Below are 57,671 nucleotides of genomic sequence, written 5' to 3'. Positions count from 1 at the left end.
GCTAGTAACTTATTGTATATTTTTATACTTTTAGAGAGTAAAGTCAAAAATTTTTTAACAAAAAAACAAAAACAGTAAACAAAACCTAAACCTAATTATGACCAACCAAACAAAATCGACTGTAATTTCGCCCATTGTAACTATTGGGGCTCTGTTTTTCATTTTTGGCTTTGTAACATGGGCCAACAGCACATTAATACCCTTTCTGAAACTGGCTTGTGGTTTGAAAACTGACTTTGAAGCCTTTCTGGTAACATTTGCTTCTTATATTGCTTATTTCTTTTTAGCATTGCCATCATCATGGATTCTTAAAAAACTGGGCTTTAGAAATGGTATCATTATTGGATTGCTTATTTTGGCTTTCGGTTCTTTAATCTTTATCCCGGCTGCAAGTTCAAGAAGTTTTGGTCTGTTCCTCACAGGTATATTTATCCAAGGTGCTGCTCTATCTTTGTTGCAAACTGCTTCAAATCCATATATTAGTATTATAGGTCCGATAGAAAGTGCGGCGAAACGCATAAGTATAATGGGGTTATGTAATAAATTTGCCGGCATTATTGTACCTATTATTATGGGTACCTTGTTTCTTAAAAATGCGTCTGGTATTGAAGCCAAAATTAATGATGCAGCAACTACCCTTGCTGAAAAAGAAGCCCTTTTAGCCGAGGTTTTAGGTCGCGTTTATACACCTTACATTGTTTTAGCAATTGTATTTACTGCTTTTGCATTGTTCATTAAATACTCTCACCTGCCTGAAGTGGATGTAGATAAGGAAGAGGTAATTGAAGGTGATGATGTAAAATCGACAAAGACTTCAATTTTCCAATTTCCACATTTATTTTTAGGAGCCTTCTGTATTTTTGTTTACGTGGCTGCGGAGGTTATGGCTGGCGATATAATTGGAGTGTATGGTAAAGCTTTAGGGATCAGTGCCGACATTAGCAAGTACTTTACAACACTTACATTAACCAGTATGCTGGTTGGCTATGTGATAGGGATTATCGCTATTCCTAAGTACATCAGTCAACAGGCTGCATTAAAAATCTGTGCAATTTTGGGTGTAATATTTATCTGTGCCGCTTATGTAACCACCGGTTACTATTCAGTAATTTTTGTTGGACTTTTGGGGCTGGCAAATTCATTAATGTGGCCTGCTATTTTCCCTTTGGGCATTAAAGGATTAGGAAAGTTTACTAAAACCGGATCGGCAATCATGATTATGGGTATTGCAGGTGGAGCGATCTGGCCATTGATTTATGGCTACCTTAAGGATTATGCACATATGCATTTCCAGCTTGCCTTCTTTGTGAGTGTGCTACCTTGTTATTTATATATATGGTTCTTTGCCGTATACGGACATAAGATTAAATCTTAAGAATAAAGTATAAAGAAGAAAAAGGCTGTCCGAAAAGATAGCCTTTTTTTTGTGTTTATTCATTTATGACAATGGAAATAGGCTGTTTTTTGAACAAAATGAATGAGGCAAATAGGTGCCTTGTTCAGGTTAAAAGGATTATTTTTAAAAAAAATGTAAAAAATTAGGGTTTTACATTTGATTAAAATTCTAGTTATGCTTATTTCCTTGTTACGAAAGAAGCTCAATGATATATCTATATCCAGAAAACTATATTTTACCATTGGTATAATCACTTTTTTGGTTATAGTAGAGTTGTGCACTTTATGGTTCTCAATTACGACACTGTCAGCAGTTAGATCTTACGTCGGTGGGGAAGGACTATGGTCCAAATCGCAGAAGAATGCTATTCTGAACCTCAGGGAGTATGGCTACACTTATGATGAAAAGAATTATCACGCTTTTAAAGAATTTCTAAAGGTTCCTTTTGGTGATAAAATTGCCAGAATAGAAATGGGAAAGGCAAATCCTGATCTGGAGGCAGTAAGAGCGGGTTTTTTGCAAGGCAGAAATCATCCAGCCGATATTGATAATATGATTGGCCTCACCAAGAGATTTAGTAAGGTGTATTACTTGAATAAAGCCTTTGTTGCATGGCAAAAAGCTGAGCCGGTTTTAGATGAGCTTCTTACGATTGGTGAGGAACTTCATGCGTTGATTACGGCTCCAAAGATAGATAAGGAAAAGATAAAGATTTTGCTAAACGAAATTGAAAGACTTAATACTGAGCTTACCATTTTAGAAGATGGGTTTTCTTATACACTTGGAGAAGGCGCAAGATGGTTAGAAAGTATGGTGCTTAAATTGGTTCTGGCGCTTTCGATAACCATTGGTACAACTAGCATTGTTATTGCCATATCTATAAACAAAAGTATTAAAAAAGGCCTGGATGTTATCGTAGAGGGTGCCGAACTTGTAAAGAAAGGGCAACTTGACACCCGCGTAAAGATTTTTGCAAATGATGAAATTGGAAGGGTAGCTAATGCATTTAATGAAATGATTGAGACCTTGGAACATAAAGTAGCAGAATCAAAGGTTACGGAAGCTAAACTTGTAACTGAGCGGCATAGAGCTCAATCTTCTGAGAAAGCCAAGCACGTTTTCCTTGTAAATATGAGCCATGAAATAAGGACTCCTATGAACGGTATTCAAGGGTTTGCGAGCTATATTAGAGAGTCCCTGGTTGATAAAGAACATCTTGAGGCAATTGAGATGATTATAAAATCTGCCGATCATTTAATGAGGATATTAAATGACATTTTGGATTTTTCCGGGCTTGGTAATGAGGATGTTGATTTTATTAAACAACCGTTAAAAGTTAGGGATGTAATTAAAGATGCTTGTCTTTATGTGGAATCTAATGCCAAGTTTAAGAAAATTGGTTTAAGCTATTCTATAGGAACAAGAGTACCAAATATTTTTATTGGGGATTCTATCCGGCTCTCTCAAATTTTTGTGAACCTGGTATCCAATGCCATAAAATTTACAGAAAAAGGCGAGGTGGTTATTTCTGCAGATCTTATAGAAGAAACCAAGGAGAATGTGATTATTGAGTTCAGGATTAAAGATACAGGGATTGGAATCCCAATCGAAAAGCAACAGAAAATATTTGAGTTGTTTGAGCAGGGTACAAGTGGAACTTCACGTAAGTTTGGGGGGGTTGGTTTAGGATTGAGTATGGTTAAACGACTGGTTGAACTACAGAATGGAAAAATATTCTTGGAAAGTACCCCGGGAGACGGGTCTGTGTTTTATTTCAGAATGCCTTTTGTGAAAATAAATGATCGTGAAAAGGATAACCATATTCCTGCCGGACCTGATACTGGAGAAGAGCCTGGAAGGGGAATCAAAGTGCTGATTGTTGAAGATAATCCAATTAATCAGCTTTTGGTTATCAAGGTATTGCAAAAGAGAGGATACGAAACCACAATTGCTCAAAATGGGAAAATAGGTATAGAAAAATATAAGAGCGAGGATTTTGATATTATTTTAATGGATCTGCAAATGCCGGAAATGGACGGATATGAGGCCACTAAATACATACGCCGGATGGGCGCAGAAAAAGCAGGTATTCCAATTGTGGCTATGACGGCCCATACCATACAGGGAGAGCTCGAGAAGTGCCTGGCAATTGGAATGAATGACTATGTTTCTAAACCTTTTAGTTCGGATGAACTAAATTTAAAGATTCAGCATCTTGTTGGAAGTAAGCATAAAGATGAAAAGTCTGTACTAAAGTAACTCTAAAACCTGTGCAGTTGAATTCTTAGTATCTACCTTTTTTATGATGTGCGAGATGAGGCCAGTTTCATCAATAAGGAAAGTAGTTCTATGGGTTCCCATATATTTCTTTCCATACATATTTTTTTCGCCCCAAACACCGTAAGCTTCAACAATTTTTTGATCAGTATCAGCAAGGAGTGTAAATGGCAAGCTGTGTTTTGTAACAAATTTTTGGTGTGATTTTTCGTCATCAACACTTACGCCCAATACTACAATTCCTTTGGCTGTTAGTCCCTGATAATTGTCTCTGAAATCACACGCTTCTGCAGTACAACCTGGGGTGTCATCTTTAGGATAAAAGTAGAGTACTACTTTTTTTCCGATAAATTGTGATAAGGAAACATTGTTGCCATCTTGGTCTTTCGCAGTAAAATTCGGGGCCTTTTGGCCTTCTTTTAATTCACTCATAATGCTATTTATAAAAAGAAATTGAATAATTTTTGATGTTGTCTTTCATATCTGAAACAATCACCTCCAGCATATGTTTGCCCGGAGGCGTAGTGTCATCAAATGTATGCCATAAAGAAGCTGTTTTGGTGTCAAACTCCATTAATACCCATCTTCCGTCAATATAGCCATTAAAGCTCTTAATTCCGGATAAGTTATCTCTGATTTTGAATGACATTTTACTTATTCCAGCCATGCTTTTCCCATCTGATATATTTAAGGGGATTATGCTTGGTGGAATAGTGTCTATGGCTATAAAGAAGCTTCCAAAGGTGCGTGGTTTGGCTTTTACATATCCATTTTCATAATATCCGCCTTGTGACGATCTTGAAGTACTTACGATAAGGGCCTTTTCTTTGTACTTGTTAATTGAACTGTCTGCTTTAATCCATATTTCAAATCCCGAATGCAATGGAGTTAAAGGGTTATGAATCTGATGTATATTCGAGAATGCATTTGTTAACGGTTTTGGTAAGGTCTTGTATATAAGGTTAAGATCATTATAGAGCGTGCCCTTTGGAAGGATTACCTTTACATCTGGGTTGTTAAATTCATTGAGCGTAGCATATGAATAATGAGTACCTGCAGAGGGCTCAGGGCTGTTTATTATAGCTTTTTCATCGGCCTGCACATTGAATGACAGAACACTTTTATTGCCCGTTGCGTCTGATATAATATACTTTACCTGATGTAGCTTGCCGTCAGTGAATTCTACCCGGCCATTATTTATCAGATTGCTGTAGATATTTAAAGGATTGCCTGGATCAACAAAACTTTTCTGAATATTTCTTTTAGTGTTTATAAACGTTGGATAATCTATATGCGAGTTGATTCCCCTGCTATTATCAAACTGAAATTTTTCAAGAGCCGAAGTATAAATAGGTTTGCCATCTATCTCGAGCTGAATAGAATAAACACCATTTGTTCCCGAAGCACCGTTGTGTTTGTCGGTGGCAACAATACCAAAGCCAACCTCACCGCTTAAATTGATTGTGGTTACTTTGTTAAGGTGGTAATTGCCGGGGGCTCCACTAATCTGAAAGTATTGTTTAGGTGTAAATTCGTTAAATGGTTTCTTATTTAAACGATAAACATACATGGAATAAAGCACAGGGGGGATGTTGTCTGGTATTTCTAGACCAAATAGCTGCGGATTGATTGTAGCTTCTGTTTTAGTGTCTCTGATCTCAAAATGAAGGTGAGGGCCACCCGAGCTTCCTGTATTGCCAGAATAAGCAATAACATCTCCCTTGTGCACTGGTATAAGCAGTGAGTTAGGAAAGGAGTCGACTTCATAACTCTTCTTTTGATATTGAATGGTTTTTACTTGTTGTGCTATTTTAGGGCTAAAGCGTTGAAGATGGCCATAAACAGAAGTGTAACCATTTGGATGATTAATGTAAAGGGCAAGGCCGAAGCCGCTGTTCTGTACCCGAAGCCTGGAGATATATCCATCTGCAATGGCATATACGGGGTAGCCTTCTCGTTGATTGGTCCGATAGTCCATGCCAGAATGAAAGTGGTTAGCCCTTAATTCTCCAAATGAGCCGGCCAGAGCCGGTGGTGTAATGTCTAGAGGAGCCCTGAAATCCACTAGTGGGTATTTGTTGCCGCTGAATACTTGTTGTCCTTTTAAGCATACTACTGAAAGAGCAACAAGTATTAGTGTTAAGTTCAGTTTAATCATCAATGCTATTTTATATCGAAATTAAGTAGTTGCTGACCCGCTAACCACGCCTCTAATTTATCACCTGGCAGAACTTTACCAACGCCTTCCGGCGTACCGGTAAAAATAAGATCACCTTTTTTTAATGTAATGTATTTAGATACAAAGGCAATTATTCTCTCAAACGGGAAGAGCATATTTTTAGTATTGCCAATTTGCCTGGTCTCATTGTTGATTTTTAGCTCGAAGTCGAGGTCATATATGTTTGTGAATTGGGTTTTAGGAACAAAAGTACTTATGACAGCAGAATTGTCGAAAGCTTTGGCTAACTCCCAGGGTAAACCTTTCTCTTTATGTAGCGTCTGGATATCTCGCGCAGTAAAATCTATGCCGAGGCCCATTTCCTCATAATAATTGGGAGCGAACTTTTCAGAAATATGTTTGCCTTCTTTACAAATTTTCAAAACCACTTCAAGTTCGTAGTGTATGTCTGAAGAAAAATCTGGTATATAAAAAGGTTTGTTGTCTTTTAATACTGCGGTATCTGGTTTTAGAAATATAACCGGATTTTCCGGCGTTGGGTTATTTAGCTCTTTAATATGCGCGGCGTAATTACGGCCTATAGCGATTACCTTCATTTGTATTATGTTTTGTGAATAACACTAACCGCTGCTAAATTATACATTCTATACAGACGAAACAATTAGGAAGATTGATTAAATGTTGACTATAAAACTGAAATGCGTTTTACTACTGTTTCAGACCCTGCTACTATTTTTAAAAAATAGATACCTGGATTTAAACGATTGGGGATAGTATAGCTTTTGGTTTGTTCCCCAGAGGAAATGCGCTCATTTGAAAGCGTTACAACTTCATTGCCCAGCAAATCCATAATTTTAACAGAAAGATTTGACTCACGATCAAGTCTTAGCATTAAATTTACCTGATCGTCAACAGGATTAGGATAAACTTTTAAAACAGTAAGGATTTTATCTTGTTTAGTTTGAGTGGTTGGAACAACTTTTGCATTAGAGATCACATCATTATATTGTATAAATCCTAAGTTGTATTTGGGCTTGTACGTTGGTATGTTGACCTTGATTTGTGGTGTTTTGTTAATTCTCTTTGCCCTGGCACTGTTTATTGTACTGTCAGACTTTTGCGCAAAAACATTAACGCTGCCAAAGACACCCATGCAAATTATGCAGGAGATATGAAAGAGAAGCGCTATTCTGTGTTTCTTGCTCATGTTTGGTATTGCCAAAAATATAAATAATAAAACAAAAAAATCAATCATTTTGTTCAATAAAAAAATATTTAACAATATTTAACAAGTATTAACGTTTGGAGACCCTAAAGTTGTGGCGTAAATACCACATGTTGGGGTTCAAAAAAATCAGAAAACAATGCATTTACATAAGAATTACTGTAATTTTACCCACCAAAACAAAATAAGATAAGTGTCGAGTCAAAAGAATTTAAGTGCGCTCACCGCAGGAGGTTTACTTGTAAGTTTAGGGATCGTATACGGTGATATTGGAACTTCTCCTCTCTATACCTTAAAAGCCATTTTTAATTCAGTGGTTAATGGTGGGCAAAATGTTGATGTAAATCTTGTGCTTGGTGCTTTGTCTTGTATCATATGGACTTTAACCTTGCAGACTACTGTAAAGTATGTTGTTATTACATTAAAAGCGGATAATAAGGGTGAGGGTGGTATTTTTTCTTTATACTCCCTTGTTCGTAAAAATGCAAAGTGGCTTGTTATTCCTGCAATCATAGGTGGTTGTGCTTTGTTGGCTGATGGTATCATTACGCCAAGTATAACAGTTACCTCTGCTGTTGAAGGCTTGCAATTGAAATTTCCTTCTGTATCGGTAATTCCTATAGTTCTTGCTATCATTACTGCATTGTTTGTAATACAACAATTCGGGACTGATTTGGTAGGAAAGCTATTTGGTCCAGTTATGTTTCTGTGGTTTAGCACACTTGGATTATTAGGTCTTCTTTATGTTGTGCAGGATTTAAGTATTCTAAGAGCATTAAATCCATATTACGCTTATGAACTGTTGGTGAATAATCCGATGGCTTTATTAATATTAGGAGGGGTGTTTTTATGTACTACAGGAGCCGAGGCATTGTATTCAGACATGGGGCATTGCGGAAGAAAAAACATTCGCGTTAGTTGGGTTTTTGTAAAAACAACCTTGATTTTTAATTACCTTGGACAAGGTGTTTGGGTGTTGCAACATGGCAATTACAACACCACTTTGAATCCCTTCTTTGAAATAGTACCATCCGAATATCTGTTGTTTATGGTTGCACTTGCAACTTGCGCAGCGGTGATTGCCAGTCAGGCGATGATTACTGGTTCTTTTACTTTAATATCTGAAGCAGTAAGGTTAAATCTTTGGCCAAAAGTTAGAATCAATTATCCAAGTAATCAAAAGGGACAGATTTATGTTCCTTCTATTAACTGGATTCTTTGGGCGGGCTGTATCGGAATTGTATTGATATTTAAAAGCTCAGGGGCAATGGAAGGCGCTTATGGTTTGGCTATAAACCTAACCTTTCTTTCTACTACGATATTGATTGCAGCTTATATGAAGCGTAAAAAGGTTCCGATATATGTAATTGGAACTTTTTTAGTAATTTATATTTTACTCGAACTTACCTTCCTGATAGGAAATATGGCGAAGTTTTTCCATGGAGGTTGGGTAACGGTATTGATTGGATCTGCGTTGTTTACTGTAATGTGGAGTTGGTATGTTGCCAGGAAGATAAAAAACCGGTTTGTTAAATATGTTGAAATAGAGGATTATTTTGAGATAATAAGTGAACTAAGTAGTGATATTTCCGTTCCAAAATATTCTTCCCAATTGGTATACCTTACCAGTGCCAATTTTAAAACAGAAATAGAATCAAAGATTATTTACTCAATTATCCAGAAAGAACCCAAGCGAGCTGATGTTTATTGGCTCGTGCATGTTGACGTTGTTGATGAACCATTTACCCGGGATTATAAAGTAGAATTCCTGATTCCGGGAAAGCTTATCCGTATTGATTTTAAGCTCGGATTTAGGGTGGAACAAAGAGTTAATCTTTTATACCGAAAAGTGATTGAAGATCTGGTGAAAAATGGTGAGGTTGATATTACAAGCCAGTATACGTCTTTAAATAAACATAAGATTGCTGGTGACTTTAGATTTGTACTCTTAGAAAAACATCTATCTAAGTTTTCTAAACTGAGTTTCTATGAGCGCTCAATAATGGACTACTACTTTGTGTTGAAGCGTTTGAGCTTATCCGAAGAGCGAAGTTTTGGCCTTGACTCAAGTTACGTGGATGTAGAGAAAGTTCCATTAATCTTTGTAACTCCTGATGATATAGAGCTTAACAGGCTTCCGGTTTAATTGCACAAAAAAGGCTCCGGGGAGGAGCCTCTATTGTCGGCCTTCCAACCAGACAATTATAGGGATAATTAGGAGGGCAATTTAAATGGTAATCAAGTCCTTGAATACCATTTGTTTTTTACAATTATAAATGTAGAGATATATTCTCAAATTGTGGAATTATTTTTAATAAATATTTTTTTATTTTGAAAATATTGTATCGTTGGGCAATATTTTCTACAGTTTAAGAGAGTAAGGGTATTAAAAAAGGCTGCAATTGCAGCCTTTTTTATTTATATGTTGTTTTCTTTAAGTCTGAGTTTGCTGTGCTTAAAGCCATATAAGAAATAGACAAATAGACCGACAATCAACCAGATCCCGAATCCTATCCAATTGGATATACCCAATTCACACATCATATAGAGACAACTTATTAAGCCCAAAACAGGAATAAGAGAAAGATTTTTAGTAATGCAGTAGTAAATAATTACGAGGCAGATAAAAAAGAAAATCCACATAGGGATTTTGTGTTTAAAGAGTTTCCACCCACTTTCATACTTCTTTTCCAGGGCTAGCTGTGAATTGTTTATGAACTGCTCATACTGTTTGGAGGATAGCTGATTTAAATACGCTTCTGAATCTGTGTTCTTCTCAATAAGATTAGCTTTAGTTTGAGCAATTGCTATTTCTTTTTTAACTATGCCGAGCTCATTTTCATTTAAAGCGGTAATAAAACTTACAGGATCATATATTCTTGGGGTATTGAAAATAAACGAGATAGTTTCTTTTTTGTAAAAGCTAAAACCAAAAAATAATGTACCGATGAATAAGAGAGGAACAATGAATTTAGAATTCATATATGGAATTCTGAATTTCCCTCTTTGAATATCTGGCTTGTTTTGTAAAACAAGAACTCCCGCACATACCAGCACAAATGCAAACAATGTACCAATAGAGCAAAGATCTGTTACAATGGTAAGGTTCATGAAAAGTGAAGGAATTGCCACCACAAAGCCCACTACGATGGTAGCAAAAGATGGGGTGTGGTATTTAGGGTGGATCTTTGAAAATGATTTCGGAAGCAGGCCATCGCGGCTCATGCTCATCCATATTCTTGGCTGACCCATTTGAAACACCAAAAGTACGCTTGCCATAGCAAATACTGCGCTTACGGCTATTATTCCACTCATTAGCTTCAAATCTATCTGGTCAAAGACAAATGCAAGTGGGTCGCCAACGGCAAGTAATTTGAAGTTAACGATCCCTGTAAGCACAAGTGCAATTGCTACATATAGAATTGTACAAATGATAATCGCCCACATCATTCCCCTTGGTAAGTCTCTTTGGGGATTTCTGCATTCCTCGGCAGTCGTAGAAATGGCGTCAAAGCCTATGTATGCAAAAAAAACTGCTGATACTCCCTTTAATACTCCTGATACTCCATTGGGAGCAAAGGGATCCCAATTACCAGTGTCAACATAAAAAACACCTACTGCAAGTACTAGTAAAATAACTGCTAGTTTTACAATAACCATTGCATTACTTGCATTTCTAGATTCTTTCATTCCTCTGTATACCAGCCAGGTAATAAAAATGATAATACCCAGAGCGGGTAAGTCCGCTACAAGATGAAAGCCCCCAATTTGTGGGGCTGTTATCCAGGCATTGTTTGCTATTCTTGTTGCGTCATCCAGATTTGCGTAGTTTTTTCCTGCGTTCACAAGTGCTTCAGCATGTGCATGACCATTATATGCGGTCAGATAGTCCATTGTAGTCCAATCAGGCAGGTGAATGCCATTTATGCCAAATGCAGGTATTCGTATGGAGGAGAGGAGTCCGGTAAAATAATCGGACCAGGATATAGCAACAGTTATGTTTCCAATAGCATACTCCATAATGAGCGACCATCCAATGATCCAGGCTACCAGTTCACCAAACGCAACATATGAATAGGTATATGCGCTTCCAGATACAGGAACCATTGAGGCAAATTCTGCATATGCAAAAGCAGCAAAACTACAAGCAATGGCAGTAAATATAAAAAGGAATATTACCGCAGGGCCACCGTCGGCACTTGCTTTGCCAATTGTACTGAAAATGCCCGCCCCAATTATAGCGGCGATACCGAAAGCCGTTAAATCCCGTACACCAAGTGTTTTATGGAGCGAAGCTCCGTGATCACCATAGCCTTTTTCTGCATCTTCCAATATTTTGGCTATTGACTTTTTTCTGAAAAGTTTTTCAAACATACATTAGTGGTTAGGTTCGGTTTTGATATTCAAACTTAGATATTATGTGGTAAACTTAGCCTAATTTATGCAATTCATCTTTTACAAATGATGCCAGCTCCTCAATGTAGTTTAAGCTGAAATCAAATTTAATTCCCGCAGTTTCGTAAATTTCATTGATGGGTTTGGTATATCCTAATGATAGTGCTGCAAGGTATTGCTCCAATGCTTGTTCAGGATTTTCCTTGTAATTTTTCCAGATCGCTATTGCTCCTAATTGTGCAATAGCATATTCAATATAATAAAAAGGGACTTCGAAAAGATGCAGTTGTTTTTGCCAAATATTCCCGAACTCTTGTTCCAGGCCATCCCAGCTAGCAAATCCGCTACCAAAACGTGTATATATTTGCTTAAAGGCTTCCTCTCTGTCAGCGGCATTATGACCAGAATTGGTATAGATCCAATGTTGGAACTGATCTATAACAGCAACCCATGGCAAAGTTTTTAGCACATCGGCAAGCTGCTCTTTTTTTGCCCTGATGAGATCCTCTTCATTATCAAAATAGATGTTCCAGTTATCCATTGAAATGAGTTCCATGCTCATTGAAGCAAGTTCTGCGACCTCCGAAGGACAGTGTTTAAAGTCATTTAATTCCAGATTTGCAGTAAGGAAGGTATGTATGGCATGGCCGCCTTCATGGACCATAGTAGTTAGGTCTCTTAGCGAATTGGCAGAGTTCATGAAAATAAAAGGTGCGCCGGTTTCTGCAAGAGGATAGTTATAACCACCTGGTGCTTTTCCTTTTCTGCTTTCTACATCAAAAAGGTTGTTAGCTTTCATAATGGAAAGCATCTGGCCCAATTTAGGGTTAATGGCATTAAAGCAGTCGATACTTTTATCAATTAACTCTTTTCCATTTTTAAATGGTTTTAAAGCTGGTTTTCCAGTGGGGCTTACCTCCATATCCCATGGCTTTAATTCATCAATTCCAAGTAGTTCAGCTCTTTTTTCCGCCTGTTCCTTTAGGATGGGAACAATTTGCTTTTCAATAGCTTCATGAAAATGGTAACAATCCTGCGGCGTATAATCAAAACGGCCAAGCGCCTGGAACATATAATCTCGATAGTTCTCGAAACCAGCATTTACTGCTACCTGATGGCGCATAACTATCAACTCATCAAACAAAATGTTTAATTCATCCTTATTTACGAGGCGACGTTGTTGTATGGTTTCCCATGCCTGTTGTCTTACACTTCTATCCGTATCTTTAACAAAGTTGGCTGCTTGTTCCAGTGTATATTCCTTGTCGTTGATCATCACGCTCATTGCCCCGGTTATTGCCTGATACTTTTGCTGAGTTACCTGAAGTTTAGTTAAGAGTTCTACATTTTCTTCGCGATAAATCTCTAAAGCTTTTCTGATTGCTCTGATGTAGACAAAATATTTATCATGGTCCAGTTCATCAATAAACGGACTATCGTTAAATTTTTGGTTAAGCTGATTCGCTATTGGCGAAATTTTAGGTTCAATTTCGGTAGCAAAATATTGGAAATCTTTTACTAAGGTCTCATTACCAGTATCACAGCTCATTTTAATATATCGCCATGCAAAATCCTCTTCAAGAGCAGCTTCTAATTCACTTTTGTCCTTTAACCATTGTTCTAAATCATTTACATTGTCTATTGGACGAGCCAATAGCTCATTAAGTATGGGTTCAAGATTGTCCCATTTCATTTCCAGATTTTGAGGGATATAGATTCTTTTCTTTTTAGGTATGGTAAGGTTAATCATAATTAGAAATTAAAATTGGTTCTTAAGAAGGCATCAATTAAAAAACAAATGGCAAATATCACTGAAGCAAAACCATTTGTGGTGGCGAATGCTTTATTTACTTTACTGATGTCGTTAGGTTTTACGAGTAAGTGCTGATAAGTTAGCATAAAGCAAAAGAATGCTACGCCTACATAATAAACCCAGCTGAATGTAGTAAACATTACCGGTAGGATTACGCAAAGTGCGGAAAAGACATGCAATACTACCGAAAGATTTAAGGCATTTTTGATTCCCATTGCTGCCGGGATAGAATGTAGTTTTTCATTTCTGTCAAAATCTTCATCCTGTAAAGCATATATGATATCAAATCCACTAACCCAAAACAATACGGCAAATGAATAAAGAACAGGAACAATGTTGAATACCCCTGTTACTGCAATGTAGGCGCCAATGGGAGCAAGTGAAAGCCCCAGGCCCAATACCATATGGCACAATGCTGTAAATCTTTTTGTGTAACTGTAAAATAGTACTACAAAGAGGGCCACAGGCGAAAGATAAAAGCAAAGGCTGTTAATGAAGGCGGTAGTGGTAATAAAAAGAACGCAGTTAATAATTACGAATATTAATGCTTCATTAGCAGATATTTTACCTGCAGGAATGTCCCTCATTTGAGTGCGGGGATTTTTTGCATCTATGTTTCTGTCGAGGTACCTATTAAAGGCCATGGCTGCATTTCGAGCAAAAACCATGCACAGTAATACCAATGCCAGCAATAGCCAGTTAAATGGATTTGGAGTAGTAGTTACCCCAAGAAAAAAGCCTATCAGTGCAAAAGGCAAAGCAAAAATAGAGTGGGCAAATAATACCAGTGAAAAATACTTTTTCATTAACTTTTATTAAAAATCTTCTTTAGGGGTTAAAATGGGCATTACAAAATCTAGGTTAACCTGATCGATAAAATCTAAAACCTGATCTCTACCGGTGCTTTTCTCTGCAGAAGTTACAAAGTATGGGGGGATTTCTTCAAACCATCCTTTTAGTGCTTTTTTAAATGCCGAAACATTCTGATCGGTCTTTACCGCGCTTTGTTTATCTGCTTTGGTAAACACAAGTGCAAAAGGAATTTGGATCTCTCCCATCCAGCAGCAAAATTCAAGATCTATTTTTTGTGGTTCAAGCCTGCTATCTATTAATACAAAAACACATTGTAAGCTCTCACGCTTTGTGATGTAATTTCGTATAAATTTTTCCCAATTCTCGCGACTGCTTTTAGATACTTTGGCGTAGCCATAACCTGGTAAATCGACAATATACCACTTCTCATTAATCAGGAAATGGTTTATTAATTGGGTTTTACCTGGCCTTTGTGAGGTTTTTGCTAATCCATGTTGATTAACAAGCATGTTGATTAACGAGGATTTTCCAACGTTTGAACGTCCAATAAATGCATACTCTGGCATATTGGCAACAGGCAGCGCTGAAACCTTTGTATTACTACAAATAAATGTTGCTGATTTTATAATCATTTGACAAAGGTAGAAAATTAGTTTTCAACAATACTTATCTTTGCTGCGTACCATGAACGAAAACATCACACCATACCAATCTGAAACGGCAACAAAGAAGGAACAAGTTGCCAGCATGTTTAATAATATATCAGGAACTTATGATTTTTTAAATCACTTTATGTCCTTAGGTATTGATATTATATGGCGTAAAAAGGCAATAAGGGAACTTAAGTCTATCAAACCACGCATCATGCTTGATGTGGCAACTGGTACAGGTGACTTTGCTTTTGAGGCAATAAAAATTTTAGCACCTGAGAAAATAATTGGAGTAGATATTTCTGAAGGCATGCTTGATGTTGCGCGTAAGAAAATTCAGGATAGAAATTTACAGCACGTTTTTTCTGTTCAGACAGGGGATTCGGAAGGATTACACTTTGGCGATGATCATTTTGATGCAATAACTGTAGCTTTTGGTGTAAGGAATTACGAAAATCTCGAGAAAGGACTTGCAGATATGTACAGGGTTTTGAAACCAGGAGGTAAAATTGTTATACTGGAGTTTTCTAAACCCAGAAAATTTCCGATTAAACAGGGGTATAATTTTTACTTTAAACATGTGACACCAATGCTGGGTAAGCTATTTTCTAAAGACAATAGAGCTTACTGCTATTTGCCGGAATCTGTAGCAGCATTTCCGGATGGCGAGGAGTTTACACGTTTAATGAATAAGGTTGGTTTTACAAACACCAGGGATAGACGCCTTACGTTTGGTATAAGTGCAATTTATACTGGGACCAAATGAAAATAAAATCAGGCTTACTTATTTTATGCTTATTCGCATGTGTGTCAGCCAGAGCCCAAAATTGGGGAGGTGGGGTAGATGATTCCAATCTCCATTTCGGATTTACATTTCAGTATCTTTCATCAGAGTATAAGATTCTAAAGAGACCGGATTGGAGAGAATTTAAAAATATACTTCCCGAAGATTTGGATCCGCCTAAATTAACCGGAATATCCTCTGATTCCTCTCCGGGCTTTGGAATTGGATTTGTCGTAAATAAACGACTGATCGAAAATGCCGATCTAAGATTTACACCAATACTGGTGTTTAATGATAGGGTGTTAACTTTTCACCATGACGAACTTAAAGATAACGTTGAACGGAAGATATCCTCAACGCTAGTGGAGTTCCCACTTGGAATAAAGCTGAAATCAGATAGGAGGAATAATTTTAGAGCTTATATGATCGGAGGAGCTAAATATTCAATGGATATTTCTTCAAAGAAAAAGACAAATAATGCGAATATAACTGACCCCGGAGAGAAGATGGTAAATAATGTACGGAACTATCTCTCATATGAAGCCGGATTGGGTTTCGACCTCTATTTCGAATATTTTAAAATGTCGCCAGAGATTAAATTATCCTACTCCTTCAACAGTGTTTTAAAGGATGAACCTAATCGCTATTCTTATCCAATTGATAAATTAATGCTGCGTCATGTGACATTCAGTTTATTTTTTGAGTAATGCTACTGCTAAAAAAATTATAGCTTTGCTTAATAATCAATAAAATCAGGGATGTCAAAAATTGCATTAATTACAGGAGCAACTTCAGGTATTGGGGCTGCTTGTGCGCATTTGTTTGCGGCTCAAGGTTATAACTTAATTTTACTAGGCAGAAGAGAACAGCTTTTAACAGAGGTATCTAAACATCTGGAAGATAAATATGCCGTTGAAGTTAAAAAGATAGTTGCAGATGTAAGGGATAATGAAGATTTATCTTATCGTTTAGAAACTTTACCACAACAATGGAAGAAAGTAGATGTATTAATTAATAACGCCGGCTTAAGTCAGGGGCTTGATCCAATAGATAAAGGTAATATTGATGATTGGGACACTATGATCGACACTAATGTTAAAGGTTTGCTATATACAACACGTATAGTTTCTAACTGGATGATTGCCCGGAAATCTGGTCATATTATAAATATTGGCTCTATCGCGGGTAAAGAAGTTTACCCTAACGGAAATGTATATTGTGCCACTAAACATGCAGTAGATGCTTTAAATAAAAGTATGAGAATCGACTTGTTGCCCCATGGCATAAAAGTTACCGCTATTAATCCCGGAATGGTTGAAACGGAATTCTCTAAGGTTCGGTTTAAAGGAGATGAGGGTAGAGCAAAAAAGGTTTATGATGGATTGGAACCTCTTGTCGCAAAGGATATAGCTGAAGCAATATGGTTTGTAGTGAGCAGACCTGCTCATGTAAATATAAATGACATGTTGATAATGCCAACAGCACAGGCAACAGGTACTATAATTAATAGAAAATAGAATACTAACAGAAAATCATATGATAGCTAATACAATAGATCAGGAAATAAAACAGGCAATGCTTGCAAAAGACCAGGCAAGGCTTAGAGGTTTAAGGGCAATAAAGGCAGCTTTGTTATTGGCGAAAACTGAGAAGGGATCATCAGAGGAAATTACCGAAGAAGCTGAACTTAAGATTTTACAAAGATTAATTAAACAGCGTAAAGAGTCGGCTGATATTTATAAACAACAAGGCAGAGAAGATTTGAGTACTGTAGAAGAAGAAGAAATTGAGGTAATCAGCAATTTTATGCCTAAACAACTAGACAGAGCTGAAATTGAAGCGGTGATTTCACAAATTATTAAGAACTCCGGTGCGAATTCTGTAAAGGAGATGGGTAAGGTAATGGGGTTAGCCAATAAGGAACTGGCAGGTAAAGCCGATGGTAAGTTAATTGCAGAGATTGTAAAAACACAATTGGCATAAATTGTGTTGCATTAAGCACATTAAGCCTTTTTCTTAAAATAATGTTTTAAAATTACATTAATTTAATTTTAGTCTACTAACTTAGTAGCATACCTTACAAAATATTCAATATGAGATACGAAGTAATAGAAGAAGATGGGTTTAAATATATAGAAGCTGGAAAAGGTGAGACCCTGGTATTACTTCATGGTTTGATGGGAGAACTAAGCAATTGGGAGGATGTGATTGATCATTTTAAAGAAAATTATCATGTCATTGTGCCAATTTTGCCCATTTATGAGCTCCCAATACTCACACTCGGGGTAAAAAGTTTATCTAAATACATTCACAGATTTATAAAATTCAAAAAACTCGGGCAGGTTGTTTTGATAGGGAATTCACTTGGTGGCCATGTTGGTCTTGTGTTTACAGTTTCTCATCAGGAACATGTAAAGGCACTTGTATTGACCGGCAGTTCTGGATTATATGAAAATGCTTTTGGAGGATCATTCCCAAGAAGAGAGAGTTACGATTACATTAAGGAAAAAGTAGAATTTACTTTCTTCGATCCGGCAACCGCAACAAAAGAACTGGTTGATGAAGTTTATAAAAGTGTTAACGATCGTTCAAGAGTAATTAGAATTCTGGCATTGGCAAAATCTGCTATTCGTCATAATATGTCTAAAGACCTTTCCCGTATAACTATACCTGTTTCTTTAATCTGGGGTAAGCAAGATAAAGTAACACCACCGGAAGTTGCAGAAGAATTTCATCAACTTTTGCCGAATTCAGAATTGAATTGGGTAGATTTATGTGGCCATGCACCAATGATGGAGCGACCAGAGGTTTTTAATGATTATCTTGATAAGTTTTTAAATAGAATTTTACTTAAATAATGTTTGCATCTGAACTCATATCTAATTCAATACCACCGCTAAAGACGTCTGATTCGGTTCAGAAAGCTTTGGACAGAATGGCTGAGTTCAAATTATATCATTTACCAATTGTTAACGAAACCCAGTTTCTTGGATTAGTTGCTGAGGAAGAGTTAATTGAAGTTAGAGATGTTCAACAGCCTATTGGTAGTTTATCACTTTCCATCTTAAATCCATTTGTATTTGAAGATGTTCACGTTTATGACATCATAAGGTTGTTTAATCAGCTACACTTATCGGTAGTTCCGGTATTGGATTATAAAAAGAATTATTTAGGCCTGATATCAATAAACAGTCTTTTAGAGTACACCTCAAATATCTTTGCGGTAAAGGAATACGGCGGTATAATTGTTTTGGAAATAAGTAATAGGAACAATTCGTTGTCACATATGGCGCAGATTGTTGAAGCAGATAATGCTCAGATCCTCTCATCTTATGTGCAATCCTTCCCAGATTCTACCAGATTAGAAGTTACTTTGAAAATTAATAAAACTGACCTTTCAGGAATAATAGCTTCTTTTGAACGCTACGATTACCAGGTGAAGGCAGTATTTAACAGTACCATATCTGACAATGGTACAGAAGATAGATTTAATTCATTTATGAATTATTTAAATGTATAACCAGGGTTTATACAGATTCCATAACCGCAAAATGAAAATACATTAATGAAGATTGCAATTTACGGTAGAGAGTTCAATAATAGTGTATTGCCTTATGTGCAGGAAGTATTTAATGTTCTCGACAGTTATAAAAGCCCGATTCTGGTTTACGATAAATACCTTGATTTTGTAAAAGATAAAATCAAATTACCAGCCAATATGCAGGTTTTTACCTGTCACGACGATCTTCTGGGAGAAACAGATGTATTGTTGAGCTTAGGTGGTGATGGAACGCTGTTGGATACCTTATCATTAATCCGCGACTCAGGAATTCCTGTAATAGGAATTAATTTTGGCCGTTTGGGTTTTCTGGCAAGTATTAATAAAGATGAAATAAAGAAAGCCTTTGAGGCACTGCACAACCGAGAATTTACCTTGGATAAAAGGAGTTTGTTGAGCCTAACTTCTAAGCATGGATTGTTTGGTGATGAAAACTTTGCATTGAATGACATTACGATTCACAGAAGAGATAACTCGGCCATGATGATTATTCACGCTTATATGAACAATGAGTTCGTTAACTCTTATTGGGCAGATGGATTAATCATTGCTACACCAACAGGTTCCACAGCTTATTCATTGAGCTGCGGTGGTCCGATTATTTATCCAAGTTCACAAAACTTTGTTATTACGCCAATTGCACCTCATAATTTGAATGTAAGACCGGTGATTATTCCTGACGATGTGTCGTTAACTTTTGAAATTGAGGCAAGAAGCTCCAAATTTTTAGTTTCCTGTGATTCAAGAACAGAAACAGTGGACAAGTCTGTCAAAATAATACTGAATAAAGCCAGCTTTCATGTAAATTTAATCAGGCTTAATAACGAAACCTATTTAACAACTTTAAGGAATAAATTGCTTTGGGGCATAGATACCCGGAATTATTAGAATGGATAAGAAACAACTTGTTTATTTTCTTGCAATGTTTCTTTGTGGAATCAGTGCAAAAGCCCAGGTTTTTGAGGTGGGTGCAGTTGCTGGTGGAGCAGGTTATTTAGGAGATTTGAATCAAAACAAGCCGCTAAAAATAAGTGGAATCTCGGCAGGAGCTTTTGTGAAAGTAAATATAGATCCATATTGGGCAGTTGGGCTCCATTATACATATGGAAAGATAAAGGCGGATGATACAAAATCGGATAATGAACATTTCAGAAATAGGGGACTTAACTTCAGCACCGCATTAAATGAGGTGAGTCTGCAGGTAGACTTCAATTTTTTTGAATACTTTGCGGGAGGAGGCACCAAAAGATTCTCGCCATATATTTTTACAGGAATTGGAGGAGTATTGTATAATCCTACCGCCAGATACTCAGGTGTTGTGGGATTGGAAGATAAAAAATATAATTTGAGAGATTATCACACAGAAGGACAGAATGTATCTTACAGAAATTATGCACTAACGGTTCCTTATGGAGTAGGAGTAAAAGTAAAATTGAAAGAAAACTGGGGGTTATTTAGTCAGATCGGTTATAGAACAGCATATACTGATTATCTTGATGATGTTAGTGGCTTATATCCAAATATTGCGCATTGGAATAACGAGCCAAATGGAGATATAAGTAAACTGCTTTCAAACCCTTCAAATCCTACTTCTACTGATTTTCAATACACTCAAAGAGGAGATTTTAGAAAAAGAGATACATATATGTTTGTAGGTATTGGCATATCTTATACCTTTGTGTCCCAAAAATGTTATACATTTTAGGCATATTTGCAGGAAATTAATGGGATTTAAAGAACAAATCGACGTAACACGCTTACCAGAGCACATCGCCATCATCATGGATGGAAATGGGCGATGGGCAAAAAATCAGGGTAAATTCAGACACTTCGGTCATGAAAGTGGTGTGCTGTCTGTAAAAGATATTGTAGAGGGTTGCGCTGATATAGGAATAAAATATTTAACTGTTTACGCCTTTTCGACAGAAAACTGGAACAGGCCTATTGAAGAAGTTAATGCCTTGATGGAGTTGTTGATATCAACAATCAATCAGGAAACGGCTACTCTTAACAAAAATAACATCCGGTTAAATGCAATAGGTGACATTGCGTCGTTACCCCAAAAATGTATTGATGACTTACGCAGTGCTATGGAAAAGACAGCGAAAAATACCCGTTGTACTTTAACATTGGCATTAAGCTATAGTGCTAAATGGGAGATCATTGATGCCGCTAAGAAACTGGCACAGAAGGTTAAAGACCAGAAATTAAATATTGAAGACATTAATGAAGAAAATTTTGCAGCTGAGTTAACAACAGTAAACATCCCTGATCCTGAACTCATGATCAGAACAAGCGGCGAGCATAGAGTGAGTAATTTTCTGTTATGGCAAATGGCTTATACGGAACTTTATTTTACTGAAACACTATGGCCCGACTTCAGGCGAGAAGACCTTTTTGAGGCTATTGTAGACTATCAAAAACGCGAACGCCGCTTTGGTAAAATTAGTGAACAATTGAACTAATTTTACTTTTAACACTTTTTAACATGTGTTTAAATTAACTTAGCATCGATTTTTAGATTGTAAATGAAAAGAATATATCAACTCATATTATTGTTATTGATTGGTTTACCAACAATGGCACAGATTACCCGACCGTCCAATACTGCACCACCTACCCTTAAAGTTAAGGGCCTGGACTTGGATTATTTTAATCCAAAAGAGTACATAATTGGAGGTACTACCCTTACCGGAACTCATTTCATTGACAAGGATGTAATCATTACTTTATCTAAATTGATAAAGGGAGAACGTATTGTATTGCCAGGTGAGGCAACAGCCAATGCAATTAAGACCTTGTGGGCTCAAGGCTTATTTGATGATGTGCAGTTAGATATTGCTAAAATTGTAGAGGACACTGTTTATTTTGACATTGAGGTGGTTGAACGACCGCGTTTAAGTTCATTTGAAATTAATGGCGTGAGTAAGTCCCAAAAGACTGACATCATGGAGAAATTAAATGAGAAAAGCGGAAAATCTATTATCAATGATAATTTATACAATTCAACAACTGCAACAATAAAGAAGTTCCTTTTAGGTAAGGGCTACTTTTTTACAACAGTAGAGTATAAAACAAAACCTGATCCAAGCTTGGAGAATGGAATGATTCTGCAGGTGTTTGTCGATAAGGGTCGAAAAGTAAAAGTTCATGAGATAAACTTTACCGGAAATAAGGATTTTTCATCTGCTAAACTGCGTAAGTTTTTAAAGAAAACAAAGCAACAGGCATTCTATAAAGTATTTGGCTCCGGAAAATTCAACAAGGAAAAATACGATGAAGATAAAGTAACGCTTATTGCCAAGATGCAGGATAAAGGCTATCGTGACGCTGTTATTCTTAAGGATAGTATTTTCCAGTATAGTGATAAAGCAATTGGTATCAATATCGATGTGTATGAAGGTCCTAAATATTACTTTGGTGATATTACCTGGGCAGGGAATGCTAAGTATACAACTGAGATCCTGGAAAAGACCTTTGGCATTGAAAAAGGAGAGGTGTTTAGTGAAGAAAAGCTTGAAAAGAAATTAAGAGGTAGTGCAAATGGGGATGATGTTTCAAGTATTTATCTTAACGATGGTTATTTGACTTTTAATGTTGATCCTGTACAAACCAAAATTCACGGTGATACTGTAGATGTTGAAATGCGTATTTATGAAGGACCTCAGTATACCAATAATCGTATTACTTTAAAAGGAAATACCATAACAAATGATAGGGTAGTATTAAGGGAGATTCGTACAAAGCCAGGAGAAAAATTCTCTAAGGATTTATTGATCCGTACTGTTCGTGAGATTGGTCAATTGGGTAACTTTGATGAATCTAAAACGGTTCCAACTCCTAAACCGAATCCGGCTGATGGTACAGTAGATATCGAATATGCTGTTGAAGAAAAACCTTCTGATCAGATTGAGTTATCTGGTGGTTTTGGTGGTGGTAACATTATTGGAACATTAGGACTTACCTTTAACAACTTCTCATTAAAAAACATATTTAATCTGGATGCTTACAAACCTCTGCCTAAAGGTGATGGTCAGAAATTAAGTCTTCGTGGACAAACAAATGGTAAGTATTATCAATCTTACAGTTTCTCTTTCTCTGAGCCTTGGCTTGGTGGTAAGAAACCAATCAGTTTTGGCGTAAGTGCATTTACATCATTACAATCAAATGGTTTGAAGGCTGCTGATAGCAGGTTCCAAAAGATTCGTTTAAATGGTGTGACTGTTAGTTTGGGTAGAAGGCTGAATTTCCCTGATAACTATTTCCAGCTAACACATGCTATTAATGTTCAGCAATATATCTTAAATAACTACCCAGGATATTTGTTTAGTACAGGAACTTCTTACAACCTTAACTTAACTCAAGAGTTAAGCAGGGACTCAAGAAATCATCAGATTTTCCCAACAGAGGGTTCGTACTTTAAGTTCACTATTCAGGCAACTCCTCCATACTCTCTTTTAAATAACATTAATTATGCAACGGCATCTGATAAACAACGTTATAAGTTTACAGAGTATCACAAATGGAAATTTGAGTCTCAGTGGTTCCAAAGATTGGCCGGCAAATTTGTTGTGATGGCACAAGCTCAGTTTGGTTTCTTAGGAACGTATAACTCGGCAGTTGGAGAATCGGCGTTCGAACGTTTTAAATTGGGGGGTGATGGTATGCAGGGATTTGATTTCTTGCAAGGTTCAGAAGTAATTAAGATGCGTGGATATGCAAATAATGCAGTAATTCCACAAGGATCTGATGCAACTATTGCGCAAAATTCAGGAAGTCCTATATTTACTAAATATGTTATGGAATTAAGATATCCAGTGATTGCAAGTCAACAAGCAACTGCGTTTATTGTAGCATTTGCCGAAGGTGGTAATACCTGGAACAAGTTTGGAGATTTTAATCCTTTTAACATTAGAAGGACTGCAGGTGTTGGTGCTAGAATATTTTTACCGATATTTGGAATGTTGGGAATTGATTATGGGCATGCCTTTGATAAAATTCCAGGAATTGTTGATGGTGGAAAACAAAATTTCACCTTCAGTATTGCACAACAGTTGGGAGGACTTTAATTAATTAATGCTTTTAGAAATGAAAAAATACTTTTTAATTTGCTTTTTGCTCTTTACCGGCTTTGGAGCATTTGCACAAAAGTTTGCTTACGTAGATACTGAATATATACTTAAACATTTACCTGAGTATAAATCTGCGCTGGATCAAATGAATGTGTTGTCTCAGCAATGGCAAGAGAAGGTTGATGCTAACTTTACTGAGATAGATAAGATGTATAAGGCTTACCAGGCAGATCAGGTATTGTTAACTGAAGATATGCGCAAAAGAAGAGAGAATGAAATCATTGAAAAGGAAAAAGCGGCTAAAGATTTTCAGCGCAAGATATTTGGTCCGGATGGAGATCTTTTCCAAACCCGTTCAAAATTGTTGAGTCCTATTCAGGATAAGGTTACAAAAGCCATTTCTGAAATAGCGAAAGTTAAACTCCTTGATTTCATATTTGATAAGAGTAGTGAAGCCACAATGATGATATACGCAAGCAGTACTTATGATGTAAGTAACGACGTTATTGTAAGATTGGGTTTCAAACCTGGAACGATGCTGAAATAAACACACAAATAGATAAATTAAAAACAATTATTAAGAAAAATAAAGATGAGAAAGTTAATGAACGCATTTTTTGTAACAGCTGGCTTATTGTTCACTGTCAACATCGCAAATGCACAACAAAAATTGGCACACTTGAATTCAGCGGCTATTATTGAAGCAATGCCTGAAGTTAAAACTGCCAGAACCACATTGGAGGCCTTTCAAAAAACGAAAACTGCTGATATTGATAAAATGATTTCTGAATACCAGACTAAACTTAAAGCGGCTCAGGACAAAGAAAAAACTATGAGCGAAGCTAACAAAGAAACTGTTGGTAAAGAATTACAAACAATGGGAGCTGAATTGCAGGATTTAGAGAAACGTATCACTGATGCAAGAACAAAAGCTCAACAAGAATTAGAAACAAAAAATGCAGAACTTTTTAACCCTATTCAGGTAAAAGCTGATGCTGCTATTAAGGCAGTCTCAAAAGAAAAAGGTTTTACATATGTATTTGATACTGCAAACCAGGGATTAGTGTACTGGGATGGTGGCGAAGACATTACACCTCTTGTTAAAACTAAGTTAGGTATTGCTGCCACTGCAACAACTCCTGCTCCTAAAAAATAGTGAAGATCAAACCTCTGTCACAACATTCGAAAGAAAACAGTTAGTAGAGGAAAAAATATTTAAATTGCGGGATTGAGTGATAAAACTCAATCCCGTTTCTTTTTGCAATGAATACTAAGCATTCCATTGGTGTTTTTGATTCAGGTTATGGTGGTTTAACTGTTTTTAAATCAATAGCCCAAAAACTACCTCAATATAACTATATCTATTTTGGTGACAATGCCCGTTCACCTTATGGAGATCATTCATTTGATACCGTATATCAGTATACCTTAGAGTGTGTGGAATGGTTATTTGCCCAGGGATGTCAATTGGTTATTCTGGCTTGCAACACGGCCTCAGCAAAGGCTCTTCGCTCGATACAGCAGAACGTATTACCTTTTAAATATCCTAATAATAGAGTTCTTGGAGTGATCAGGCCAACGGCAGAAATAGTAGGGGAGTTTACTTCTTCGAAAACTATTGGAGTCATGGGGACTCGCGGAACAATTAATTCCGAGTCTTATCTAATAGAGATTAATAAGTTTTTTCCGGAGGTAAAGGTTCTTCAACAAAGTTGCCCAATGTGGGTGCCATTAGTAGAGAACAATGAGCATTTGGATCGCGGGGCTGACTATTTTGTAGAAAAGTACATTAATGAATTGCTGGAGAAGGACCGCAAAATAGATTGTATTCTTTTAGCCTGTACACATTATCCCTTGCTTATTCCTAAAATAAAAGAAAAGCTTCCAGCGAATGTAAGTTTATTAGGTCAGGGTGATATCGTAGCAGACAGTCTGGTGTTGTATCTGAAAAATCATCCTGAGATTGAGTCAAAGATTGCAACACAGGGTAGCAAATCATTTTTTACTTCCGGAGATGAGAAGGTATTCAACAGGCACGCCTCCATTTTTTTTGGATCTGATGTTATTTCGTATCGTATAAGCCTGAAAACCCAGTCATTATAATCTGACCGAAAGATTGTATTTCTTTCTAGGTTCTAATTATTATTAACGGTAAATTTGCCGCTCAAATAACACATAATGAGTGACTCGATAAAACATGAATGCGGAATAGCCTTTATTCGCCTTTTAAAACCTCTCTCATACTACCAGCAAAAATACGGGACTGCACTTTACGGACTTAATAAGCTTTACCTCTTAATGGAAAAGCAGCACAACCGTGGGCAGGATGGAGCAGGGATTGCAACAATTAAACTAGACGTAAAACCAGGTCATCGCTACATTAGCAGATATCGCTCAATGGCACAAAACGCTGTTGCGGATATCTTTGGTTACGTTCAGAACAAATTTGTTGACATTCAAAACGAAACTCCTGAGTTGATGCAGGATGCTGAGTGGCTAAAAAATAATGTAAGTTTTATTGGAGAAGTTTTACTGGGACATTTACGTTATGGTACACACGGTAAAAATAGCATAGAAAATTGCCATCCATTTTTACGTCAGAACAACTGGATGACCCGGAACCTTGTTATTGCCGGTAATTTTAACATGACCAATGTAGATGAATTACTCGAACAACTTTATGAGCTTGGTCAGCATCCAAAAGAACAAGCTGATACGGTTACCGTTTTAGAAAAAATAGGCCATTTCCTTGATGATGAAAATCAGGAACTTTTTGACGAGTACAAAAAAGAAGGACTTGATAATGTTCAGATCACTCATAAAATCTCAGAAAATTTAGACATAGCAAAAATCTTAAAACGCTCTGCAAAAAACTGGGATGGTGGTTATGCGATCTCTGGTATTGTTGGAAATGGAGATGCATTTATTCTTCGTGATCCTTCAGGTATCCGCCCGGCTTATTATTATCAGGATGATGAAATTGTTGTAGCTGCTTCAGAGAGACCAGCAATTCAAACTGCATTTAATATCCCATTCAAAGACGTTAAAGAAATTGAACCAGGTCATGCGCTAATTGTTAAGAAAAATGGCACTGTAACTCAGGAGATTTTTAGAGAGCCTGAAGAAAAAAGAGCATGCTCTTTTGAACGCATCTATTTTTCGAGAGGTAGCGATGCCGAAATCTATAAAGAAAGAAAGCATTTAGGGGCGTTACTTTGTAAGCAAATACTTAGTGCAGTAAAATCGGATTTAAAAAACACAGTATTCTCTTTTATCCCTAATACTGCCGAAGTTTCATTTTATGGAATGGTTGAAGGGTTACATAGTTACATCAGAAATGTACAAAAAGATACTTTATTGCATCGTAAAGATTCTTTGAATGATGAACAATTGGATGAGTTATTGTCCATGTCTCCGAGGGTAGAGAAATTAGCGATTAAAGATGTTAAGTTAAGAACATTTATTACACAAGACGCAGATAGGGGTGATATGGTTGCCCATGTTTATGATACCACATACGGTGTAATAAAAAATCATACAGATACTTTAGTGGCGGTAGATGATTCAATTGTTAGAGGTACAACTCTTAAACAGAGTATTATCAAAATTATTGATAGACTGCACCCTAAAAAGATTATTATCGTTTCGTCGGCACCTCAGATACGTTATCCTGACTGCTACGGTATTGATATGTCGAAGATGGGTCAATTTGTTGCTTTTGAAGCAGCAATTCAACTTTTGAAAGCTCGTGGAATGGAGCATGTCATTGAAGAGGTATACCAAAAGTGTAAGGCTTCATTATTACTTCCAAAAGAGGAAATTGTAAATCATGTAAAAGACATTTACAGACCATTTAAACAAGAGGAAATCTCTGCACAAATTACTAAAATCATTACTCCTGACAATATCAATGCAGAGGTAGAGGTAATTTATCAGACATTAGATAATTTACATGTGGCTTGTCCAAATCATACCGGCGATTGGTACTTCTCGGGTAACTACCCAACTCCAGGAGGAAATAAGGTTGTTAATAAAGCCTTTGTAAACTGGAAAGAAGGAAACAATCAAAGAGCTTACTAGAAGCCTAATTAGCAGATATAAAAAGTCTCGTTGTAAAATGCAACGGGACTTTTTTATTGCCGTTGTTTACATGTGATACTTTATAAATACCTGAATAAATAACCTGATTGCAAATATTAAAATCACTGCCCCAGCTATTTTATTGAGGTTCTGAATGCTTTTTTCTTTAATCCGGTATCTTAATTTTGCTGCATAATACGTTTTAACACAATCAACTGATAGCTGGGTTGTCATCGCAATCACAAAGAATACCACCTTTTCGGCCATATCATAATGAAGCTGTACCGAGATAATACCCCCAACCATAATCCAAAACATCAAAGTAGACGGAGATAAGAGGCACATTAAAAACCCTTTTAATATATAACCTCTTTTTTTGATTTTTACAGTTTCTGAAATGTCGTAGCTTACTTTTACTTTATTAAAAAGATAGTAGAGGCCAATTCCAAAAAGGAACAATCCACCAATAATACCTATGTATTGATTGTATTCAGAATTATAGTCTACAAATTGTGAACTGAATATGGTAAGCGAGATAAAGATTATGTCGCTGAAAACTACACCTATAGCTAAAGAGAACCCAGCTTTAAAGCCCTTTTCTATGCTGGTTTTTATCATGGAAAAAAATACGGGACCCGTTAAAAACGAAAATAAAATCCCCGCACCTATCCCTTGTAATATTGCTTCAAACATTCAGCTAAACATATATAATACGCTAATATGCAATTTTAAACATAAAGTGACCTTATTTTTTTACTAGTTTTCATGCAGATATCTAACGTCCTGTAATGTGTAAACATTACACTTTAGCTTATAGTTTTTTTTATTTATGTTTAGCGTTCTAAAAAACCAAGTTTAAAATGAGTTCAGAAAATTCTCAAACCAAATGGGGCCAATTTATTCCCTTAGTCACAGTGTTCTTTTTTTGGGGCTTTGTAGCTGCCAGTAATGACATATTAATACCGGTATTTAAAAAAGCATTTGACTTAACTCAAAGCCAAAGCCAATGGGTATCACTTGCATTTTATATTGCCTATACGGTTGGAGCATTAATTTATAATGCCATTTCAGTTTTAATGAAACAGGATCTTGTAAATAAGCTGGGCTACAAGAATTCATTAGCTTTAGGTTTGGTTATTTCGGCTGTAGGAACGTTGTTGTTTTATCCGGCTGCAAATCTGGGCTCATTCCCCTTAATGTTATCTGGGTTGTTTATCGTGGCATTAGGATTTTCTTTGCAACAGACGGTAGCAAATCCATTGGCCATTGCATTAGGACCAATTAAAACAGGTTCCCAACGATTAACATTAGCAGGTGGTATTAATAACTTTGGTACTACAATAGGACCCCTAATTGTTAGTTTTGCCATTTTTGGTTCATTATCTACAGCAAGTGAAGATGTAAGTATTGAAAGTGTTAAAATACCATACTTAATTTTAGGAGTTGCGTTTATTGCGGTTGCAATATTTTTAAAGCTGTCTTCTCTGCCAGATAGACCAACCTTGGTTGAGTCGGTAATTGAGGATCCAAGCCATAAGGGTTCTGCTTTAAAATACCCTCAGTTGGTATTGGGTATGATTGCCATATTTGTTTATGTAGGTGTTGAAGTATCTACTGCAAGTAACCTGCCTGCTTACATGGAAAAGGACCTGGGATTTGCAATTAAGGATATTGCACCATATGTATCTTTATACTGGGCCAGTATGATGATTGGTAGATGGACTGGAGCTGTTGAGGCTTTCACCGACAATGTAAGTACACAAAAAATATTAAGGTTTGTGGCTCCATATTTAGCTTTCGGGATCTTCTTAGGTGTTAATGCAATATTTCACCATGATTTAGCTCCATTTTATGTTTATGGTCTAATTATCTTAGTGTTGATTATTGCTGATATGGCGAGTAAAGGAAATCCAGCCAGAATGTTGCTGATATTCTCTATCATAGGTATTAGTGCACTCTTAATCGGTATGTTTACAAAAGGTATGGTAAGTGTTTATGCACTTACAAGTGTGGGGCTGTTCTGCAGTACATTGTGGCCTTGTATCTTTACATTGGCTGTGAGTGGTCTGGGTAAAAATACAAGTCAGGGAAGTAGCTTCTTAATCATGATGATCATGGGTGGAGGAATTATTAGTTGGGTACAAGGATACGTATCTGAGTTCACTGGTATCCAATACAGTTATATAGTAGGTGTGCTATGCTTCGCCTATCTGGCATATTATGCCTGGAAAGTAAGCGGCATCCTTAGAAAACAAGGAATTGATTTCGATAAAAAAATAGCCGGCGGCCACTAAAATAGCCTTCGCATAAAAACTTCCCTCTTTGCTTAAAGGAGGGAAGTTTTTTTTTACCCTATATTTGCCAGCCGGTTTTTTGAATTAAAACGCATCAGATGAAGAAAGGATTTAAAGATATATTTATGAACTTAGCTACCGATCTGTCGCACCGCTCACACTGCGTGCGTGCCCATGTTGGAGCTGTATTAACAAAAGATACCCGAATTATTTCTATAGGCTATAACGGGCCGCCTTCAGGTACACATAACTGCGATGAAGAGTGGCCTGAAACAGGATGCGACAGAGATTCGCGCGGTAGTTGTTCACTTGCATTACATGCAGAAGAGAATGCCATATTGTATGCGGTAAAAAATGGTTCTAAAATATCAGGGTCAACTTTGTATACCACACTTTCGCCGTGTATTGCTTGCGCCAGGTTAATATTATCGTCAGGTATTAAATTAGTTTACTATAAAGATTCCTATGCAGAGTACAAGGGCTTGGCGAGCGATGAAGGTGTTGATTTTCTGCGAAGATTTGGTGTGGAGGTAATTAAATATTCTTAACTTTGGCCATGCTAGAAAAAATCATAATTCTCGATTTTGGTTCCCAATACACACAATTAATTGCCCGTAGGGTACGCGAGTTAAATGTTTATTGCGAAATTCATCCCTTCAATCATATTCCTGAAATCTCATCTGACGTTAAAGGCATCATATTTTCAGGTAGTCCATATTCAGTTCGTCAGGAAGACGCACCTCAAATAGATCTTGAAAAATTCCATAAACATTATCCTGTTTTAGCAGTTTGTTACGGTGCTCAGTATATTGCCCAGCACACAGGTGGAGAGGTTAAGGCTTCATCAACACGCGAATACGGCAGAGCCAACCTAAACTTTGTAGCAGATAATAATAAGTTATTTAAAAATATTAGTGCAGGTTCACAAGTGTGGATGTCACATGGTGATACCATTACAGCAATGCCTGCAAATGCAGAACTTATAGCCAGTACAGATAGTGTAAAAGTTGCCGCTTATCAGGTTAAAGATTCAGAAACCTATGCAATCCAGTTTCATCCAGAAGTAACACACAGTACTGATGGTAAACAATTGTTAGAAAACTTTCTTGTAGACATCTGCGGATGTAAACAGGAGTGGACTCCAGATGCATTTGTTGAAACCACCATTGCTGAGCTTCAGGCTAAATTAGGTAACGATAAAGTTGTTCTTGCCCTTTCAGGTGGTGTTGATTCAAGTGTTGCAGCAATCTTATTGCATAAAGCAATTGGTAAAAACCTACACTGCATCTTTGTAGATAATGGTTTGTTACGCAAAGGAGAGTACGAATCAGTTTTAGAACAGTACAAACACCTTGGTTTAAACATAAAGGGAGTTGATGCTAAAGAACGTTTCCTTAGCCAGCTTGCAAAAGTTAAAGACCCAGAATTAAAGCGCAAGGCAATTGGACGCGTATTCATAGAGGTATTTGATGATGAAGCACATGAAGTTCAGGATGTGAAATGGTTAGCACAAGGAACCATTTACCCAGATGTTATTGAATCTGTGTCTGTTAAAGGACCATCAGCAACTATCAAATCACACCATAATGTTGGTGGATTACCTGATTTCATGAAGTTAAAGGTTGTAGAACCTCTTAATACATTGTTTAAGGACGAGGTAAGAAGAGTGGGCAGATCATTAGGACTTGAACACTTTATTATTGGGCGTCACCCTTTCCCTGGTCCGGGATTGGCTATCAGAATTCTTGGTGAAGTAACTGCAGAGAAAGTTGCCATTCTACAAGAAGCAGATGCTATCTATATTGATAACTTAAAGGAAGCCGGCCTTTACGATAAAGTTTGGCAGGCGGGAGCCATTTTCCTTCCGGTTCAATCTGTTGGTGTAATGGGCGATGAGCGTACTTACGAAAACGTAATTTGCCTTCGTGCAGTTGAATCTGTTGATGGTATGACTGCCGATTGGTGCCATCTGCCATATAACGTACTCGCAAAAATTTCTAACGAAATAATTAACAAAGTAAAAGGAATTAATCGCGTCGTATATGATATCAGCTCAAAACCACCAGCTACAATTGAGTGGGAGTAAATATTGGGTAATAGCTTTTATTGGACTTTTTTTAGCTGCATGTTCACCTAAAATTCAAAAGACCACTACTAAAAAGCCCGATGTTCCTAAAAAGGTAGAAGAGAAAAAAGAAAAGCCTGCGTCTAAATTTACGCAGGCTGATATTTCTCTGCTGGTTCCGTTCAGATTAAATGATTTAAGACTTAAAACGGCCACCAAAGCTGAAGTCGAAAAATCAGCTATGGCAATCGATTTTTATCAGGGATTTAAGCTTGGTATAGATTCGGCAGCAGAACAAGGACTCAGTTTTAAATTAAATGTTTATGATTCCCGCGACAATAACAGTCAAATTGAAGGATTAATTAAAAACGGAGGATTAAGCAACAGTAATTTAATTGTTGGGCCGGTTTACCCCGCAGGATTAAAATACATTAAAGATTACTCTGTAGCGCAAGGCATTCCCGTTGTTAATCCGCTCGCGGCTACACATCCAGAGGAATTTAATAACCCAAATCTGATCTCTATTGTAAATAATATAGATTTACACGTCGAAAAATTAGGGTTTTATATTACTAAACATTACAATCCAGAAAACACAGTTTTAGTACTGATAGATTCAAAAGATGCAGGCAGTAAATTACTGTCAGCACCTGTAAAAGCATATTTTGAAAGCAGCAAGAAAAAGTTCACTTTTCAGGAATTTGCTTCTGTTTTTACTATGGAGCTGAACCTGATCAAGAATAAGAAATATGTCATTATTGTAACTTCCCCGGATAGAAAGTTTGTAATACCAACAATTGATAAGCTAGTAAAATTAAAAAATGCTGGTCTGGATATAGATTTGTATGGTCACCCTGACTGGATAAAACAAAATTATAATATAGACAAGCTTCAGGCGCTAAATACTGCTGTAACGTCGTCTTATAAGGTCGATTATAAGAATAATCATGTGATCTCATTTATTAAGAAATATAGAGCTGCGTATAGCTTTGAACCCGGTGAATATTCGTTTAAGGGATTCGATATCGGCTTTTATTTTGCTCAGCTTATTTCCAAACATGGAAAAGATTATCTGAAATACATTACAGAGGAAAAATATAAAGGGCTGCATAATAACTTTTCATTCTACCATGATGAAAAATTAGGTTATATTAATACCAGTTTAATGTTGTTACGTTACCAGGATTTTTCTTTAAATCTTATTGAATGAGGGTAGAACACCAGATCAGGGCATTTGAACAGGTATTTAAAAGTTATGACGGCACACAGCCGCTACATCGTTTCTTGTTTACTTATTTTAAGCAGCATAAACAAATGGGCTCGTCCGACCGGCGTTGGGCTACCAGATATATTTATAGTTTTTTCAGATTAGGTAAGGCACTCCTAAAAGAAGATACGATACTTCGTTTGGCTATTTCCGACTTCCTTTGCAATCAAACACTAAGTCTGGTAATTGAAACTAAGTTGCCTCAGTTTAAAGAGCAGATCAATCTTTCCGTTCAAGAAAAAATAGCTTTAATAACAGATCAGTACCCTTCCTTTAAACTTTCTGAGGTATTCATATTCAATGAAAACCTGAGTGAAGATATTGAAAAGCAAGACTTTTATGAGTCATTTTTTATACAGCCGGATTTATTTTTGCGAGTTAAACCGAGCTATATAAACCAACTTATTAAAACGCTAAAAGAGGCAGAAATAGCAGTTGAAGAGATAAGTAAAACTACTTTGGCCTTGCCAAATGGAACCAAACTGGAAAAAATTGTACCCTCACAACAGTATTATCAGGTACAGGATTTATCATCACAGAAAACAGGAGATTTTTTTGAACCTCAGACCTGGGACTATTGGTGGGATTGTTGTGCCGCCTCAGGAGGCAAATCCCTGCTTCTGCACGATCTTGAGCCTAGTGTACAGTTATTGGTTAGCGACGTAAGAGAAAACAGCTTAAACAATCTGGAGGAGCGTTTCCGTGAAGCGGGATTAAAAAAGTATCAGAAAAAAGTGTTAGATCTGCTTCAGAATAACGATCAGGATCTGCATCATTATGAATTTGACGGAATTATTCTGGATGCACCTTGTTCAGGGTCGGGTACCTGGGGTCGTACTCCTGAAATGCTTTATTATTTTGACGCTCATAAAATCAGTTATTTTTCGAAACTTCAAACAGCAATCGCAGGTAATGTTGTTAAATATCTGAAAACAGAGAAGCCATTGGTATACATTACCTGTTCTGTATTTAAACAGGAAAATGAAGATGTTGTAGCATGGATAGTCGAAAACCTACCCCTACAACTCGAAAAAATGGAAGTGATTAAGGGCTATAAGGATAAAGCAGATACCATGTTTATTGCTCGCTTTATTAAAAAATAGTCACTCTTTTAGTGCCCATGGGTACCAAACCACTGCTTAATTTTACTCTTAATGTGACTTATGGTCTCAAACAATATGGCCAGCACACCAATAATCAACGTGAATTGCTCGAAGCTGTTCATAGCCTTTTTTATTTTAGACGATCAAAAGATGGTTTTGTTACAAGCCAGTATTGTTTCTGAATAATTTGATAGCAATAGCAAGAAGGATAATTCCAAAAGCTTTTCTTAAAACATTTAAGCCGGATTTGCCAAAAAGCTTCTCTAAACGCTCTGTATTCTTTAATACAAAATAAACGAATAGCATATTGATGATGATTCCAATAATGATGTTTTGAGTTGCATATTCAGTTTTTAACGAAAGTAAAGTGGTCATGGTTCCAGCACCTGCTATTAATGGAAATGCAAGAGGCACAATTGATACCGTTTCAGGCGCATCACCTTCTTTAAATATGGTTAGACCAAGTACCATTTCCATGGCAATAAAGAAGATCACAAATGAGCCCGCAATGGCAAATGATTCAACATCCAGTCCGATAACCTTTAACAAGGTCTCGCCGGCAAACAAAAAGATAACCATAAGTACGGTTGCAACTATAGCTGCCTTTTCAGATTGAATATGTCCGGCTTTCTTTCTAAGCTCAATTACTACAGGTATAGCTCCCAGAATATCAATGATAGCGAATAGTACCATTGAAGTAGATAGAATTTGTCGAAAATTGAATTCCATAGCAGTTAATTTATGCTACAAAGGTAAATTAATTAGCAATAAAAAAGCCACTCAAACTGAGCGGCTTTTTTATTGCTAATTATGCTTGATTACTTTGCCTGAACCCGATTAGATGTTGAAGCCCGGTATAAGTATAAAATGATATGCGCAACAGCAAACACTAAGGAGAAGTAGTATAAGCCTGTGTCTTTGCCGTCAGTAATATTGTGGTGAATTAACGCCACTATGATCAACAAAATAGCAAGGCCAAAACCTACATAAGACACAGTTTTAGTGCTTTTTGCTAATGTAGCTTGTAAGTTATCAGATAATAAACTGTTTTTCATACCATAGAACAGGTACACGTTAATACCAATAATCATCCATACCAATAAACGAACCCATGTATCAAGAGGCAGGAACACCATCATACCTAAGCAAACCGCTACACCCAATATTGGAATAAGCGGTACCAAAGGCACTTTAAATGCACGAGGCAAATCAGGCATTCTATTTCTTAAGATAACTATTCCGATGCAAACAAGAATAAATGCCAAAAGAGTACCTATGCTTGTCATTTCGCCCACTACAGTGGCCGGAACAAATGCTGCGAATAAGCTTACAAAAAACATAAATAATAAGTTGCTTTTTGCAGGTGTACTATATTTAGGGTGAACTTTCGAGAACACCTTTGGTAATAAACCATCTTTACTCATCGAGAAGAATACCCTCGATTGGCCCAATAGCATCACCAGGATAACTGAAGCATAACCACCCAGAATGGCAAGAATAATCAACTTATTTAACCACGGATAAGATGGAACAACAACACCTGCTGCATTTTTTACACCCATATTGTCAATTGCAACAGCAACAGGAGCAATACCATCCTGACCTTTAAACATGTCAAAATTAGCTACCCCGGTCATTACGTGTGCAAAAAGAATATATAGAATTGTACAAATAAACAAAGAAACAAGGATACCGATGGGCATATCTTTCTTAGGATTTTTTGCCTCCTGGGCAGCTGTAGAAACGGCATCAAAACCTATATAGGCAAAGAAAACAATTCCGGCCGCTCGTATTACGCCCCCCCATCCGTGTGTAAACATACTTTCGTGACCTGGTTTGTCAGCAGGAATAAAATAAGGTGAATAGTTGTCGGCGTTAATATATTTCCATCCTAAAAGGATAAAAATGAATACAATTACAACCTTAATAGCTACAATGAGCCCATTAATAAATGCAGATTCGCTGGTGCCTCTGATCAAAACAAAGGACATTAAGACGATAATAAATACAGCAGGTAAGTTAAACATACCAGAAACTACGGTGCCATCTAAAAGGGTTGCCGTTTCAAAAGGCGACATGGTTACCTGCGCGGGTAGATGGACATCGTAATACGCCAGAAACTTGACCAGATACCTACTCCAGCTAATGGATACCGTTGCGGCACCTAAAGCATATTCCAATACCAAATCCCAGCCAATTATCCAGGCTATAAATTCACCCATTGTAGCATATGAATAAGTATAAGCACTACCTGCTACCGGGATCATTGAAGCAAATTCGGCATAACATAAGCCTGCAAAAGCGCAACCCAAAGCTGCAATAACAAATGAGATGGTAATGGCTGGTCCTGCGTTATTGGCGGCAGCAGATCCGGTTATGGAAAACAGTCCGGCTCCAATAATTGCACCAATACCCAAAGCCACCAAATTGACGGGGCCAAGGGTCCGTTTCAGGGTTCCTTCACCACTTTCAGCAGCTTCTTGTGTAAGTAAGTCAATTGACTTTCTAAAATTCATAGTTTAAAGTTTAGTTAAAGTGTATCTATAACTCGTCTAGTTTATATTATAAGTGCCAAACCTAAATAAAATATATCTAAAAATAAAAGGGATTCTTTTACGAAATCCCTTTTATTTTTATCCTAATGAAGTTTAAGGTTGAGCTTTAATGTTGTCAATCGATCTTCTTGACTGTTTCCCCTCCACTTTTAGTGTGTTGTTCACTTTGTTTTGAGCGAATTGAGTATTTTTAGGTCTTTCCTCAAGTAAATATTTTACGTTTTTAGCTATTTCTTGTGTTAATGCCGACATTTTAGCGGAAACCTGAATCGAATTCGTGATTTCTTTTTTTGAGGCGGTATTCTCGCCTGGACTAACAGCTATATATGGGGCAATAACCAAAGAGACAATCGACATTAGTTTAATAAGGATGTTCATTGACGGTCCGGAAGTATCTTTAAAAGGATCGCCAACCGTATCACCTGTAACAGATGCTTTATGAGGCTCAGATTTTTTGTAATGCATCTCGCCATTGATCTCAACACCCTTTTCAAATGATTTTTTAGCGTTGTCCCATGCACCACCCGCGTTACTCTGGAAAATTCCCATAAGTACTCCGGATACGGTAACACCTGCTAATAGACCACCTAATATTTCAGCAGAACTTACCGATGGGAAAACACCTTTGAAACCAAAACCCACTATAATTGGAACTAAAAGTGCAATAGCACCTGGCAACATCATTTCGCGAATCGAGGCCTTAGTCGAAATGGCAACACATTTTTCGTATTCCGGCTTTGCTTTATATTCCATAATTCCTGGAATTTCGCGGAACTGGCGACGAACTTCCTGTACCATATCCATTGCTGCTTTGCCAACCGCTGCAATACATAATGCAGAAAATATAAAAGGAATCATCGCACCTACAAATAGCCCGGCCAAAACAGGAGCTTTATAGATGTCGATAGCAGATATACCCGCTACACCAACAAATGCCGCAAATAAAGCAAGTGAGGTTAATGCTGCCGAAGCAATTGCAAATCCTTTACCGGTAGCTGCAGTTGTGTTCCCAACGGCGTCCAGATTGTCAGTACGTTCACGTACTTCAGGAGGTAATTGACTCATTTCAGCAATACCACCAGCATTATCAGCAATAGGGCCGAATGCATCAATTGCCAACTGCATTGCTGTAGTAGCCATCATACCTGCAGCGGCAATTGCTACACCGTATAATCCTGCAAAAGCATAAGAGAAAATGATGCCTCCTGCTAAAACCAGGATAGGAGCAACAGTAGATTTCATACCTACCGATAACCCCCCAATAATGTTTGTAGCATGACCTGTGCCAGATTGCTGGATAATTGAATTAACAGGGCCTTTCCCCATTGCCGTATAATATTCAGTTATAATACTCATTAAGGTACCTACAACCAATCCTACTATGATCGCAAAAAATACGTCAATACTGGTAAAATCAACGCCGCGCAAATGCAGGTTTGAAGGCAGCATCCACATCACAATGAAATAAGATGCAATGGCAGTAATTACAATTGATCCCCAGTTGCCCAGGTTTAACGCTGTTTGTACATTAGAATCTTCACCTTTGATGCGCACAAACCAGGTGCCTATTATCGAAAACAAGATACCCAATCCGCAGATCACCATAGGTAATAGTATCGGAGACATACCTCCAAAATTATCTGTCGCAACAATTTCCTGTCCTAATACCATTGTAGCAAGAATAGTTGCCACATAAGAACCAAATAAATCCGCTCCCATACCGGCCACATCACCAACATTGTCGCCAACGTTATCTGCAATGGTTGCCGGGTTACGCACATCATCTTCAGGAATTCCAGCTTCAACTTTACCAACTAAGTCGGCGCCTACATCGGCAGCTTTGGTGTAAATACCACCGCCCACACGCGCAAAAAGCGCAATAGATTCGGCTCCTAATGAAAATCCGGTTAGTACCTCTATCGCTGTTTTCATTTCTGCGCTGTTTGGTTGAACAACATTAAAAACGTTTAGGAAAACAATAAATAAACCGCCTAAACCTAAAATAGCTAAACCTGCTACACCCAATCCCATTACCGTACCGCCGGTAAAAGAAACCTTTAGCGCTTGTTTTAAACTTGTTCTTGCAGCCTGAGTAGTACGAACATTCGCTTTTGTTGCTGCTTTCATTCCAATGTATCCTGCGGTAGCAGAAAACACAGCTCCAATAATAAAGGCAATAGATATGATCCAGCTGGAGTGTAATTGTACGCCGTTAACTTCATGTACCGTTCCTGAATAGGCAAGTAATGCAGCCGTAAACACAACAAAAATGCTAAGTACTTTCCATTCAGCTTTTAAAAAGGCCATTGCACCATCAGCAATATAGCCGGCCAGTTCCTGCATGTTTTTATCCCCTGCATCCTGTTTGTTTACCCATGCACTTTTAATAGCCATCACAATGATGCCAATTAAACCCAATGCGGGAATAAAATAGATTAAATTGTTCTGTAAAAACTCCATACTTTGATCTCTTGTTTAGTTTATTTTTGGTTGTTAGTTGTCGACTTTAGCTGCCTCCAAAAAAGGCCAAAGCCAATTGTTTGTAGCTGGCAGACTGCCCTTTTTCGCCATTACCTTAAAGCACTTAAGTCATTTAATTGGCAAGACCGGGCTTTACAAAAATAAGCGTGTTTCTGAAATTACCAAATTTTTAATGAATTGATTACTAACCTTTTTTATGAACCGGGAATTTATGCCATTGGTTGCTTTTAATCGGGTTTATTAGTCAGAAAGACGAAGTCCTCACATAATTCGCACATTCTACATACATTCTTCACAAAAAAGTACCTGTTTGTGGGTTTGGTGTGAACGAGGTGTGAAGAATGTACGAACGTTCTGTATTTTTAATATATTAGCAGGGCAGTTGATACATAACTTATAAAGCTCTTGTATTGGATTTATGCTAAAACCAACCAAACAAACCATATGGATAAAGAAAATCAAGACGGTTCTTTTAAAAGAGAACTAGGACTGTTAGATGGTACCATGCTCGTAGTCGGCTCAATGATTGGGTCGGGGATATTCATTGTAAGTGCTGATATAGCCCGACAAGTCGGTTCTGCCGGTTGGCTTATTCTCATTTGGGTGGTTACCGCAATAATTACCATTATTGCCGCAGTTAGTTACGGTGAGTTGAGCGCAATGTTCCCAAAAGCAGGAGGACAATACGTTTATTTAAAAGAGGCTTATAATAAACTGATTGCATTTTTATATGGCTGGAGTCTGTTTGCCGTAATACAAACAGGGACTATTGCGGCCGTAGGGGTCGCGTTTTCTAAGTTTGCCGCCTACCTTTATGAACCTTTTAGTGAAAATAATATCCTATGGCAAATTCAAACAGGAGTTAGCGACAAAGGTATTCCGGAGCATTACGCAATCAGCGCGGCTCAGTTGGTTTCTATTGTCACCATCGTTTTTCTGACCTTTGTAAATAGCCGTGGTGTTAAGGATAGTAAAATTCTGCAAACTGTTTTAACGATTATAAAAATCCTATCACTTTTTGGTTTAATCATTTTCGGATTTACCCTTGCAGCGAAAGCTGAGGTCTGGGATGCAAACTGGGCCAATGCCTGGGAAACACGTTCTTTTAGTTTAGAAACAATGACCTGGGCGCCTATTAGTGGAAGCTTATTACTATCGGGAATTTCGGCAGCAATGGTTGGTTCATTGTTTTCAAGTGATGCATGGGCAGGGGTTACCTTCATTGCCGGAGAGATTAAAAATCCTCAGCGCAATGTTGGTCTAAGCTTGTTCCTGGGAACGCTAATTGTAAGCATAATTTATATTCTTGCTAATCTGATGTATGTTGCAGTATTGCCTCTCGACCAGATTACCACTGCAAAATCTGATAGGGTAGCAGTAGTTGCGGCACAGTATATTTTTGGACAAGCGGGTACCATAATTATTGCTGTAATGATTATGATCTCTACGTTTGCCTGTAATAATGGTTTGATTATGGCGGGGGCCAGGGTATACTACACAATGGCAAAGGATGGGTTGTTCTTTAAAAAGGCGGCCACTTTAAATAAAGCAGATGTACCGGGCTGGGCTTTATGGGTACAAGGAGCATGGGCTTCTGCGTTGTGTTTAACGGGTAGATATGGTGCTCTTCTGGATTTTGTAGTGATTATTGTTTTGATATTCTATATCCTTACTATCTATGGGATATTCATTTTAAGAAGAAAAATGCCTGATGCAGAGCGTCCATACCGGGCTTTTGGTTATCCGGTTCTGCCAATGTTATACATCATAGTAGCATCAGCACTTAGTGTTGCACTTTTAATCTACAAGACAGACACTTGCGGATGGGGTGTGTTAATTATGCTGATAGGGATACCAGTTTATTATCTGACTAAAAAAGTTGAAGCAACCGAGTAATAAAAAGGTAATCGTCATCTCCTTTGATTAACCAAAGGAGATGACGAGGCAAACGATAGCGTTACCGAGCGTATTAAACTACTGGTTTCCTAAACGTGTGGTGAAGTCAGAAATAACATTTTGGTATTTTCTCAATACCCGATCCCAATCATGAAACTGTTCATCGGCTTTTACGCTTGTTAAAGGAGCACCAGAAAATTCACTTACAAGTTTAACCTTATAAGTAAGCGGTTCGCTTTTAGATAGCTTAATAATTAAACGCGTTCTGATAGTGTTTTGCTGGAAACTTTGAATGCTCCATGAAGTTCTTAAATAAGATGTTTCTTTGTCGGCAACTTCAATTGCATCAAAGTAATCAGTCACAATTTGATTTGCGCGTTTCCACACCTCTGCCACATCTTGTTTTTTATTGATTTCAATAGAGAAATCGATGTTGGCCTGGTCCGTTTTTATTGAAGCTTCCTCGGCATCATCCTTCTTCATGTCAAAAAACTGCTTCTTTGGTGGCTCGGCCATTCCCTTCTTATTGCAGAAAGTTTGCTCATACCTTAAGAACCCGGCTTTCTGAACTTTTACATTTACGCAAGAGTTTTTTGGGACTTTGATCTTTGCATTACCTGTACCTAAAATTTGTCCGTCTACAACAATTTTTGCATCAGCTTCTGAAGCTGAGATTTGGACGGTTTGAGCTTTAATTGCAAAAGGTGCAATTAAAAACAGTGAGGCTGTTAATAAAGATTTTAATTTCATAATAAAGTTAATTTGTGAAGATTATCCGCCACAAATTAAACCCTATAAAACCCTTAAAAAAATACCCATTAATGGGTATTTTTTTAAGGGTTTACTGTTTCTTATATTGTTTGGTCAACTGCAATTTTTGGTGGTAAAAGTTTATACATCACCGGTGTTACTAGTCTTGATAATAATGTCGAGCTAATTAAACCACCAATAAGCACCAAAGCAAGTGGAGAATACAATTCACTATATTCAATTACAAGTGGTAGCAATCCGCCAATGGCTGTTAACGAGGTCAAAAGTATGGGTACAAATCTAATTTCCCCGGCTTCAATAATCGCTTCCTCAATGCTTTTTCCCTGCGCCCTTAATTGATTTGTAAAATCTACAACCAACAGAGAGTTTTTCACTTCTATACCTACTAATGCAATAAAACCTATTGTGGCTGTAAAGGAAAGCGTTTCACCTGCAAAGAACAGCATGATCAATCCTCCAACTATTCCAAGTGGAATAACCGACAATACAATCAGTATACTTTTAAAGGTTTTGAACTCAAGTATCAACACCCCCAGAAAACCAAAAACAGTAACAATAAGGATAAGACCAAGATTACCAAAGCTTTCTTCTTTACTCTCTTTCTCGCCTGCAACTTTAAAAGAGAAGCCTTCAGGGAATTTAAATTTGTTCAGTTTTTCAGTGATCTCCTCATCCAGGCGCTGCACGTTATAGCCTGGTTTTACAAATGCAGAAATGGTTACATATCTGTCTTTATCATAATGTCTGATCTGGTTTGGCGAACTCTCGAAACCACTAGATGCCACGTTTTTCAGAGGGATATTTACCCCAGAGGAAGACGGAACATATAGCCTGTCGAACATACTGATATCCTGAATATCGTTATTTCTTGGAATAGAAACATTCACATTATAATTGTCTGCTTTTCCCGAGTCTTCCCTGTACGTTGCTACATTCAGTCCGGCAGATCCCAATCGAACTGTACGGTCAATATCCGCAGAAGCAACACCCAGCAAAGCCGCCTTTTCTTTATTTATTGTAACCTTAAGGTCTGTAGGTTTTACCAGTAAAGGATTGTTTACGTAAATAGTGCCATCTACTTTACTGATCAGCGAGGCAATATCGAATGCTGTTTTGCGCAGGCCGTTAAGATCATCGGCATAAATGCGGTAGGCAAGGGGGGCATCAACTGGTGGTCCCTGTTCAAAATCTTTAACCTTAATGTTTGCACCAGGGTAACCATTCAGCTCTTTTCTTACCCTTTCAATTACCGCAACTTTTTCGCGGGTTTCCAGTCCCTCTACCTGGACAAAGATCTGTGCATAATTTTCGCTTTCATTATGTGGGATCACATTGTAATAGATTCTTGGATTTCCTTTACCAACATTACTGGAAAATGAACTTATTTCAGGTACTTTTTTCAATACAGATTCCACATACCTTGTTACTTTATTTGTGGTATTTATATTGGTTCCCTCCGGGGTTTCTATATCCACCAGAAACATAGGTTTCTCAGATTTTGGAAACAGGCTGCTTCCTATAACCGGAACTAATCCAAGTGAGGCAATAAAGATCCCTCCGATAATGATAAGTGTAACTAATGGTCTCTTCAGCGCTTTGTTAAGTACCGCTCCATAAGTTGTATGAATTCCTTTTTTCATTGCCCTGAGCAGAAAATTTCCCTCCTCACTCATGTGCGGTTTCAAAATGATGCTTGCTAAAAAAGGGACTACTGTTAGCGATACCAACATAGAAGCAAAAATTGTAGTGATTACAGAAAGCGGTAAACTTCTAATAAAATCCCCGGCTCCTTCGGGTAAGAAAACGATTGGTAAAAAGGCAAATATAAGCAGTATGGTACAGCCAACAACGGCAATGCCGATTTGAGAAGTAGCCTTTATAGAAGCCTCTATTCTGCTGTAGCCCATACGCAGATACCGTTCAATATTTTCAACCACTACAATACTATCATCAACCAGAATACCCAGCGCTACAATCATACCTACAATGCTTAGCTGATTGATGTTATAACCCAATGCATTCATCAGGGTAAGCCCGATGGCAAGAGATAACGGGATCGAGATCATCACAACAACCGATGCCCTTGTACCCAGAGGCAGTAAGGTAACCAACACCAATAAAATTGCGATACCAAAATCTCTGGTAAAATGCGAAAGCCTTACATCTACGCTTTTAGCCTGATCAAAAACCTTTACAAGGTCAATACCCGGTGGTAAATCCTTTTTAAATGCTGCTAATAAGGGGACAACTTTTTCCTGCACAGATATAATGTTCTCTCCATCTTTTAAGCTGGCATTTATAAAACTGCTTCTGTAGCCGTTCAAGCGGGTAATATGTGTTTCATCTTCATAGCCTAATGAAACATCGGCTATGTCTTTCAGGTAAACTACTTTTCCCTGGGCACTAAAGATTACCGTATTCTTAACCTCATCTATGCTCGAAAAATTACCGCTGGTTTTAATATTAAGCTTTCTGTTTCCCATACTGATGTTACCACCTGGAATGTTAACATTCTCACTTTGTAATGCAGCAATAACATTATTCTGGGTAAGTTTTTCCTGAGCTATTTTTTGAATGTTAAGCCTTACATTTACCTGATGTTCAGGAACGCCGGCGTAGGTAACTCTTTTTAATGCCTGTATTTTTTCGAGTCGTTCCTTTAGCTCTTTTGAATATTTTTTAAGCGTGGCATTGGAGGTGTTTTCACTCACTAAAGCAAACTGATACACACTAACATCCGATGGAATCTGTTTGTTGATCCGTATATCTGCTATATCAGAAGGTAGCTCACTTCTTAAGCTGTTAATTTCTCTCACCACCTCCTGATACTTATCATCGGGGTTAGAGCTATATTTATATATTATTTGCATAACTGCAAGACCATCGCTTATATCTGTGGTTATGTGTTTTATATCGTCAAGTTCGTGGATCTTTTTTTCCATTGGGTCAACAACCAGTTGCTCCATATCCTTAGGATTAGTTCCCGGATATACTACAACTACCGTAAATTGCGGAGGATGGGTTTCAGGATCTTCACTTCTTGGCATGGTGAACAAGGAATATATTCCCAGAGCTAGCACCGCCACGAAAACAATCAGTGTGAACTGATAATTTTTTACTGCAAATTCAGGTAATTTCATTTTGAAATAATTTAGGCTATCTGATTATTTTAATTGAAGAACCATTAGTAAGATAGGCTGATCCTTCTCTTATTATCTGATCAGTGGCTAATAAACCAGAGGAGATAAATGCCTTGTCGCCTTTTAAGTAGGCAACCTTCACCGCTTTCTTTACAGCTCTGTTGTTCACAGAAGTAAATACGTAAGCACTGTCGTTTTTGCCTTCCACTAAAGCATCTACCGGAACAGACAAAAGGTCTGTTTTGCCAAAAGGATAGATCTTTACTTTGGCAAAGAGTCCTGAGATCAATTTGGCATCGGTAGGATTGAGCCTTATTTCGGCCTGATATAAACCGGAACTTTCATCACTGCCCTGGGCAAGGGACTTTACTACTCCTGTTAATGTTTGAGGAAAGACATCAAAGTTTAACTCAACTTTCTCCTTTCCGTTAATTCTTGATCTGTCTTTATCGGTAATACCACATTTAACTATCCAATCTTTATTTGAAACGCCACCTATGTAAAGTATGGGGGTTCCTCCGGCTACCTGTTCTCCTTCATTTGCGAGTTTTTTAAGAACAACGCCAGTTGTATTTGCCCTTATGGTCGATTGAACAGCGTTGAACCGCGCTATGTCCAAACTTTTTTTGGCAATTGCCAAAGCCGTTTGCGTATTTTCCAATTGCTCCCTGGTACTAACACTGTCCTTAAATAAATTGGCAGTCCTTTGGGCATCCCGCTTTGCTTTATTAAATCCCTCTTCGGCCTGGTTAAGCTGAGCATTTACCTCTGTCATGTTTAGCGAGGCAAGTACTTGCCCATTGCTTACATGATCACCTTCCTTAACAAGGATGCGGTTTATGATTCCACTGGTTTTAAAAGAAAGATTACTCTGTTGTTCTGACGATAGTAAACCAGAAGTTTCCACCGGTTCATTTTCATTAAGGGCATTTGAGGAAATTACCTTTACCGGAATTGAGTTATCGGTTTTTTGTGCCGGTTTTGGTTCACTGCAACCAATTACGGCAATGCCAAGAAATATGAAGATCGGGAGTGTATTTATATGTTTCATTTTGTTTTAAATTAAAGGTGATTAAAGAATATAGCTTGCTTTTGCTCTTTCCAGTTCGGTTGTTCTGGTTAGCATATTCAGATAGGCAATACTTTGTTTTAGCTGATCATTTATCAGTCTTGTCTGTGCATCCAATAACTCCAGGTAAAGCGCCTGACCCTCTTTATAAAGACGTTGCTCGTCTTTATAATATTGAAGAGATAACGACGACTGGCTAACTGAGGCTTTAAAAGCCTGTAGCGCTGCGTTCAGTTTGTTTTGAGCTGTAATAACCTCAAGTTCCAGTTGCTGCGAGGCCTGTTCTGTTTGTGTTTCGGTGGACTTTAAATCTAAAAGCGCCTGCTGAGTTTTGTTTTTATTTCTGTTGCCATTAAATATTTGCCATGATAGTGTTACTCCGAAAAGATAATAGGGCGCATCTTTGTTTACTTTTAAAAAATCACCCTGAGCACCTACATCAACAAATGTGGATAGCTTTGGAAGTACTGCTACCCTGGTTAATTTTACAGAGAGGGTATTTATTTGATTTAAAGATTCCAGCGCGGTAAGTTCTTCTCTTTTTCCGGAATGAGAAGATGAATCTGATCCAACAATCGTATTCTCGTTTTCACTAATTTCAATGGTACTGTTGAGCGGCTTATTGAGTAGAAAATTGAAATACGCGGCAGCGTTCAGAGACTCAGTTCTGGCATTTTCAAGTTGAGTTTCAAGCCCTGTAAGCTCATTTTCTGAACGGGCCACCACTGTTCTTATCGCTTTTCCATTTTTAACCATTGATTGATTTATCCGCAGGTTTTCTTTTGCCAATGCAATCCCGTTTTCAAAAATTTTTATGGCCTGCAGCGATTGTTCGTATCCATAATACGCAAGTTTAACCTGCTTTATCAGCTCGCGTTTATACAGCCTTAGTTCTATCTGCTGCATAGTGATCTGTTCTTTTTTGATGCGGCTGTTGTAAATAATTTCCGCATTATACAGAGGCAAGGTGGTATGTACTTTGGCATCGTAATAATTGTTCGGATTGAAAGTCTGACTCACATTATCTACCTGAGGGAATTTACCCGAACCTGTTAAGCTGTTTAAGGTGCTGTACACAGGATTTAGGAGGTCGCCAATTGGGATTTCAATTTTGCGTCCACCTCCTGATGTCAGGTAGGAGGTGTTTAGTTCTACATCTGGAAGGAATAGTCCCTTTGCTTCTTTTAGGGCGTAAAGACTTCGCTGTAAAGCGAAATCTTGTTTTTGTATCCCAAGATTATTTTTGAGGGCCTCGTCTATATAACCCTGAAGAGGACTTTGAGAGAAGACACTAAAGGGAAGCCAGCACCCCAGGATTAATAGTATTAACGATTTTAAGGCTGTTTTTCTATTCATGACGTATCGTTGTTTATAAAATGAACACTGTTTATTAGAATTGATATTTTTTGATTTGTTACATTGTTTTTGAAAAATAATAATCGTTGGTTATTTACTAAACACTGTTTATGTTAAGGTAAATTTTTTTTACACTTTAAGTGTTTTTAGAAAATAGTCTAATGATTGGGCTAAAAGATTAGGATTTTGTTCACCTTCAATATTTACCGACTGCAGCCGCTCTCTTATAAATAAGGAAATAAGGCCATGAACATAGGACCATATAGACATTGAAACGATAATGGGGTCACCATCAACAATAAGCTTTTTATCCAGGCATTCTGTAACCGTATTAAGCAGGTATTGGAAGCTATTCTCTCCGGCTTCCCACTTGCTATGGCATTTAATTTCACTTAAAGGGGCCCTCATGATGAACATAAGATCATAATAGTCCGGATTTGTCAGCGCAAAATTCAGGTATATTTTTCCTAGCTCAGCCAGCCTTTCAAATGGATCAGTTATCTGGTTATGGTTTATAAATTCTTTGTTTAACAGATCGAATCCCTGTTCGTGGATTACGTAAAAGATTTCATCTTTCTCTTTGAAATAAAGATAGATTGTTGCCGGACTGTATTCTATATCGTCGGCAATGTTGCGGATAGAAGTTTTTTCATAACCCTGTTCCAAAAAGAGTTTGGTAGCCGATTCAATAATCAACTTTCTCCTGTCCAGCTTATCTCTTTCTTTTCTATCTTTTATTGACATACTAAAATGCTAACTGATGCAAATATAATAAACACTGTTCAGTAAATGCAAAAAAAGAGAAAATATTATGGTATGTCTTAAAATAGGAACAGGGATGAGCAATAAAGCTATCCCTGTTTTAAGATGGTTGATCCACCACAGATCAACCTAAACCAAACAAACCACTACTATAACGTATGATATTGTCAAAAAGTTTCTTTATTTGAAAATAAATTTTAAATAATTACTTCTCAGGACGTTACCTGATGGTTTTAGCAGACAAAAAATCTATTTCTAGTAAAATATGAAGGTTTTTTAATTCCGTAACATTTGTGTAACATTAATTTATTTTTAGTAAATTAGTATCGTAAGCCAAACCATGACCACATATTCTATGCTTTCTGATCAAGACCTCAGGGCCAAATTAGTCTCTGGGGATGAGTACGCCTTTGCGGAATTCTATGAGAGGTACAGTGCCGGAATTTTAGGTTTTGTTAAAAAGTTTGTTCACTCTGCTGATCTTTCAGAAGATCTTACACAAGAAATATTTATAAAGATCTGGCAATGCAGATCAAAATTAGCAGATATCCAATCGCTAAAGGCCTATTTACATATCGTTGCCAGGAATCATACCTTAAATAGCCTTAAAAAAGCCTTCCGTTCTGAAGTTGCTATGTCAGAGATAGTCAATAGTTTTGTTGAAGAAAGGAACTCCACTGAAGACGAGCTTTTGAATAAAGAATATTACGACTACCTTCAAAAAGCATTAGCGGTATTATCTCCCCGAAGCAGAGAAGTTTTTAAACTATGCAGAGAGCAGGGCAAAAGTTACGAGGAGGTAGCAACGGCATTGGGTATTTCCCGAAATGCCGTAAAGAATCATATGGTAGCTTCTATGAAAATTCTCAGGACTTCTGTTGAAAGGGACCTGGGTATCTCTTTAGGAGTACTTTTGGTTATCCTGTTAAAATAAGTTCAAAAAAATAATTTTTCCAGCTACCCTCGGCGCTTCAAATATTGTCTTAGTATTTGAAAGGCCCTCACTATGGAAGATAAAGAATTTTACAGAATACTTGTTAGTCGATATATTAATAAACAACTCTCTGATGATGAGTTGGAATTGTTTGTACAGTTAACCAAAGATGGGAAACTGGATGAACATCTTTTGGGAGCGATGGATGAGGAAGGTGGAATTTCTGAGGCTGACGAGGACCACCACAAGCAAATTAAAATAAAGCCGTTGTGGCTCAAACTAACTGCTGCGGTTGTTGTATTGGTTACGTTATCTATAGGCTTATATTCTTATGTTAATCACAATCTTAATAATGCTAATCTGCGCGCTGTTTACACAAAACAAGATGCGGAACCCGGTGGAAATAAGGCTATACTTACTTTAGCTGATGGTACTGAAATTTCGCTAACAGATGCAGGTAACGGCCAGATTGCTAAACAAGCTGGAGTAGCAATAACAAAAAATGCCAGTGGGCAATTGGTATATACTGTTATAGAATCCAGGAAAAAAGAGATGGCATATAATACCATCAGTACACCCAGGGGCGGTCAATATCAAGTGAATTTGCCTGATGGTACAAGAGTTTGGCTAAATGCTGCCTCCTCCGTAAAATTTCCAACAAGTTTTGCTAATGCGACCTATCGAAGGGTAGAACTAACCGGAGAAGCTTATTTCGAAGTATTTAAGAATAAGAAGCTTCCTTTTATTGTGATAACAGATAAACAGGAAGTTGAAGTTTTTGGAACCCATTTTAATATTAATTCTTATGATGATGAAACAAGCATCAAAACAACCTTGCTTGAGGGTTCAGTAAAAGTATCATTACTGAACGGGAGGAATAAAAAAGTTTCACGTTTCCTGAGACCCGGAGAGCAGGCCAATGTTGAACATCAGGATATGAGCCTGAAAATCAGTAAAGCCAATATTGATCAGGTAATGGCATGGCAAAAGGGGTATTTTCATTTCGAGGGTGATGACCTGCAATCTGTGTTGCGTCAGCTATCGCGATGGTATGATGTAGATGTATTATATGAGATAAACCATACTGATGATGAGTTTATGGGCGATATCCCGCGCAACGTAAAATTATCAGAAGTGCTTAAGATATTAGAATTTGGAGGTGTCCACTTTAAAATTGAAGGAAAAAAACTAATTGTAACTAAATAAACAACTTAAAACCAGTATTGTATGGAAAAATAAATACCTAACCCGTATAACTGAGAAGAAAATACCGGACCCTGGTTGCAACAGGATCCGGATAGATCCACTTCTTAAGTTAGAAATGGAACAAAGTTCCGGTCGATCTCAAAAAATACCTTGTTAAATAATTAATGAATTAACCAAACATTCAAAAGTATGAATTTAAATCAATGTAGGAAAGCATCTGTTTTCAGGTGGTTATTCTCATCCAGGAATTTATTGGCAATGAAACTAATTGTACTATTAATCTTCATAGGTTGCCTTCAAGTCTCCGCAACGGGATTTTCGCAAAGTATTACACTTTCCGAAAGAAACACTACGCTAAATAATGTGTTCGAAAGTATAAAAGAGCAAAGTGGCTATACCTTCTTTTATAACAATAAACTCATAAAACAGGAAGGCCGAATCAGCATCGAGCTGAAGAATGTAAGTGTGGAAACAGCGCTGGACCAGATATTTAAAAACAGGCCGTTTTCATATAAAATCATAAACAAAACCATTGTAATTAAGAGAAATTCCATTTCAACAGCATCGGTTATTGTTACTGCCGAGGCGCAAATAAACATTAAGGGGAAAATTTCAGATACAGAAGGCAATCCGCTATCAGGAGCAACTGTTATGATTAAAGGAACTTCAAAAGGAACTTCTGCAAATATCTCCGGTGAATTTTCGATAGATGCGAAAGAAGGAGATGTATTGGTGGTAAAATATCTGGGCTATCAACCCAAAGAGGTATTGGTAAAGGCAGGTGTTACCAGTATAAATATTGTACTTGAAGCCGAATTACAGGGCCTTTCTGAAGTGATTGTAACGGCCCTTGGGGTTAAAAGACAGGAAAAGGCTTTAGGTTATGCTGTGCAAAGAGTTGGGGGAAAAGAACTGCAAACTGTAAAAGGAGTGGACTTGGGTACTTCCTTAACCGGTCGGGTTTCAGGTTTGGTAATTAAGAATTCTACGGAATTTAATGCAAGACCTACAGTAGAGTTGAGAGGTGAAGATGCATTGTTAATTATTGATGGGGTCCCTTATGCAAACATGACTTTACGTGATGTGCCTACCGATGACATCGAAAGTATGGATGTGTTAAAGGGATCGACTGCTTCTGCTTTATATGGCTCACGTGCTAAAGGTGGTGTTTTGATGATCACTACTAAAAAAGGAGCAGCAGCCAAGGGGTTCTCAATTGATGTAAATAGTAATACTATGTTTCAATTGGGTTATCTGGCAATTCCGAAAGTACAAAGTTCATACGGTCGTGGTCAAAATGGTGAAATTGATAACGATTATGTTTGGGGTCCAAAACTGGATGCAGGAAATACAGCCAGAGATTGGAACCCGGAAACCAAACAATTTGAAGATGGACGCCCCTTAGTATCGGTAGGAAAGGATAACCTGAAGAATTTTATGAATACCGGTATTATAGCCAGTAATAACATTTCTTTGGCACAGAGTAATGAGAATGGAAGTTTCAGGATTGGGGTAAACCATATTTTCCAGAAAGGCCAGTTTCCAAATCAGAAACTTAATCTCCTGAACCTTACTTCTGGTGGTGAGATCATAGTTAATGATCATTTTAGGGTAGAGGGACGTTTTGGTGTTAGTCGTGGTTCTACGCCTCAAATGTGGGGTAGCGGATATGGAAATCAGGGGTATTTATACCAGCTTATCATGTGGACGGGTACAGAGTACGATATCCGTGATTATAAAGACTACTGGGTAGTTCCTAACAAAACACAGAACTGGATGTATACCAATTGGTATGATAACCCATACTTAATTGCTTACGAAAAGCTTAACGGTGAGGTCAAAAATAAAGTAAATGCAAATGTCACTGCCAATTATAAGTTCAACAATGATTTTAACCTGATGCTGCGTTCAGGTTATGATAACTATAATAATACAAATACCAAACAAAACCCTACAGCTAATATTTTCTCTACACGTGGCGGATGGAATGCAAGAGGAATGTATGAAACAAGTGATTCAAGAGGTTTCTCTACCAATAACGATTTGATCCTTACTTTTAATAAGAAAGTTAGCAAATGGGCATTTGAGGGGTTAGCCGGTGGTACACTTTATTATTTTAAAGATGATGGCTTTACCGCTACCACTAAAAATGGATTAATTTCTCCTAGGTATTTTTCTCTGAAAGGTTCAGTTGAGCCGGTAACAATTACCCCTGGAAGAAATTGGTCTCAGCAAATTAACAGTCTTTACGGCCGGGCATCTGTAAGCTGGAACGATGCAGTGTTCTTTGATGCTACGGGCAGGAACGACTGGAATTCAGCTCAGCCAGAATCATCGCGATCTTTCTTTTATCCATCTTTGGGCTCAAGTGTGGTAGTATCTGAGCTGGTAAAAATGCCGACTGTGATTGATATGTTTAAACTACGTGGATCATGGACACTCTTTAAAAACGCATTTGATCCTTTTGCAATTAATAAAACTTTCTCCACTACTACCTCAGCATGGAATACACTTAATTCTGCCAGTTATCCATCAAAGCTGATCGGAGAGCATTTACTGCCAAGTACACAGCGCACCTGGGAAGTTGGTGCAGCAGGCTACTTACTGGGTAAACGACTACATTTCGATGTTGCATATTATGATAAGTACTATTACAACAGACAGGTAAATACTGATATTCCAGGGTCATCTGGTTTTGCTACCATATTGGTAAACACTGCAGAAACATATGCCAGAAGAGGTCTTGAAATTTCTGTTGACGGTTCTGTGGTAAAAAATGAAGACTTTGAGTGGAAAACTACCGTTAACTGGTCTAATCAGCACCGCTATTATGTTAACCTTGATCCTGTTTTGTCAGCTGATAATCCATGGGTTAAAAAAGGTCAAAGGTTAGATACTTATCTCAGCTCATATTGGTTGAGGGATCCAAGTGGAAACGTAATTTTTAACAACGGCTTTCCTGTTGAAAGCGATTATGATAAAAAATATGGTTATGGAGATCCCGATTTTAGCATTGGTTTTATTAATAATTTCCGCTACAAAAACTGGAATCTGGGTGTAAATATAGACGGACGTATTGGAGGGTTAATGTACAACTACCTATACGATAAAATGTGGGATACCGGTACTAACCCAGAAACCGATAACCAGTATCGCTATGACCAGGTAGTAAACGGTTTGAATAACTATGTAGGTAAAGGTGTTAAAGTAGTGTCTGGAGAAGTGCAGTTTGACAAATATGGAAACATTACCAGCGATACCAGACAATACGCAGCAAACGACGTACAAGTAGGTTATCAGGATTTTGCACAATCTTTTAGAGGGGGTGATATGGGTATTCAAAAAGAAACCTTCATCAAACTTCGTGAAGTTTCACTCGGGTATAATTTCCCTGCAAAGCTGGCTAATAAAATCGGTGCCCGGAGCGCATCATTTTCAGTTACAGGTCAGAATTTACTGCTGTTAACCGACTTTAAATTTTCAGATCCGGATATAGATACTGAAAACCTGAACTCTCCTTCATCACGAATGATTGGTTTCAATCTTAAAGTAGGATTCTAGTAAGGCAGCTTTTACGTTTATAAATAACTTAAATCAAGATGAAAAGAATTATAAAATATATGTTGATTTTGCCTTTACTGGCAACGCTAACAAACGGTTGTAAAAAGTTTGAAGACATCAATACCAATCCAAATGAAACAACCCAGGTAAATTCGGCCATGCTGGCAACAGGTATGATTCTGAACGTAACCCGTGGCGACATCAGCTCTACAAAAGGATTTATGCAGCCCTTTTTATTGGGCAAATACCTAACCTGGGGAGAGGGTCAAGAAGGCTTTCAATACAACAGACTCGGACGTACCGATTTTGATCGCATTACATTATTGCGGAATATTCCATCAATGGAAAACTATGCTACAAGCGATGCACTTAAAAAATCATATCAGGGATTAGGACATTTTATCCGTGCATGGCAATTCTTTATGGCTACAATGCAGGTAGGAGATATCCCCTATGCAGAAGCCGTAAAAGGAGAAACTAATGTGCTGCAGCCTAAATATGATACTCAAAAAGCAGTTTTTATGGGAATTCTGAATGAGCTTGATCAGGCAAACCAGTTGTTTGCAACAGGTGCAAACTTTGAAGGTGACCCTATCTATGCCGGTAACGTCGACAAGTGGAGAAGGCTTACCAATAGTTTTGAGCTGCATGTGCTAATTAATCTTTATAAAAAAACAGCAGATGCAGATCTTAAGGTTATTGACCGTTTCAAAGATATTGTTGCAAACCGTCCGCTGATGCGCGATTACAGAGATAATTTTGCACTTGCTTATAACAATACTGCTGGTCAGAATTACCCATGGTCTGATGTGCCGGCTGGTTCTGGTAACTCATTTGTGAAATCGAACTATACCATGCTCACAAACACTTTGCTAGCGCCTTTAAAAGCTACCGACGACAGGAGGTTGTTTTACTATGCTAAGCCTTCGCCGGTTAAAATTACTGCAGGGGTGTCGCAGTCTGATTATAACGCTTATCCGGGTGTAGAACCTTCTGATGCCTTTTCAGCCTTGCAAACAAGAAGAGTAGGTAAAGATTATGCCGACCTTAATAATCGTTATGTGCAACTGGTAAATGCTGAGCCGGTTAGTGTATTTAGTTGCTGGGATATGCAATTTGCGCTTGCAGAGGCTGCTGTACGCGGATGGATTACAGGAACAACAGCACAGGTTTATTACGCTGATGGTATTACAAATTCTATGAACGCAGTTGCAATAAATACACCTGATCTGGCCGATTATCACCACAACATGAAAATGGACGCAGCTTATATACTTGCCTTCCCGGCTAAGCCAGGAGTTGCCCTTGCAGGGTCAACTGAGGAGCAGATTAAGCAGATCATCACGCAAAAATATCTGGCCAATTTCTTACAGGGAGGTAAATATCAATCCTGGTTCGAAAACCGGAGAACCGGATATCCTGTATTTACTTTAAACAGTACAACAAATTTAAATACACCATCTACAAACTTTCCGTTACGCTGGTTATATCCATCTAATGAGTTGAGTTATAATTCAGACAACCTTGATGCAGCTGTTCAATCTCAATACGGAGGTAATGATAATACAAATCAGCAAATGTGGTTGTTAAAGTAGTAATTATCTTATATTTATAATCATGTAACCGAAATCATCAAATGACAGAAAACAAAGGTTTAAAAAAAACACTCACCCCGTTTATGCTCTGGGGGCTTGGAGTAGGGTATGTCATTTCGGGTATGTATTTTGGATGGAACCTGGGTCTCGAAAAAGGCGGCACAGGGGGGATGGCTATAGCCACTATAGTGATCATGGTAATGTATGTAACCTTTACATTCAGCTATGCGGAACTTGCCTGCGCTATCCCCAAGGCGGGTGGGGTATTTGACTATGCAAACAAAGCGATGGGCAAAAATATCGGCTTTATAGCCGGTATTGCCCAGATTGTAGAGTTTATACTTGCTCCGCCAGCCATTGCATTTGCAATTGGTGCATATTTCAATGCATTTTTTCCGCAAGTGCCCATACTAACCAGTGCCATAGCCATTTACTTCGTGTTTACCGGGCTCAATGTATATGGTGTAAAAGCTGCGGCCTCTTTTGAGGTGATCATTACTGTTCTTGCCGTAGGAGAATTGCTTTTGTTTTCAGGTATCGCTTTGCCAAAGTTCGAGGTAGCAAACCTTACCCACAATGCAATGCCCAATGGATGGGGAGGCGTTTTTGCAGCCATTCCATTTGCCATCTGGTTCTTTTTGGGAATCGAGGGAATCGCTAATGTGGCCGAAGAAACCAAGAACCCGCAAAAAGACATCAGCAAAGGATTTGGCTGGGCCATCTTTACACTGGCTATACTGTGCGTATTAATCTTTATTGCAGCTACCGGCATCGCCGGATGGGAAGCAATAGTTTATAAAAATGGAATAAGCGGAGAAACATCAGATTCTCCGCTTCCTTTGGCCCTTGCAAAAATAACAGGCAGTAATCACCTCATGTACCACCTGCTAATTACTGTTGGTTTATTCGGACTGGTAGCTTCTTTTCATGGACTTATACTTGCTGCCGGAAGATCAACCTATGAAATGGGCAGGGTACATAACATCCCCTCATTTCTCGGCAAAATATCTCCAAGATTCCATACCCCGGCAAATGCGCTTATAGGAAACATGGTAATCGGTATTCTGGCATTGCTTTCCGGTAAAACATCAGAGATCATCATTGTCTCTGTTTTTGGAGCACTTACATTATATATCATTTCCATGATTTCCATTGTTATCCTGAGGAAGCGGGAACCTGATCTGCCAAGACCTTTTCGGGCTCCATTTTATCCGGCATTTCCGGTTATCTCGCTCGTCATTGCAACTGTATCTATTATTGCAATGTTCATTTTCAATTTTAAACTCGGACTTATTTATTTCTCCATATTGATAGTAACCTTTTTGCTGTACAGAATCTTTAAACCATCTCATGCATGACAACACAAGAAATAT

General features: G+C 37.7%; 46 protein-coding genes (1 of these 46 cut by a window edge). 29 read left to right on the top strand and 17 right to left on the bottom strand.

Features of this window, described 5'->3' with window-relative positions; translation table 11 throughout:
- Positions 1 to 97 precede the first annotated feature (97 nt).
- On the top strand, positions 98 to 1,375 hold the full coding sequence (locus AC1DDK_RS15785) for a sugar MFS transporter (protein ID WP_172661202.1): 1,278 nt from the start codon (positions 98 to 100) through the stop codon (positions 1,373 to 1,375).
- 195 nt (positions 1,376 to 1,570) lie between these two features.
- Positions 1,571 to 3,655 (top strand): response regulator, encoded by a 2,085-nt coding sequence (locus AC1DDK_RS15780; protein ID WP_337717352.1) that lies wholly within the window; start codon positions 1,571 to 1,573, stop codon positions 3,653 to 3,655.
- Here the strand turns inward: AC1DDK_RS15780 and bcp are convergent.
- The 4 genes from bcp to AC1DDK_RS15760 form a co-directional block, all read right to left on the bottom strand.
- A complete protein-coding gene (gene bcp / locus AC1DDK_RS15775) occupies positions 3,647 to 4,105 on the bottom strand; it encodes a thioredoxin-dependent thiol peroxidase (RefSeq protein ID WP_172661200.1) in 459 nt (152 codons plus the stop codon). The two genes, AC1DDK_RS15780 and bcp, sit on opposite strands and share 9 nt — an antisense overlap.
- 4 nt (positions 4,106 to 4,109) lie before the next feature.
- On the bottom strand, positions 4,110 to 5,831 hold the full coding sequence (locus tag AC1DDK_RS15770) for a M23 family metallopeptidase (protein WP_337717354.1): 1,722 nt from the start codon (positions 5,829 to 5,831) through the stop codon (positions 4,110 to 4,112).
- A gap of 5 nt (positions 5,832 to 5,836) precedes the next feature.
- Complete coding sequence (locus AC1DDK_RS15765; RefSeq protein WP_288883595.1) at positions 5,837 to 6,448, bottom strand: fumarylacetoacetate hydrolase family protein; 612 nt, start codon at positions 6,446 to 6,448, stop codon at positions 5,837 to 5,839.
- Between the two features lie 89 nt (positions 6,449 to 6,537).
- Positions 6,538 to 7,059 carry a T9SS type A sorting domain-containing protein gene (locus AC1DDK_RS15760; protein ID WP_246269574.1) on the bottom strand — a complete coding sequence of 174 codons (522 nt, stop codon included), beginning with the start codon at positions 7,057 to 7,059 and terminating at the stop codon, positions 6,538 to 6,540.
- A gap of 211 nt (positions 7,060 to 7,270) precedes the next feature.
- Between AC1DDK_RS15760 and AC1DDK_RS15755 the strand changes: the two genes are divergently transcribed.
- Positions 7,271 to 9,223: a KUP/HAK/KT family potassium transporter gene (locus tag AC1DDK_RS15755; protein ID WP_288883594.1), complete on the top strand. Its 1,953-nt coding sequence runs from the start codon at positions 7,271 to 7,273 to the stop codon at positions 9,221 to 9,223.
- Positions 9,224 to 9,495: 272 nt separating this feature from the next.
- Here the strand turns inward: AC1DDK_RS15755 and AC1DDK_RS15750 are convergent, their stop codons facing one another.
- The 4 genes from AC1DDK_RS15750 to yihA are packed head-to-tail and all read right to left on the bottom strand — an operon-like array spanning position 9,496 to position 14,730.
- Complete coding sequence (locus tag AC1DDK_RS15750) at positions 9,496 to 11,451, bottom strand: amino acid permease (RefSeq protein ID WP_337717356.1); 1,956 nt, start codon at positions 11,449 to 11,451, stop codon at positions 9,496 to 9,498.
- A gap of 55 nt (positions 11,452 to 11,506) precedes the next feature.
- Positions 11,507 to 13,222, bottom strand: a complete 1,716-nt coding sequence (locus AC1DDK_RS15745) for a M3 family oligoendopeptidase (protein WP_172661195.1) — start codon at positions 13,220 to 13,222, stop codon at positions 11,507 to 11,509.
- A gap of 2 nt (positions 13,223 to 13,224) precedes the next feature.
- Entirely contained in the window at positions 13,225 to 14,091 is an 867-nt protein-coding gene (locus tag AC1DDK_RS15740; RefSeq protein WP_172661194.1) for a UbiA-like polyprenyltransferase, read from the bottom strand.
- Between the two features lie 9 nt (positions 14,092 to 14,100).
- Complete coding sequence (gene yihA / locus AC1DDK_RS15735; protein ID WP_048907239.1) at positions 14,101 to 14,730, bottom strand: ribosome biogenesis GTP-binding protein YihA/YsxC; 630 nt, start codon at positions 14,728 to 14,730, stop codon at positions 14,101 to 14,103.
- Between the two features lie 52 nt (positions 14,731 to 14,782).
- Here yihA and ubiE point away from each other — a divergent pair, with 52 nt between their 5' ends.
- From ubiE to AC1DDK_RS15665, 14 genes are all read left to right on the top strand, one after another.
- Positions 14,783 to 15,514 (top strand): bifunctional demethylmenaquinone methyltransferase/2-methoxy-6-polyprenyl-1,4-benzoquinol methylase UbiE, encoded by a 732-nt coding sequence (ubiE, locus tag AC1DDK_RS15730; RefSeq protein ID WP_172661193.1) that lies wholly within the window; start codon positions 14,783 to 14,785, stop codon positions 15,512 to 15,514.
- The gene (gene porT, locus AC1DDK_RS15725) at positions 15,511 to 16,239 is read left to right on the top strand and encodes a type IX secretion/gliding motility protein PorT/SprT (RefSeq protein WP_172661192.1); all 729 of its coding nucleotides are present in this window, start codon (positions 15,511 to 15,513) and stop codon (positions 16,237 to 16,239) included. The genes ubiE and porT overlap by 4 nt, the downstream gene beginning before the upstream one ends.
- 51 nt (positions 16,240 to 16,290) lie before the next feature.
- On the top strand, positions 16,291 to 17,049 hold the full coding sequence (locus tag AC1DDK_RS15720; protein WP_172661191.1) for an SDR family NAD(P)-dependent oxidoreductase: 759 nt from the start codon (positions 16,291 to 16,293) through the stop codon (positions 17,047 to 17,049).
- 19 nt (positions 17,050 to 17,068) lie between these two features.
- Entirely contained in the window at positions 17,069 to 17,515 is a 447-nt protein-coding gene (locus tag AC1DDK_RS15715) for a GatB/YqeY domain-containing protein (protein ID WP_172661190.1), read from the top strand.
- Between the two features lie 110 nt (positions 17,516 to 17,625).
- Positions 17,626 to 18,390 carry an alpha/beta fold hydrolase gene (locus tag AC1DDK_RS15710; protein ID WP_172661189.1) on the top strand — a complete coding sequence of 255 codons (765 nt, stop codon included), beginning with the start codon at positions 17,626 to 17,628 and terminating at the stop codon, positions 18,388 to 18,390.
- Entirely contained in the window at positions 18,390 to 19,052 is a 663-nt protein-coding gene (locus AC1DDK_RS15705; protein ID WP_172661188.1) for a CBS domain-containing protein, read from the top strand. The genes AC1DDK_RS15710 and AC1DDK_RS15705 overlap by 1 nt, the downstream gene beginning before the upstream one ends.
- 45 nt (positions 19,053 to 19,097) lie before the next feature.
- Entirely contained in the window at positions 19,098 to 19,979 is an 882-nt protein-coding gene (locus tag AC1DDK_RS15700; RefSeq protein ID WP_172661187.1) for an NAD kinase, read from the top strand.
- A gap of 1 nt (position 19,980) precedes the next feature.
- Positions 19,981 to 20,796: a type IX secretion system protein PorG gene (gene porG, locus AC1DDK_RS15695; RefSeq protein WP_172661186.1), complete on the top strand. Its 816-nt coding sequence runs from the start codon at positions 19,981 to 19,983 to the stop codon at positions 20,794 to 20,796.
- A 19-nt stretch (positions 20,797 to 20,815) separates the two neighbouring features.
- On the top strand, positions 20,816 to 21,556 hold the full coding sequence (locus AC1DDK_RS15690; protein WP_288883585.1) for an isoprenyl transferase: 741 nt from the start codon (positions 20,816 to 20,818) through the stop codon (positions 21,554 to 21,556).
- A gap of 63 nt (positions 21,557 to 21,619) precedes the next feature.
- A complete protein-coding gene (gene bamA, locus AC1DDK_RS15685; RefSeq protein WP_048907230.1) occupies positions 21,620 to 24,160 on the top strand; it encodes an outer membrane protein assembly factor BamA in 2,541 nt (846 codons plus the stop codon).
- A gap of 19 nt (positions 24,161 to 24,179) precedes the next feature.
- Complete coding sequence (locus tag AC1DDK_RS15680; protein WP_172661184.1) at positions 24,180 to 24,710, top strand: OmpH/Skp family outer membrane protein; 531 nt, start codon at positions 24,180 to 24,182, stop codon at positions 24,708 to 24,710.
- A gap of 45 nt (positions 24,711 to 24,755) precedes the next feature.
- The gene (locus AC1DDK_RS15675) at positions 24,756 to 25,319 is read left to right on the top strand and encodes an OmpH/Skp family outer membrane protein (RefSeq protein WP_172661183.1); all 564 of its coding nucleotides are present in this window, start codon (positions 24,756 to 24,758) and stop codon (positions 25,317 to 25,319) included.
- Positions 25,320 to 25,426: 107 nt separating this feature from the next.
- On the top strand, positions 25,427 to 26,266 hold the full coding sequence (gene murI / locus AC1DDK_RS15670) for a glutamate racemase (RefSeq protein WP_172661182.1): 840 nt from the start codon (positions 25,427 to 25,429) through the stop codon (positions 26,264 to 26,266).
- A gap of 75 nt (positions 26,267 to 26,341) precedes the next feature.
- Positions 26,342 to 28,243 carry an amidophosphoribosyltransferase gene (locus tag AC1DDK_RS15665; RefSeq protein ID WP_172661181.1) on the top strand — a complete coding sequence of 634 codons (1,902 nt, stop codon included), beginning with the start codon at positions 26,342 to 26,344 and terminating at the stop codon, positions 28,241 to 28,243.
- 66 nt (positions 28,244 to 28,309) lie between these two features.
- Here the strand turns inward: AC1DDK_RS15665 and AC1DDK_RS15660 are convergent, their stop codons facing one another.
- Positions 28,310 to 28,936: a LysE family translocator gene (locus AC1DDK_RS15660; RefSeq protein WP_048907226.1), complete on the bottom strand. Its 627-nt coding sequence runs from the start codon at positions 28,934 to 28,936 to the stop codon at positions 28,310 to 28,312.
- A gap of 167 nt (positions 28,937 to 29,103) precedes the next feature.
- On the opposite strand from AC1DDK_RS15660, the gene AC1DDK_RS15655 reads away from it, so the two are divergent.
- From AC1DDK_RS15655 to AC1DDK_RS15635, 5 genes are all read left to right on the top strand, one after another.
- Complete coding sequence (locus AC1DDK_RS15655) at positions 29,104 to 30,537, top strand: MFS transporter (protein WP_172661180.1); 1,434 nt, start codon at positions 29,104 to 29,106, stop codon at positions 30,535 to 30,537.
- A gap of 98 nt (positions 30,538 to 30,635) precedes the next feature.
- The gene (locus AC1DDK_RS15650; RefSeq protein ID WP_288883581.1) at positions 30,636 to 31,085 is read left to right on the top strand and encodes a deoxycytidylate deaminase; all 450 of its coding nucleotides are present in this window, start codon (positions 30,636 to 30,638) and stop codon (positions 31,083 to 31,085) included.
- 8 nt (positions 31,086 to 31,093) lie between these two features.
- Positions 31,094 to 32,623, top strand: a complete 1,530-nt coding sequence (guaA, locus tag AC1DDK_RS15645; RefSeq protein ID WP_172661179.1) for a glutamine-hydrolyzing GMP synthase — start codon at positions 31,094 to 31,096, stop codon at positions 32,621 to 32,623.
- Entirely contained in the window at positions 32,580 to 33,812 is a 1,233-nt protein-coding gene (locus AC1DDK_RS15640) for an ABC transporter substrate-binding protein (RefSeq protein WP_172661178.1), read from the top strand. Before guaA ends, AC1DDK_RS15640 begins: the two co-directional genes overlap by 44 nt.
- On the top strand, positions 33,809 to 34,972 hold the full coding sequence (locus AC1DDK_RS15635; RefSeq protein ID WP_172661177.1) for an RsmB/NOP family class I SAM-dependent RNA methyltransferase: 1,164 nt from the start codon (positions 33,809 to 33,811) through the stop codon (positions 34,970 to 34,972). Before AC1DDK_RS15640 ends, AC1DDK_RS15635 begins: the two co-directional genes overlap by 4 nt.
- Positions 34,973 to 35,131: 159 nt before the next feature.
- Here the strand turns inward: AC1DDK_RS15635 and AC1DDK_RS15630 are convergent, their stop codons facing one another.
- The 3 genes from AC1DDK_RS15630 to AC1DDK_RS15620 form a co-directional block, all read right to left on the bottom strand.
- Positions 35,132 to 35,701, bottom strand: a complete 570-nt coding sequence (locus AC1DDK_RS15630) for a MarC family protein (RefSeq protein WP_048907221.1) — start codon at positions 35,699 to 35,701, stop codon at positions 35,132 to 35,134.
- Positions 35,702 to 35,790: 89 nt separating this feature from the next.
- Entirely contained in the window at positions 35,791 to 37,488 is a 1,698-nt protein-coding gene (locus tag AC1DDK_RS15625) for an amino acid permease (protein ID WP_172661176.1), read from the bottom strand.
- A gap of 132 nt (positions 37,489 to 37,620) precedes the next feature.
- Positions 37,621 to 39,987 (bottom strand): sodium-translocating pyrophosphatase, encoded by a 2,367-nt coding sequence (locus AC1DDK_RS15620; protein ID WP_337717362.1) that lies wholly within the window; start codon positions 39,985 to 39,987, stop codon positions 37,621 to 37,623.
- A gap of 465 nt (positions 39,988 to 40,452) precedes the next feature.
- On the opposite strand from AC1DDK_RS15620, the gene AC1DDK_RS15615 reads away from it, so the two are divergent.
- Positions 40,453 to 41,904 (top strand): APC family permease, encoded by a 1,452-nt coding sequence (locus AC1DDK_RS15615; RefSeq protein ID WP_172661174.1) that lies wholly within the window; start codon positions 40,453 to 40,455, stop codon positions 41,902 to 41,904.
- A gap of 78 nt (positions 41,905 to 41,982) precedes the next feature.
- On the opposite strand, the gene AC1DDK_RS15610 is transcribed toward AC1DDK_RS15615, so the two are convergent.
- The 5 genes from AC1DDK_RS15610 to AC1DDK_RS15590 all read right to left on the bottom strand — a co-directional run bounded on the left by AC1DDK_RS15610 (position 41,983) and on the right by AC1DDK_RS15590 (position 48,984).
- A complete protein-coding gene (locus tag AC1DDK_RS15610) occupies positions 41,983 to 42,654 on the bottom strand; it encodes a hypothetical protein (RefSeq protein WP_048907218.1) in 672 nt (223 codons plus the stop codon).
- A 101-nt stretch (positions 42,655 to 42,755) separates the two neighbouring features.
- Positions 42,756 to 45,815 (bottom strand): efflux RND transporter permease subunit, encoded by a 3,060-nt coding sequence (locus AC1DDK_RS15605; RefSeq protein WP_477612073.1) that lies wholly within the window; start codon positions 45,813 to 45,815, stop codon positions 42,756 to 42,758.
- A gap of 16 nt (positions 45,816 to 45,831) precedes the next feature.
- Positions 45,832 to 46,866: an efflux RND transporter periplasmic adaptor subunit gene (locus AC1DDK_RS15600; RefSeq protein ID WP_216854390.1), complete on the bottom strand. Its 1,035-nt coding sequence runs from the start codon at positions 46,864 to 46,866 to the stop codon at positions 45,832 to 45,834.
- A 21-nt stretch (positions 46,867 to 46,887) separates the two neighbouring features.
- Positions 46,888 to 48,240, bottom strand: coding sequence for a TolC family protein (locus AC1DDK_RS15595; protein ID WP_172661171.1), 1,353 nt, complete (start codon positions 48,238 to 48,240; stop codon positions 46,888 to 46,890).
- A gap of 129 nt (positions 48,241 to 48,369) precedes the next feature.
- Complete coding sequence (locus tag AC1DDK_RS15590) at positions 48,370 to 48,984, bottom strand: TetR/AcrR family transcriptional regulator (protein WP_288883574.1); 615 nt, start codon at positions 48,982 to 48,984, stop codon at positions 48,370 to 48,372.
- Positions 48,985 to 49,342: 358 nt separating this feature from the next.
- On the opposite strand from AC1DDK_RS15590, the gene AC1DDK_RS15585 reads away from it, so the two are divergent.
- The 6 genes from AC1DDK_RS15585 to AC1DDK_RS15560 all read left to right on the top strand — a co-directional run.
- Positions 49,343 to 49,936, top strand: a complete 594-nt coding sequence (locus AC1DDK_RS15585) for an RNA polymerase sigma factor (RefSeq protein ID WP_172661169.1) — start codon at positions 49,343 to 49,345, stop codon at positions 49,934 to 49,936.
- Between the two features lie 72 nt (positions 49,937 to 50,008).
- On the top strand, positions 50,009 to 51,142 hold the full coding sequence (locus AC1DDK_RS15580; protein ID WP_288883571.1) for a FecR family protein: 1,134 nt from the start codon (positions 50,009 to 50,011) through the stop codon (positions 51,140 to 51,142).
- Between the two features lie 189 nt (positions 51,143 to 51,331).
- Positions 51,332 to 54,703 (top strand): SusC/RagA family TonB-linked outer membrane protein, encoded by a 3,372-nt coding sequence (locus tag AC1DDK_RS15575; protein ID WP_288883570.1) that lies wholly within the window; start codon positions 51,332 to 51,334, stop codon positions 54,701 to 54,703.
- A 38-nt stretch (positions 54,704 to 54,741) separates the two neighbouring features.
- Entirely contained in the window at positions 54,742 to 56,298 is a 1,557-nt protein-coding gene (locus tag AC1DDK_RS15570) for a SusD/RagB family nutrient-binding outer membrane lipoprotein (protein WP_337717364.1), read from the top strand.
- Positions 56,299 to 56,339: 41 nt separating this feature from the next.
- Complete coding sequence (gene eat, locus AC1DDK_RS15565; RefSeq protein ID WP_172661165.1) at positions 56,340 to 57,656, top strand: ethanolamine permease; 1,317 nt, start codon at positions 56,340 to 56,342, stop codon at positions 57,654 to 57,656.
- Positions 57,653 to 57,671: the 5' portion of a glutamine synthetase family protein gene (locus AC1DDK_RS15560; RefSeq protein WP_337717366.1), read on the top strand. 1,340 nt of this gene lie beyond the right edge of the window; 19 of the gene's 1,359 nt are visible here — the first part of the coding sequence; the start codon lies at positions 57,653 to 57,655; its stop codon lies beyond the right edge, outside the window. The genes eat and AC1DDK_RS15560 overlap by 4 nt, the downstream gene beginning before the upstream one ends.

The sequence above is a fragment of the Pedobacter sp. 05T44 genome, from assembly GCF_056395985.1.
Note: the sequence above shows the minus strand (reverse complement) of the source record. Positions and strands in the feature narration are given on the sequence as shown.

Excerpts from the sequence above, each read along its gene's own strand:
- AC1DDK_RS15680 (WP_172661184.1), top strand. The coding sequence starts at position 24,180 with ATGAAAAAATACTTTTTAATTTGCTTTTTGCTCTTTACCGGCTTTGGA.
- AC1DDK_RS15605 (WP_477612073.1), bottom strand. The coding sequence starts at position 45,815 with ATGAAATTACCTGAATTTGCAGTAAAAAATTATCAGTTCACACTGATT.
- AC1DDK_RS15785 (WP_172661202.1), top strand. The coding sequence starts at position 98 with ATGACCAACCAAACAAAATCGACTGTAATTTCGCCCATTGTAACTATT.
- yihA (WP_048907239.1), bottom strand. The coding sequence starts at position 14,730 with ATGATTATAAAATCAGCAACATTTATTTGTAGTAATACAAAGGTTTCA.
- AC1DDK_RS15760 (WP_246269574.1), bottom strand. The coding sequence starts at position 7,059 with ATGAGCAAGAAACACAGAATAGCGCTTCTCTTTCATATCTCCTGCATA.
- AC1DDK_RS15690 (WP_288883585.1), top strand. The coding sequence starts at position 20,816 with ATGGGATTTAAAGAACAAATCGACGTAACACGCTTACCAGAGCACATC.
- AC1DDK_RS15705 (WP_172661188.1), top strand. The coding sequence starts at position 18,390 with ATGTTTGCATCTGAACTCATATCTAATTCAATACCACCGCTAAAGACG.
- AC1DDK_RS15740 (WP_172661194.1), bottom strand. The coding sequence starts at position 14,091 with ATGAAAAAGTATTTTTCACTGGTATTATTTGCCCACTCTATTTTTGCT.
- AC1DDK_RS15570 (WP_337717364.1), top strand. The coding sequence starts at position 54,742 with ATGAAAAGAATTATAAAATATATGTTGATTTTGCCTTTACTGGCAACG.
- AC1DDK_RS15615 (WP_172661174.1), top strand. The coding sequence starts at position 40,453 with ATGGATAAAGAAAATCAAGACGGTTCTTTTAAAAGAGAACTAGGACTG.
- AC1DDK_RS15770 (WP_337717354.1), bottom strand. The coding sequence starts at position 5,831 with ATGATTAAACTGAACTTAACACTAATACTTGTTGCTCTTTCAGTAGTA.
- AC1DDK_RS15620 (WP_337717362.1), bottom strand. The coding sequence starts at position 39,987 with ATGGAGTTTTTACAGAACAATTTAATCTATTTTATTCCCGCATTGGGT.
- AC1DDK_RS15625 (WP_172661176.1), bottom strand. The coding sequence starts at position 37,488 with ATGAATTTTAGAAAGTCAATTGACTTACTTACACAAGAAGCTGCTGAA.
- AC1DDK_RS15675 (WP_172661183.1), top strand. The coding sequence starts at position 24,756 with ATGAGAAAGTTAATGAACGCATTTTTTGTAACAGCTGGCTTATTGTTC.
- AC1DDK_RS15665 (WP_172661181.1), top strand. The coding sequence starts at position 26,342 with ATGAGTGACTCGATAAAACATGAATGCGGAATAGCCTTTATTCGCCTT.
- AC1DDK_RS15710 (WP_172661189.1), top strand. The coding sequence starts at position 17,626 with ATGAGATACGAAGTAATAGAAGAAGATGGGTTTAAATATATAGAAGCT.
- porG (WP_172661186.1), top strand. The coding sequence starts at position 19,981 with ATGGATAAGAAACAACTTGTTTATTTTCTTGCAATGTTTCTTTGTGGA.
- AC1DDK_RS15745 (WP_172661195.1), bottom strand. The coding sequence starts at position 13,222 with ATGATTAACCTTACCATACCTAAAAAGAAAAGAATCTATATCCCTCAA.
- AC1DDK_RS15750 (WP_337717356.1), bottom strand. The coding sequence starts at position 11,451 with ATGTTTGAAAAACTTTTCAGAAAAAAGTCAATAGCCAAAATATTGGAA.
- AC1DDK_RS15640 (WP_172661178.1), top strand. The coding sequence starts at position 32,580 with ATGATATCAGCTCAAAACCACCAGCTACAATTGAGTGGGAGTAAATAT.
- AC1DDK_RS15610 (WP_048907218.1), bottom strand. The coding sequence starts at position 42,654 with ATGAAATTAAAATCTTTATTAACAGCCTCACTGTTTTTAATTGCACCT.
- ubiE (WP_172661193.1), top strand. The coding sequence starts at position 14,783 with ATGAACGAAAACATCACACCATACCAATCTGAAACGGCAACAAAGAAG.
- AC1DDK_RS15720 (WP_172661191.1), top strand. The coding sequence starts at position 16,291 with ATGTCAAAAATTGCATTAATTACAGGAGCAACTTCAGGTATTGGGGCT.
- AC1DDK_RS15780 (WP_337717352.1), top strand. The coding sequence starts at position 1,571 with ATGCTTATTTCCTTGTTACGAAAGAAGCTCAATGATATATCTATATCC.
- AC1DDK_RS15595 (WP_172661171.1), bottom strand. The coding sequence starts at position 48,240 with ATGAATAGAAAAACAGCCTTAAAATCGTTAATACTATTAATCCTGGGG.
- AC1DDK_RS15715 (WP_172661190.1), top strand. The coding sequence starts at position 17,069 with ATGATAGCTAATACAATAGATCAGGAAATAAAACAGGCAATGCTTGCA.
- AC1DDK_RS15765 (WP_288883595.1), bottom strand. The coding sequence starts at position 6,448 with ATGAAGGTAATCGCTATAGGCCGTAATTACGCCGCGCATATTAAAGAG.
- AC1DDK_RS15600 (WP_216854390.1), bottom strand. The coding sequence starts at position 46,866 with ATGAAACATATAAATACACTCCCGATCTTCATATTTCTTGGCATTGCC.
- bcp (WP_172661200.1), bottom strand. The coding sequence starts at position 4,105 with ATGAGTGAATTAAAAGAAGGCCAAAAGGCCCCGAATTTTACTGCGAAA.
- AC1DDK_RS15650 (WP_288883581.1), top strand. The coding sequence starts at position 30,636 with ATGAAGAAAGGATTTAAAGATATATTTATGAACTTAGCTACCGATCTG.
- AC1DDK_RS15580 (WP_288883571.1), top strand. The coding sequence starts at position 50,009 with ATGGAAGATAAAGAATTTTACAGAATACTTGTTAGTCGATATATTAAT.
- AC1DDK_RS15635 (WP_172661177.1), top strand. The coding sequence starts at position 33,809 with ATGAGGGTAGAACACCAGATCAGGGCATTTGAACAGGTATTTAAAAGT.
- AC1DDK_RS15655 (WP_172661180.1), top strand. The coding sequence starts at position 29,104 with ATGAGTTCAGAAAATTCTCAAACCAAATGGGGCCAATTTATTCCCTTA.
- porT (WP_172661192.1), top strand. The coding sequence starts at position 15,511 with ATGAAAATAAAATCAGGCTTACTTATTTTATGCTTATTCGCATGTGTG.
- murI (WP_172661182.1), top strand. The coding sequence starts at position 25,427 with ATGAATACTAAGCATTCCATTGGTGTTTTTGATTCAGGTTATGGTGGT.
- AC1DDK_RS15590 (WP_288883574.1), bottom strand. The coding sequence starts at position 48,984 with ATGTCAATAAAAGATAGAAAAGAAAGAGATAAGCTGGACAGGAGAAAG.
- eat (WP_172661165.1), top strand. The coding sequence starts at position 56,340 with ATGACAGAAAACAAAGGTTTAAAAAAAACACTCACCCCGTTTATGCTC.
- AC1DDK_RS15700 (WP_172661187.1), top strand. The coding sequence starts at position 19,098 with ATGAAGATTGCAATTTACGGTAGAGAGTTCAATAATAGTGTATTGCCT.
- bamA (WP_048907230.1), top strand. The coding sequence starts at position 21,620 with ATGAAAAGAATATATCAACTCATATTATTGTTATTGATTGGTTTACCA.
- AC1DDK_RS15585 (WP_172661169.1), top strand. The coding sequence starts at position 49,343 with ATGACCACATATTCTATGCTTTCTGATCAAGACCTCAGGGCCAAATTA.
- AC1DDK_RS15660 (WP_048907226.1), bottom strand. The coding sequence starts at position 28,936 with ATGTTTGAAGCAATATTACAAGGGATAGGTGCGGGGATTTTATTTTCG.
- guaA (WP_172661179.1), top strand. The coding sequence starts at position 31,094 with ATGCTAGAAAAAATCATAATTCTCGATTTTGGTTCCCAATACACACAA.
- AC1DDK_RS15630 (WP_048907221.1), bottom strand. The coding sequence starts at position 35,701 with ATGGAATTCAATTTTCGACAAATTCTATCTACTTCAATGGTACTATTC.
- AC1DDK_RS15575 (WP_288883570.1), top strand. The coding sequence starts at position 51,332 with ATGAATTTAAATCAATGTAGGAAAGCATCTGTTTTCAGGTGGTTATTC.